The sequence below is a fragment of the Streptomyces sp. NRRL WC-3605 genome (assembly GCF_001509795.1).
GTDB lineage: Bacteria > Actinomycetota > Actinomycetes > Streptomycetales > Streptomycetaceae > Streptomyces > Streptomyces viridochromogenes.
The window spans coordinates 170389-222696 of record NZ_LLZN01000113.1 but is presented as its reverse complement, the minus strand read 5'-3'; the positions used below and the strand labels follow the sequence as shown (position 1 = coordinate 222696).

Annotated in this window: 43 protein-coding genes, 3 tRNA genes and 1 pseudogene (1 of these 47 only partly in view); 34 read left to right on the top strand and 13 right to left on the bottom strand. The window is 73.9% G+C overall.

Annotated features, from left to right (window positions below; translation table 11 throughout):
- From ADL34_RS33510 to ADL34_RS33475, 8 genes and pseudogenes are all read left to right on the top strand, one after another.
- A pseudogene (locus ADL34_RS33510) lies at nucleotides 1–173 on the top strand (SAM-dependent methyltransferase); the annotation flags it as partial.
- Nucleotides 170–4537 carry a DUF3367 domain-containing protein gene (locus ADL34_RS33505; RefSeq protein WP_062669246.1) on the top strand — a complete coding sequence of 1456 codons (4368 nt, stop codon included), beginning with the start codon at nucleotides 170–172 and terminating at the stop codon, nucleotides 4535–4537. The pseudogene ADL34_RS33510 and the gene ADL34_RS33505, both read left to right, overlap by 4 nt.
- Nucleotides 4534–6105: a hypothetical protein gene (locus tag ADL34_RS33500; protein ID WP_062669247.1), complete on the top strand. Its 1572-nt coding sequence runs from the start codon at nucleotides 4534–4536 to the stop codon at nucleotides 6103–6105. Before ADL34_RS33505 ends, ADL34_RS33500 begins: the two co-directional genes overlap by 4 nt.
- Complete coding sequence (locus ADL34_RS33495) at nucleotides 6102–6839, top strand: class I SAM-dependent methyltransferase (RefSeq protein WP_062669248.1); 738 nt, start codon at nucleotides 6102–6104, stop codon at nucleotides 6837–6839. Before ADL34_RS33500 ends, ADL34_RS33495 begins: the two co-directional genes overlap by 4 nt.
- Before the next feature lie 24 nt (nucleotides 6840–6863).
- On the top strand, nucleotides 6864–7772 hold the full coding sequence (locus ADL34_RS33490) for a hypothetical protein (RefSeq protein ID WP_062669249.1): 909 nt from the start codon (nucleotides 6864–6866) through the stop codon (nucleotides 7770–7772).
- Nucleotides 7769–7978, top strand: coding sequence for a Trm112 family protein (locus ADL34_RS33485; RefSeq protein WP_062669250.1), 210 nt, complete (start codon nucleotides 7769–7771; stop codon nucleotides 7976–7978). Before ADL34_RS33490 ends, ADL34_RS33485 begins: the two co-directional genes overlap by 4 nt.
- 28 nt (nucleotides 7979–8006) lie before the next feature.
- Entirely contained in the window at nucleotides 8007–8825 is an 819-nt protein-coding gene (locus ADL34_RS33480; protein WP_062669251.1) for an FkbM family methyltransferase, read from the top strand.
- Entirely contained in the window at nucleotides 8791–9408 is a 618-nt protein-coding gene (locus tag ADL34_RS33475) for a hypothetical protein (protein WP_062669252.1), read from the top strand. Before ADL34_RS33480 ends, ADL34_RS33475 begins: the two co-directional genes overlap by 35 nt.
- Here ADL34_RS33475 and ADL34_RS33470 read toward each other — a convergent pair.
- Nucleotides 9405–10274, bottom strand: coding sequence for an ATP-grasp domain-containing protein (locus ADL34_RS33470; RefSeq protein ID WP_062669253.1), 870 nt, complete (start codon nucleotides 10272–10274; stop codon nucleotides 9405–9407). The two genes, ADL34_RS33475 and ADL34_RS33470, sit on opposite strands and share 4 nt — an antisense overlap.
- Nucleotides 10275–10411: 137 nt before the next feature.
- Between ADL34_RS33470 and ADL34_RS33465 the strand changes: the two genes are divergently transcribed.
- The 8 genes from ADL34_RS33465 to ADL34_RS33425 all read left to right on the top strand — a co-directional run bounded on the left by ADL34_RS33465 (nucleotide 10412) and on the right by ADL34_RS33425 (nucleotide 20258).
- Nucleotides 10412–11473 carry a MerR family transcriptional regulator gene (locus ADL34_RS33465; protein WP_062669254.1) on the top strand — a complete coding sequence of 354 codons (1062 nt, stop codon included), beginning with the start codon at nucleotides 10412–10414 and terminating at the stop codon, nucleotides 11471–11473.
- A 41-nt stretch (nucleotides 11474–11514) separates the two neighbouring features.
- The gene (locus ADL34_RS33460; RefSeq protein WP_062669255.1) at nucleotides 11515–12123 is read left to right on the top strand and encodes an O-methyltransferase; all 609 of its coding nucleotides are present in this window, start codon (nucleotides 11515–11517) and stop codon (nucleotides 12121–12123) included.
- A gap of 205 nt (nucleotides 12124–12328) precedes the next feature.
- Entirely contained in the window at nucleotides 12329–13771 is a 1443-nt protein-coding gene (locus ADL34_RS33455) for an acyl-CoA synthetase (protein ID WP_062669257.1), read from the top strand.
- Nucleotides 13768–15108, top strand: coding sequence for a carboxyl transferase domain-containing protein (locus tag ADL34_RS33450; RefSeq protein ID WP_062669259.1), 1341 nt, complete (start codon nucleotides 13768–13770; stop codon nucleotides 15106–15108). Before ADL34_RS33455 ends, ADL34_RS33450 begins: the two co-directional genes overlap by 4 nt.
- A 277-nt stretch (nucleotides 15109–15385) precedes the next feature.
- Nucleotides 15386–16420 carry a rod shape-determining protein gene (locus ADL34_RS33445; RefSeq protein WP_062669260.1) on the top strand — a complete coding sequence of 345 codons (1035 nt, stop codon included), beginning with the start codon at nucleotides 15386–15388 and terminating at the stop codon, nucleotides 16418–16420.
- A gap of 371 nt (nucleotides 16421–16791) precedes the next feature.
- The gene (locus tag ADL34_RS33435; RefSeq protein ID WP_234375165.1) at nucleotides 16792–17091 is read left to right on the top strand and encodes a DUF1876 domain-containing protein; all 300 of its coding nucleotides are present in this window, start codon (nucleotides 16792–16794) and stop codon (nucleotides 17089–17091) included.
- Nucleotides 17092–17190: 99 nt separating this feature from the next.
- The gene (locus tag ADL34_RS33430) at nucleotides 17191–18327 is read left to right on the top strand and encodes a DUF475 domain-containing protein (protein WP_062669264.1); all 1137 of its coding nucleotides are present in this window, start codon (nucleotides 17191–17193) and stop codon (nucleotides 18325–18327) included.
- A 191-nt stretch (nucleotides 18328–18518) separates the two neighbouring features.
- Nucleotides 18519–20258 carry a VanW family protein gene (locus tag ADL34_RS33425; RefSeq protein WP_062669266.1) on the top strand — a complete coding sequence of 580 codons (1740 nt, stop codon included), beginning with the start codon at nucleotides 18519–18521 and terminating at the stop codon, nucleotides 20256–20258.
- Nucleotides 20259–20305: 47 nt separating this feature from the next.
- Here the strand turns inward: ADL34_RS33425 and ADL34_RS33420 are convergent.
- The 3 genes from ADL34_RS33420 to ADL34_RS33410 form a co-directional block, all read right to left on the bottom strand.
- Nucleotides 20306–20382 (bottom strand) — tRNA-Ile (locus ADL34_RS33420).
- Between the two features lie 180 nt (nucleotides 20383–20562).
- Nucleotides 20563–20635 (bottom strand) — tRNA-Asn (locus ADL34_RS33415).
- A 5-nt stretch (nucleotides 20636–20640) separates the two neighbouring features.
- Nucleotides 20641–20713, bottom strand: a tRNA-Asn gene (locus tag ADL34_RS33410).
- A 160-nt stretch (nucleotides 20714–20873) separates the two neighbouring features.
- Here ADL34_RS33410 and ADL34_RS33405 point away from each other — a divergent pair.
- From ADL34_RS33405 to ADL34_RS33390, 4 genes are all read left to right on the top strand, one after another.
- Nucleotides 20874–21182, top strand: a complete 309-nt coding sequence (locus ADL34_RS33405; protein WP_062669268.1) for a hypothetical protein — start codon at nucleotides 20874–20876, stop codon at nucleotides 21180–21182.
- 47 nt (nucleotides 21183–21229) lie between these two features.
- Nucleotides 21230–22678: a xylulokinase gene (locus tag ADL34_RS33400; RefSeq protein ID WP_079034272.1), complete on the top strand. Its 1449-nt coding sequence runs from the start codon at nucleotides 21230–21232 to the stop codon at nucleotides 22676–22678.
- Nucleotides 22679–22866: 188 nt separating this feature from the next.
- Nucleotides 22867–24600: an ABC transporter ATP-binding protein gene (locus ADL34_RS33395; protein ID WP_062669270.1), complete on the top strand. Its 1734-nt coding sequence runs from the start codon at nucleotides 22867–22869 to the stop codon at nucleotides 24598–24600.
- On the top strand, nucleotides 24600–26528 hold the full coding sequence (locus ADL34_RS33390) for an ABC transporter ATP-binding protein (RefSeq protein ID WP_062669272.1): 1929 nt from the start codon (nucleotides 24600–24602) through the stop codon (nucleotides 26526–26528). Before ADL34_RS33395 ends, ADL34_RS33390 begins: the two co-directional genes overlap by 1 nt.
- A gap of 45 nt (nucleotides 26529–26573) precedes the next feature.
- Here the strand turns inward: ADL34_RS33390 and ADL34_RS33385 are convergent, their stop codons facing one another.
- The gene (locus tag ADL34_RS33385) at nucleotides 26574–27875 is read right to left on the bottom strand and encodes an RNA polymerase sigma factor (protein ID WP_062669274.1); all 1302 of its coding nucleotides are present in this window, start codon (nucleotides 27873–27875) and stop codon (nucleotides 26574–26576) included.
- A gap of 103 nt (nucleotides 27876–27978) precedes the next feature.
- Here ADL34_RS33385 and ADL34_RS33380 point away from each other — a divergent pair, with 103 nt between their 5' ends.
- On the top strand, nucleotides 27979–28659 hold the full coding sequence (locus ADL34_RS33380; protein ID WP_062669276.1) for a hypothetical protein: 681 nt from the start codon (nucleotides 27979–27981) through the stop codon (nucleotides 28657–28659).
- Nucleotides 28656–29660, top strand: a complete 1005-nt coding sequence (locus ADL34_RS33375; RefSeq protein WP_062669278.1) for a nucleotidyl transferase AbiEii/AbiGii toxin family protein — start codon at nucleotides 28656–28658, stop codon at nucleotides 29658–29660. The genes ADL34_RS33380 and ADL34_RS33375 overlap by 4 nt, the downstream gene beginning before the upstream one ends.
- Here the strand turns inward: ADL34_RS33375 and dnaG are convergent.
- The 4 genes from dnaG to ADL34_RS33355 all read right to left on the bottom strand — a co-directional run bounded on the left by dnaG (nucleotide 29631) and on the right by ADL34_RS33355 (nucleotide 35139).
- Complete coding sequence (gene dnaG, locus ADL34_RS33370; protein ID WP_062669280.1) at nucleotides 29631–31535, bottom strand: DNA primase; 1905 nt, start codon at nucleotides 31533–31535, stop codon at nucleotides 29631–29633. The two genes, ADL34_RS33375 and dnaG, sit on opposite strands and share 30 nt — an antisense overlap.
- Before the next feature lie 29 nt (nucleotides 31536–31564).
- Entirely contained in the window at nucleotides 31565–32830 is a 1266-nt protein-coding gene (locus ADL34_RS33365; RefSeq protein WP_062669282.1) for an NAD(P)/FAD-dependent oxidoreductase, read from the bottom strand.
- A 126-nt stretch (nucleotides 32831–32956) separates the two neighbouring features.
- Nucleotides 32957–34210 carry a deoxyguanosinetriphosphate triphosphohydrolase gene (locus ADL34_RS33360; protein WP_062669283.1) on the bottom strand — a complete coding sequence of 418 codons (1254 nt, stop codon included), beginning with the start codon at nucleotides 34208–34210 and terminating at the stop codon, nucleotides 32957–32959.
- Between the two features lie 59 nt (nucleotides 34211–34269).
- Nucleotides 34270–35139 carry a sirohydrochlorin chelatase gene (locus ADL34_RS33355; protein ID WP_062669284.1) on the bottom strand — a complete coding sequence of 290 codons (870 nt, stop codon included), beginning with the start codon at nucleotides 35137–35139 and terminating at the stop codon, nucleotides 34270–34272.
- A 222-nt stretch (nucleotides 35140–35361) separates the two neighbouring features.
- On the opposite strand from ADL34_RS33355, the gene ADL34_RS33350 reads away from it, so the two are divergent.
- Both ADL34_RS33350 and ADL34_RS33345 read left to right on the top strand, forming a co-directional pair.
- Nucleotides 35362–36039: a SanA/YdcF family protein gene (locus ADL34_RS33350; protein WP_062669286.1), complete on the top strand. Its 678-nt coding sequence runs from the start codon at nucleotides 35362–35364 to the stop codon at nucleotides 36037–36039.
- Between the two features lie 103 nt (nucleotides 36040–36142).
- Nucleotides 36143–38308, top strand: a complete 2166-nt coding sequence (locus tag ADL34_RS33345; RefSeq protein WP_062669293.1) for a molybdopterin oxidoreductase family protein — start codon at nucleotides 36143–36145, stop codon at nucleotides 38306–38308.
- Between the two features lie 37 nt (nucleotides 38309–38345).
- Here ADL34_RS33345 and ADL34_RS33340 read toward each other — a convergent pair whose 3' ends face one another.
- Nucleotides 38346–38771, bottom strand: a complete 426-nt coding sequence (locus ADL34_RS33340) for a gamma-glutamylcyclotransferase family protein (protein WP_062669301.1) — start codon at nucleotides 38769–38771, stop codon at nucleotides 38346–38348.
- Nucleotides 38772–38872: 101 nt separating this feature from the next.
- On the opposite strand from ADL34_RS33340, the gene ADL34_RS33335 reads away from it, so the two are divergent.
- From ADL34_RS33335 to ADL34_RS33320, 4 genes are all read left to right on the top strand, one after another.
- On the top strand, nucleotides 38873–40519 hold the full coding sequence (locus tag ADL34_RS33335; RefSeq protein ID WP_062669303.1) for a M4 family metallopeptidase: 1647 nt from the start codon (nucleotides 38873–38875) through the stop codon (nucleotides 40517–40519).
- A 112-nt stretch (nucleotides 40520–40631) separates the two neighbouring features.
- The gene (locus tag ADL34_RS33330) at nucleotides 40632–41558 is read left to right on the top strand and encodes an aminoglycoside phosphotransferase family protein (protein WP_079034273.1); all 927 of its coding nucleotides are present in this window, start codon (nucleotides 40632–40634) and stop codon (nucleotides 41556–41558) included.
- Between the two features lie 521 nt (nucleotides 41559–42079).
- The gene (locus ADL34_RS33325; protein ID WP_062669305.1) at nucleotides 42080–42598 is read left to right on the top strand and encodes a hypothetical protein; all 519 of its coding nucleotides are present in this window, start codon (nucleotides 42080–42082) and stop codon (nucleotides 42596–42598) included.
- A 117-nt stretch (nucleotides 42599–42715) separates the two neighbouring features.
- A complete protein-coding gene (locus ADL34_RS33320; RefSeq protein ID WP_062669307.1) occupies nucleotides 42716–43360 on the top strand; it encodes a class F sortase in 645 nt (214 codons plus the stop codon).
- Nucleotides 43361–43375: 15 nt separating this feature from the next.
- On the opposite strand, the gene ADL34_RS33315 is transcribed toward ADL34_RS33320, so the two are convergent.
- Complete coding sequence (locus ADL34_RS33315) at nucleotides 43376–44158, bottom strand: sulfite exporter TauE/SafE family protein (protein WP_062669309.1); 783 nt, start codon at nucleotides 44156–44158, stop codon at nucleotides 43376–43378.
- Nucleotides 44159–44367: 209 nt separating this feature from the next.
- Between ADL34_RS33315 and ADL34_RS33310 the strand changes: the two genes are divergently transcribed.
- Genes ADL34_RS33310 through nirD form a run of 3 tightly spaced genes read left to right on the top strand, consistent with a single transcriptional unit; the run spans nucleotide 44368 to nucleotide 48538 of the window.
- Entirely contained in the window at nucleotides 44368–45579 is a 1212-nt protein-coding gene (locus tag ADL34_RS33310) for an NAD(P)/FAD-dependent oxidoreductase (RefSeq protein ID WP_062669311.1), read from the top strand.
- Nucleotides 45579–48191 carry a nitrite reductase large subunit NirB gene (gene nirB / locus ADL34_RS33305; RefSeq protein WP_062669313.1) on the top strand — a complete coding sequence of 871 codons (2613 nt, stop codon included), beginning with the start codon at nucleotides 45579–45581 and terminating at the stop codon, nucleotides 48189–48191. Before ADL34_RS33310 ends, nirB begins: the two co-directional genes overlap by 1 nt.
- Entirely contained in the window at nucleotides 48188–48538 is a 351-nt protein-coding gene (gene nirD, locus ADL34_RS33300; RefSeq protein ID WP_062669315.1) for a nitrite reductase small subunit NirD, read from the top strand. The genes nirB and nirD overlap by 4 nt, the downstream gene beginning before the upstream one ends.
- A gap of 39 nt (nucleotides 48539–48577) precedes the next feature.
- Here nirD and ADL34_RS33295 read toward each other — a convergent pair whose 3' ends face one another.
- Together ADL34_RS33295 and ADL34_RS33290 are read right to left on the bottom strand one after the other, a co-directional pair.
- Nucleotides 48578–49504 (bottom strand): oxidoreductase, encoded by a 927-nt coding sequence (locus ADL34_RS33295; RefSeq protein ID WP_062669317.1) that lies wholly within the window; start codon nucleotides 49502–49504, stop codon nucleotides 48578–48580.
- Between the two features lie 66 nt (nucleotides 49505–49570).
- Nucleotides 49571–50020 (bottom strand): excalibur calcium-binding domain-containing protein, encoded by a 450-nt coding sequence (locus ADL34_RS33290; protein ID WP_062669319.1) that lies wholly within the window; start codon nucleotides 50018–50020, stop codon nucleotides 49571–49573.
- 561 nt (nucleotides 50021–50581) lie between these two features.
- Between ADL34_RS33290 and ADL34_RS33285 the strand changes: the two genes are divergently transcribed.
- The 3 genes from ADL34_RS33285 to ADL34_RS33275 all read left to right on the top strand — a co-directional run.
- The gene (locus tag ADL34_RS33285; protein ID WP_062669321.1) at nucleotides 50582–51409 is read left to right on the top strand and encodes an alpha/beta fold hydrolase; all 828 of its coding nucleotides are present in this window, start codon (nucleotides 50582–50584) and stop codon (nucleotides 51407–51409) included.
- A 53-nt stretch (nucleotides 51410–51462) separates the two neighbouring features.
- Nucleotides 51463–51906 carry a VOC family protein gene (locus tag ADL34_RS33280; protein WP_062669323.1) on the top strand — a complete coding sequence of 148 codons (444 nt, stop codon included), beginning with the start codon at nucleotides 51463–51465 and terminating at the stop codon, nucleotides 51904–51906.
- 262 nt (nucleotides 51907–52168) lie between these two features.
- Nucleotides 52169–52308, top strand: partial view of a ZIP family metal transporter gene (locus tag ADL34_RS33275; RefSeq protein ID WP_062669472.1) — the 5' end (the start) only. 643 nt of this gene lie beyond the right edge of the window; the window shows 140 of its 783 coding nt (coding positions 1–140); the start codon lies at nucleotides 52169–52171; the stop codon falls past the right edge of the window.

Sequence of the window (52308 nt, the reverse complement as noted above, 5' to 3'; positions counted from 1 at the left end):
CCGTCCGGGGCGGCGCCCCCCGGCGGAGGGCCCCCCCCCGCCACGACGTCGAGATCGTGTCGGCGCGCTCCCGCTACTGGCCGTTCCTCGCGGAGGCCGTCGTGAAGGCGCCCGTCGTCCGCGAGTTCGCCACCTGGAACCTCCTCCTCATCCTCAGGCGGTGTCCACCATGACGACGACCACGGTCCAGGCCCCGCCCCCGGCGGCCGTGCCCACCCCCGCGCCCGCCGCCGGCCCGCCCGACGGCCCGCGGTCGCGGCGCTGGCTGCTGGGGTTCTGGGCCGTGGTGTTCGTGCTGTTCCTCGCGGTGCGGCCGGGGCGGCAGACCTTCGACACCAAGCTGGGCGTGACCACCGATCCGGGGCGGTTCCTCGGCGACCTGGGCCAGCTCTGGCACGACCAGGGCGGTTTCGGCGGACTGCAGGACCAGTACGCGGGCTACCTGTGGCCGATGCTGCCGTTCCACTGGCTGGCCGACGCGGTCGGGCTGCCGGTGTGGCTCGCCGAGCGGCTGTGGATGTCGCTGATCGTGTCGGTCGCGTTCTGGGGAGCGCTGCGGCTGGCCGAGCGGCTGCGCGTGGGCAACGGGGGGTCGCGGCTGGTGGCCGGGGCCGCGTACGCGCTGTGGCCGGTGTTCACCGTCGTCATCGGGTCGACGTCGGCCGCCGCACTGCCGGGCGCCTTCCTGCCGTGGGTGCTGCTGCCGCTGGCCGACGAGCGCTACGGCGCGCGGGTCGCCGCGCTGCGCTCGGCGCTCGCCGTGCCGTTCATGGGCGGGGTCAACGCCGCCTCCACGCTGGCCTCGCTGCTGCCTGCCGCGCTCTACCTGTTGTCCCGCCCGCCCGGCCCTCGGCAGCGCAGGCTGATCGCCTGGTGGGTGCCGGGGGTGCTGCTGGCCACCGCCTGGTGGGTCATCCCCCTGCTGCTGCTCGGCACCTACGGCGAGAACTTCCTTCCTTACGTGGAGAGTTCACAGACCACGACCGACACCATGGCGGCGACGGAGGCACTGCGCGGCGCCGGTAACTGGGTGGCCTATCTGCACTTCGGGGAGGCGTGGCTGCCGGCCGGCTGGACCGTCGCCTCGTCCGCCGTGGTCGTCGTCTGCTCGGCGCTCGCGGCCGGGCTGGGCCTCGCGGGGCTGGCGCGGCGGGACATGCCGGAGCGCCGGTGGCTGGTGGTGACCGCGCTGACGGTCGTTCCGGTCCTGCTCGCCGGCTACGGCGGGGCGTTCGGCGGCCCCTTCCACGGGGTCGTGCAGGACTGGCTGGACGGCGGGCTGGCCCCCTTCCGCAACGTCTACAAGTTCCAGACCGGGCTGGCGCTCGCCCTGGTGCTGGGCCTCGCCCATCTGGCGGGCGTGGCGGCCGAGACGCGCGGCGCACGGCCGGTGCGCGGACGCCGGTTCGCGCCGCTGGCCGCGGCCGTGCTGGTGCTGCCCGGGCTCCTGTGGCCGTATCTGAACGGCTCGATCCTCAACCCGGGGTCGTTCAAGGAGATCCCCGCGTACTGGCGGGCCACGGCCGACTGGATGGAGAAGTACTCCCCGGACGCCCGGGTGCTCCTCACCCCTGCGACCGCGCACGGCATCCACACCTGGGGCACCACGATCGACCAGCCGCTGGACGTGGTCGCCGGCTCGCGCTGGGCGCAGCGGGACTACGTGCCCTTCGGCACCCCCGGCAACCGGCGTGCGATGGACGCGGTCGAGCAGGCCCTGATGACCGGGAGCCAGGTGCCGGGTCTCGCCGACTTCCTGGGCCGGGCCGGCATCCACTACGTCGTCGTCCGCAACGACCTCGACCCCGACCAGATCGGTGCCGTCCCCACCACCACGGTGAAGCGGACCCTGGAGCAGTCCGGATACGAGCGGGTGACGGGGTTCGGGCCCGTCATGACCGGCGGGCGGATCGCCCCGGACACCCCGCTCCAGGTGGAGGGGCTGTACCCGCGGCAGCGGGCGGTGGAGATCTACCGGCCCACCGGCGCGGACGTGCCGCGCCCGCACCAGGCCGGGCTGCTGCCGGTGGCCGCCACGGCCGTGGTGTCCGGCGGACCGGAGGCGCTGCTGCCCCTCGCGTCCGAACTGCGGGGCCGTGCGGCGGTGCTGGCCGGCGACCGGCATCCGGGGCTGGGCTCGCCGGGGGTGCGGGTGACCGGTGACGGGATGCGCCGGGCGGACACCCGGTTCGGGCTGGTCGACGCGAACACGTCGTACACGTACACGGCCGGGGAGCGGAACGCGCCGGGTGCCGCGCAGGACGCGGGCGAGCGGCCGCACCAGATCCTGCCGCTGACCGGGCTCGCCCACCAGACCGTGGCCCAGCTGCGCGGCGCCCGGTCGGTGACGGCGTCCTCGTACGGCAACTGGCTGTTCCACCTGCCGCAGTTCGACCCGGTGAACGCCTTCGACGGCGATCCGGCGACGGCGTGGGCCGAGGGGTCGGCCGGGTCGCCGGACGGCGAGTGGCTGCGGATCGGCTTCGCGGGCGGACGGTACGACATGCCGTCGTCGTTCGAGGTGGCGCCGCTGCCGCAGGACGGGGTGCGGGCCGCGCCGACCCGGGTGCGGGTGGAGACGGAGAAGGGCGCGCGCGACAGCGTCCTGCGGCCCGACGGGTCCGCGCAGTCGGTGAGGGCGCCCGCGGGCGCGACCCGCTGGATGAAGCTGACCATCACGGACTCCGTGTCCCGGCGGTCCGGGCTGACCGGCGCGGGCTTCTCGGAGGTGTCCCTGCCGGACGTGCGGGTGACCCGGATGCTGCGGCTGCCCACCGACGCCGAGGGCTCCCCCGCCGACGCGGAGATCGTCTCCCTGTCCCGGGCCGCCGACCCCACCGGCCTGTCCGCGACGGGCACGGAGGCGGGCCTGCACCGGCGCTTCACGACCGCCACGGCCGGGACGTACGCACTGCGGGCGCAGGCGGTGCCGGTGCCCGGCGAGGCCCTGGACCGGCTGCTGTACGCGGTGGCGCCCGAGCAGCGCGAGCGGATCGTCGCCACCGCCGACTCCACGGCCAGGCTCGGGGCGGGGCTGTCCGCGCGCAACCTCACCGACGGCGACCTGACGACGGCGTGGATCGCGGGCGACCGGCCGGTGATCCATCTGAGCTGGCCGGGGAAGCAGGCGGTCGGCGAGCTCGTGCTGGCCCCGGCCGGCGGCCTGTCCACCCGGGCCACCGAGGTGCACATCTCCTCGCCCGACGGCGCGGCGATCGCGGGCGTCGACGAGAACGGCATGGTCCGCTTCCCGCCGATCACCACCGACCGGCTGGACGTCACGATCACCGGGACGGCGCCGCTCACCCTGCACAACCCGGTCGTCGACGAGGACCTGCGGCTCCCGGTGGGCCTGACGGAGGCGTACGTCCCGGCGCTCGACCGGTACCGGGCCCCGCAGCCGGAGGCCGACCGGCCCTTCACACTCCCGTGCGGCAAGGGTCCGGTGGTCGCGGTGGACGGTGAGCTGTACGAGACGGGGGCGCGCGGGACCGTACGGGACCTCGTGGAACGCCGGCGCATCGACGTGACGCCGTGTCAGCAGGGGCGGGAGGAGGCCGGGGTGCGGCTGTCCGCCGGGGAGCACCGGGTCGAGGGCGGCGACGCCGGCCCGCTCGCGCTCACCGGGGTGACGCTGACGCGCGGCACGGTCGCCGAGGCCCCGGCGTCCGCGCGGGAGCTGACGGTCCGGGACTGGCTGGGCGACCGGCGCACCCTGTCGGTGGGCTCCGGGGCGGCGAGCTACCTCACCATGTACGAGAACTTCAACGACGGCTGGCGCGCCACGCTGCACGGCGAGGAGCTGACGCCGGTCCGGCTCGACGGCTGGCAGCAGGGCTGGCGGATCCCGGCGGGCGCCGGCGGCACGGTACGGCTGTCCTACGAGCCTGCGGTGACGTACGAGGCCGGGCTGATCGGCAGCGCGGTCGGGCTCGCGCTGCTCGTCGGGCTGGTGCTGTGGCGGCGCCGGGAGCCGAACCAGGACGGGCCGCTCCCCGCGCCTCCGCTGCCGGGGCTGTGGCCGGGCACGGTGGCGCTGACGGTGGTGGCCGTGCTCGTCGCCGGGTGGCCGGCACTGCTGGTGCCCGCGCTGGCACTGCTCGCGTGGCGCCGGCACACGCTCCTCGTGCCGCTCGCGTTCGTGGCCCTCGCGGGCGCGGGCATCGTCGCCGCCGTGGGCGGCGGGGAGCCGGTGGGCGCCGGACGGGGCGCGTTCGGGCACACGGCCCAACTGCTGGCGCTCCTCGGGCTGTTCGCGGCACTGGTGAGCGTCCGCGAGCGGCCGGAGGAGACGAGGGCACCGGCCGGTGTGCCACCGGCCGGTCCGCTGCCGGACCTGCCCCACCGGGAACGCGGGCACAGCCCCCTGGGCACACCTCCGCAGACACCGCCGCGCCCCGCCTCGGGCCCGACGCTGTCGGCGCGCGGCCCCGGCGCCCCCGGCCCGGACCTCCCGGCCCCGCGTACCGGGCCGGGCGGCCCGCGGAAGAAGGACGGCACGCCGACGGACGACTCCCCGGAAGGCCAGGGCACATGACCGCGCTCCAGCGCCGCGCGCGCGACGCCGCCCCGGTACGGGTGCCGTTCCCCGTCGTCGACGAGGTCGCCCGGCACTGCCTCCAGGAGGAGGAGCCCGAGACCGTGCACATCGAGGTGCATCTGCCGGGCCGGCTGGACGAGGCACGGCTGCGCGCCGCCTTCGCCGAGGCACTGCGCCGGCATCCGCGCGTCCTCATGCGGGAGGCGCCGGGGCGCTGGTACCGGCTCCGGTACGCCTGGGAGCTGACGGCGGAGCCCGACGTGGAGGTGGTGCGCTTCCCGGCGCCGGGGCGCAACGCCCTGCGGGACGCGCGGACCCGGGCACTGACCGAGGCGCCCGCGCTGTCGTCGTCCCCACCGGTCCGCCTGGAGGTGGTCCGGGCGTCGGGGCCGGTCGAGGGCAGCGAGGCGGGCGACGCGGTGGGGGTGCCACCCAGGGGCGCGGACCGCCCCGTGCAGGACGCCGGGTGCGGCACGATGCGGGACCGTCCCACGCCGGACACCACGTCCGACACCGTGCCGGACCACCCCGCACCCGACACCACTTCCGACACCATGCGGGGCCGCCCCGCACCGGACACCGGGCCCGAGACCATGCGGGGCCGCCCCGCACCGGACGCCGGGTCCAACACCATGCCGGACCGCCCCACGCCGGGCTCCACGTCCGGCACCGTGCTGTTCCTGACCATCAACCACACCGCCCTCGACGGCCCGGCCTGTCTGCGGGTGCTGGCCACCGCCGCCGAACTGTACGGCGGCCGGGACAACTCCCCCGCCGCGCCCCCGGTGCGCGGCGCGCCCGGGACGCCGCCGCCCGCCGTCGCCGCCCCGTCTCCCTGGTCGCGGCCCGCGCGGGTCGCCCCCGGCACCCCGGAGCCCTCCCCGGGCAACGGCCTGCTCGTCACCGAACTGCCGCTGCCCCGCCGCCCGCAGGGCGCCCCCTACACCGTCAACGACCAGCTCATGGTGACCACGGCCCTGACCCTCGCCCACTGGAACCGCGAACACGGCGCCCGCCCCCGCCCCCTGCGCGTCACCATGCCGGTGGACGACCGCCCCCGCGACGCCGGCATGCCCATCGGCAACGGCACCCGGCTGGTCGAAGTCGCCTTCGCGCACGAGGAACTGACGGCGGACGCCGACCGGATGCCCGCACTGCTCCAGCGCACGGCCGCGCGGACGCGGGCCCTCAAGGCCGTACCGCGACCCCAGCTCGGGCGCGGGGCGGCGCTGCTGACGGCCCCGGTGACACCGGTCGCCTGGCGGGCCGCCCTCACCCGGGGGCTGCGCCGGGCCGCCGCGCCCTGGACGTCCACCACGCTGCTCAGCAACATCGGCCGGATCCCGTACGCCCTGGACTTCGGCGAGGAGGCGGGCCGCGCGCACGCCGTGTGGTTCTCCGCGCCCGCCCGGATGCCCCGCGGCCTCACCGTCACCACCGCCTCCACCGCGGGCCGGCTCCACCTCGCCCTGCGCTGGTCGCGCGCCCTGCTCGGCCACGGCGACGGCGCCCATCTGCGGGACCTGTTCGAGCACTATCTGCACACCACGGAGGTCGCCCCGTGAACACCACAGCGCCCCCGCGCCACGGCGGCCTCCGCGACTTCTACGAGGACCCCGCCGTCCCCGTCGCCTCCGGCACCCCCCGCTCCCTGCGCCAGGCCGGCATGCTGGCCGCGGCCCTCGGGACGGCCGGTACGGCACCGTGCACCGTCCTCGACATCGGCTGCGGCGACGGCACCGCGGCCGCCACCGCCGCCCCGCTCCTCACCGGTCACCGGATCGTCGGCGTCGACTGGTCCCAGGACGCCCTCAGGCGGGCCCGCGCCCGGCTGCCCTACGCGGTCCGGGGCGAACTGACCGGCACCGGGCTGCCGTTCCGGGACGGCTGTGTGGACGCCGTGCTGTTCAGCGAGGTCGTCGAGCATCTCGTCGACCCGGACTCGGCGCTGGACGAGATCCGCCGCGTCCTGCGCCCCGGAGGCCATCTCATGCTGTCCACGCCGAACCTGGCCGCCTGGTACAACCGCGGCCTGCTGCTCGCCGGGGTCCAGCCGGTGTTCTCGGAGGTGAGTCTGCGGGCGGTCCACGGACGGCCGGGCCGGGAGGTCGTCGGGCATCTGCGGCTCTACACCGCGCGGGCACTGCGGGAGTTCGTGACCGCGTCCGGCTTCGAGGTCGTACGGCTGGCGGGGGCGCCGTTCCACGGGGTGCCGCGTCCGCTGCGGGCGCTGGACCGGCTGGCGTGTGCCAGACCGTCCCTCGCGTCGATCCTGCTGCTGCACGCGCGCAGGACGTAGGGGGCGTGGACCATGTGGTGGGGAGTGGCGGCGGCCCTCGTGGCGAACACCCTGTACAGCGTCGGATTCGTACTGGAGAAAAGGGCGTTGGGCGCCCTGCCGGAGGTGAGCGTCCGGCAGCCGGCCCGGCTGCTGGGGCTGGTGCTGCGCAGCCCCATGTGGCTCGGCGGGTCGCTGGCGCTGGCGGCCGGGTTCGGGGCGCAGCTCGCGGTGTACCGGACCCTTCCGATCGCGGCCGCGCAGGGCCTCTTCGTCTCCGGTCTGGTGCTGCTGGTGCTGCTGTCGGCGCGGCTGCTGGGCGAGGAGACGACCGGCCGGGAGCGGTACGCGCTGGCCGCGATCCTGCTCGCCCTGCTCATGGTCGTGCTGTCCCTGCGGGAGGGCGCGGACCAGGTCGGCCGGGACGCCCCGTACCCGCTCGTCCTGCTGGTGTGCGTGCCCACGCTGGCGGCCGGCGTATGGCTGTACGGCTCCGCCGAGCGGCGCATCCGGCACCGGCACCGCATGCCGACCACCGGTGTCGAGTACGGCGTGGCGGTGGGCCTGCTGTACGGGGTCAGCTCACTGGCCATCAAGGGGGTGTCGAGCCGTCTGTCCTCGACGGGACCGGCGGGTGCGGTGGCCGACCTGCTGCGCTCCCCGTACCCGTATCTGCTGCTGTTCACCGGGGCGTTCGGCCTGGTCATGTCGCAGGCGGCGCTGCAACGCTGCCGGGCCTCGCTGATCGTGCCGGTGTGCACGACGGTGACCTGCCTGTACACGGCGGTGCTCGGCACGCTCTCGTTCGGCGAGTCCCTTCCGCACGACCCGCTGCGGCTCGCGCTGCGCCTCGCGGGCACGGTGCTCGCCGTCGCCGTCCTGCTGACCCTGCCCAGGCACGACCCCGCCCCGCGACCCTCCCCCCTCGGCGCCGAGGAGTTGACGCCCCCGTGAAACCCGACGACCCGCTGCTCCAGATCCTGGCCTGCCCGCTCGACAAGGGGCCCCTGCACCTCGTCCCGCCGGACGAGGCCCTCTACAACCCGCGGCTGCGGCGGCGCTATCCGATCGTGGACGGCGTCCCGCAGCTGCTGCCGGACTCCGGTGAGCAGGTCACCGACGACGAGCACGAGGAGCTGCTGGGACGGCTCGCCCCCTGACCGCCCCGACGACGACCCGGACGGACCCATGACCCCCACCCTCACGGCCCGGCTGGCGCCACTGCTGCCCGCGCGGCTGGTCGCGGCGGCCGCGCGGGCCGTCTACCCCCGCTTCGAACCGGAGCTGGCCCGGCTCGGTGAGCTGTGCCCGCCGGACTGCGGCACGGCGGTGGACGTCGGCGGCTGGTACGGCCCCTGGACCCGCCGGCTGTGCGGCCGCGCCCGGCAGGTGGTGGCCGTCGAACCGGTCCCCCGGCTGGCCCGGCTGCTCGCCGCGGGCGCCCCGGCGAACCTGCGCGTGGTGCAGGCCGCCGCCGCCGACCGCCCCGGTACGGCACGGCTGTGGCTGCCGCCGGACGACGAGGGCGACCGGGGTGTGTCGTCGCTGGTGCGCCGGGACATCCACGGGCGGGCGCTGCGGGTGCACTGTGTCGCCCTGGACGATCTGGGGCTGCGGGACGTCGGCTTCGTCAAGATCGACGTGGACGGCGCCGAGCTGGCCGTCCTGCGCGGCGCGACCGGCATCCTCGCCCGCGACCGGCCCGCCCTCTTCGTGGAACTGGAGTCCCGTATCCAGCCGCTCGGCCCGGTGCTGACCTATCTGTCGCTGCTCGGCTACGAGGGCTGGGTGCTGCCGGGCCGCTCCTGGGTGCCGCTGGCGTCGTTCCCGCTCCAGGCGCACCAGGCGGCGACGTCGTACGTCGTCGCGCTGGGCCTGCTGCGCCGGGTGCTGCCGTTCCGCGGGCCCCGCTACGTCAACTCGGTGCTGTTCCTGCCCGACGGCCGCCGTCCCGGCGGGCCGGTGCGCGAGCATGGGTCCCATGCCCTCCGGAAAGCGCCCCGCTAGCGGACCGCACGCCGCCGGTCCGTTCACCCCGCTGCACTTCCAGCTCGTCCTGCTGCGCCGCATGGCCGACCACAACCCCGGTCTGGTCGAGGACGCGCGCCGCGAGCTAGGGGTGTCCCTGGCCGAGATGCGCGAGGCGAACAAGCGCTGGCAGGCGATGGTCCGCTCGCCCCGGGCGCGCGGCTCCGCCGCCCGCTACCGCTCGGTGCTGGGCGCGCCCGAGTCGGTGGTGTCCCGCAGAGTCGGCGACCTGGACTGCGAGGCGTGGCGGTGGCCGGTGCCGCTGTGGCCGGCGCTGCGCTTCGAGGTGCTGCTCGCGCCGGGCGGGGCGGTGTGGAACGAGTGGCTGGTGCGCGCCCCGGACGCCCCGGCGCCGGTGCTGCGCACCCTGGAGGACCTGACGCCCTGGTCGTGCACGGTCGACGAAGCGGCCCGCGCCTTCGCGCCGGCCCGCCCGCTGGAGGGCAGCGCCCCGACCCGCTGGGGCCTGGCGTTCACGGCGCCGGACGGGTCGGGGACGCGGCGGGAGGTGGCCGCCGAGTTCACGTGGGGACTGCTGCAACGGGTGGCGGTCGCCGGTTAGCCCGCGGCGCCGAGGATCGCCTCGGTGACGCGGGGCACCGAGGCCGGGTGGACGGACAGGAAGAGGTTCGGCTCGACGAGTTCGAGTTCCATCACCTGCGGCCGCCCGTCGTCCCCGTCGACGAGGTCCACGCGTGCGTAGAGCAGCCCGGCCGCGTCCGGAACGGCCGCCAGGGCGCGTTCGGCGACGTCGCGTTCGGCCGGGGTGGGCGTCCAGGGTTCGAGGCCGGGGTGGGCGACCTTGCGCTGGTCGTAGGGGGTGCCGGCGGTGAGGACGGCGCCCTTGCGGCTGGCGTGCAGCAGGCGCCCGCCGTAGTACTGCAGGGCCCGCTCGCCGCCGGTGTCGATGGCCCGCACATACGGCTGGACCATCGCGGTGAGGCCGTCGGCGTGCATGCGGGCGAGCTGCCGCAGCGCTGTGCCGTGCTCGTGCGGCGCGTACCGGGCGGCGAACCGGGCACCGGCGCCGGACGTGGGCTTCACCACGAACTCGTGCCCGTCGGGCAGGCCCGGGGTGTCGCCGGGGGCGACGTAGCGGGTGGGGACGACGGGGACGCCGGCCGCCGCGAGGTCGCCGAGGTAGCGCTTGTCGGCGTTCCAGCGCACGACGCCCGCCGGGTTGGCGAGCCGGGTCGCCGCGCCGCACCGCTCGGCCCAGTCCAGGAACTCGGCGGCCCGCCAGCTGTAGTCCCACGTGGAGCGGATCACCGCGAGGTCGTAGGCGCCCCAGTCGACGCCGTCGTCGTCCCAGAACACGGCGTCGGCGTCGGCACCCGCCTCGCGCAGGGCCCGCACCAGCACCGGCAGGTCCCGGTCCTCGCTGACGTCGGGCCGGGGACGGCAGGTGACCAGGGCTATGCGGGGCACGACGGGTTCCTCCGGGCGGCGGGGGCGGACGGGCGAAGCGCAGGCTAACAAGCGCGCCGGAGGGAACCGGCACGGGCCGCTTGACCTTCCCCTTCGGGGAAGCCACAGCATCGGTGCGAACGGACGAGGGGAACCGGATGCGCGAGGACGAGCTGACGATCGGGGCCTTCGCCCGGGCCTGCCGGCTGTCGCCCAAGGCACTGCGGCTCTACGACGAGCTGCGGCTGCTGCGGCCGCGCCGGGTCGACCCGGACACCGGCTACCGCTACTACGCGGTGGACCAGTTGGAGCAGGCCCGCCTGGTGGCGTGGCTGCGCCGGCTGGGGATGCCACTGGCCCGTATCCGCGAGGTGGGCGCGCTGCCTCCGGCCGGGGCCGCCCGGGAGATCCGCGCCTACTGGGCGGGGGTCGAGGCGGACACGGCCGCGCGGCGCGATCTCGCCGGGTTCCTCGTCGGACATCTGCTGACGGGACCGAGGAAGGACGACACCATGCTGGAACTGCGCTACAGCGCTCGATCGGACCGGGGCCTGGTCCGCCCCGCCAACCAGGACACCGCCTACGCGGGCGGCCGGCTGCTCGCGGTGGCCGACGGCTTCGGCCCGGCGGGAGCGCGCGCGAGCGCCTCCGCGGTGGAGGCGCTGCGCTTCCTGGACACGGACGAGCTTCCGGCCGGCAATGTGCTGAACGTGCTGGAGGAGGCGGTCCGGGGTGCCACGGAGGCGGTCCGGGACGCGGCCGACGGCGGCGAGGAGGCGGGGACGACGCTGACGGCCCTGCTGTGGACGGGTTCGCGGCTGGCGCTGGTGCACATCGGGGACAGCCGCGCCTATGTGCTGCGCGACGGGGCCCTGTTCCGCATCACCGAGGACCACACGATGGTGCAGTCGCTGATCGACGAGGGCCGGCTGACGCCGGAGGAGGCCGTCACGCATCCGCAGCGGTCGCTGCTGGTGAAGGCCCTGTCCCCCGGCACCCCGCCCGACCTGCGGCTCCAGGACGCCCAGCCCGGCGACCGCTACCTGGTCTGCTCGGACGGCCTGACGACCGCCGTCCCCGACGCCCGCGTCCGCGACCTGCTCGCCTCCGCCGGCGGCCCCGACGACGCCGTACGGGCCCTGATCGAGGCGGCGAACGGGGCCGGCGGCCCGGACAACGTCAGCTGTGTGGTGGCGGACGTCATCGACCGCGCGGCCTGATCGCGCCCCCGGCCGGCGGCCGGTACGGCAGGATCGCTGCCATGTCGCTCGCCGGAACGGCCGCCTACGCCACGGAGGTTCAGTACCCGCCCCTGGTCCGACGTGCCCTCGCCGTGGCCCGCGCCCACGGGTTCGTCCACTCCTGCCGCCCGGAGCAGGGCCGGCTGCTGTACACCCTCGCGGGCGGCGCCGACCGGCTGATCGGCGAGACGGGCACGGGCTGCGGGGTGGGCCTGGCGTGGCTCGCGGAGGGTGCCGGGCCGGGGGTGCGGCTGGTCAGCGTGGAGCGGGACGCGGCGCGGGCCCGGCTCGCCGCCGAGGTGTTCGCCGGCCGGCCCGAGGTGGAGGTCCTGCACGGCGACTGGCGGCGGATCGGGGAGCGGGGGCCGTACGACCTGCTGGTGCTGGACGGGGGCGGTGCCGCCAAGGGCGGGGACGGCGCGGCCGACCCGACCCGGCTGCTCGTGCCGGGCGGCCGGGTCGTGGTCGACGACTTCACCCCGGCCGCCGGCTGGCCCCCGCGGTACGGCGGTGAGGTGGACCGGCCCCGGATGCACTGGCTGCGGCACCCGGCGCTGGACACGGTGGAGCTGCCGCTCGCCGGGGACCTGGCGGCATTGGCGGGCGTCCGGCGCAGGGGCCAGGACTGACGTACACCGGCGTGCCGCATGTCCCGCCGCCGCCCGCCGCGCCCGGTGGGGACCGGGGGCGTTTCCTCCGCCGGCCGATGGTGTACGGAGGGATCGTGGTGCCCGCGGTGATGTGTGGCCGGGGGTAGCCCGTTGTTCCGGCGGGCACGGTGTCCGTCGGACGGTCAGCCGGCCGTCCCCGTCGAGCAGTCAAGGAGTACGACGCGTGTCCTCTCTCTTCCCGGCCCTCGTGGACGCCCCGGCGGGGCGGGCCGCCCTGCGGTTCGGCGACCGCGCCCTCACCTACGGCGAGCTGGGCGCCGCCGCCGGTGCCCTCGCGGCGCGGATCGGCGGCGCGGACCGCGTCGCGGTCTGGGCGACGCCCGCGCTGGAGACCGCCGTGGCGGTGGTGGCGGCGCTGGAGGCGGGGGTCGCCGCCGTCCCGCTCAATCCGAGGTCCGGGGAACGGGAGCTCGGGCACATCCTGTCCGACAGCGCGCCCTCGGCGGTGCTCGCCGCCCCGGGCGACGAACTGCCCGCCGCGCTGGCCCCTCTGGAGCGCGTCGACGTCGACGTACACGCCGCCGGTCCGCTGCCCGGCACCGAGGTGCCCGACGGGGAGGCGGCGCTGGTCGTCTACACGTCCGGCACCACCGGCCCGCCCAAGGGCGCCGTGATCCCACGCCGGGCCGTCGTCCACACCCTGGACGCGCTCGCGGACGCCTGGGCGTGGACCGGCGAGGACGTCCTCGTGCACGGGCTGCCCCTGTTCCATGTGCACGGTCTCGTGCTCGGCGTGCTCGGCCCGCTGCGGCGCGGCGGATCGCTGCGCCACCTCGGCCGGTTCGGCACCGAGGGGGTGGCCCGGGAGCTGGACGACGGGGCGACCATGCTGTTCGGGGTGCCGACGATGTACCACCGGATCGCGCAGGCGCTGCCGGGCGATCCGGGCCTGGCGCAGGCGCTGGGCAAGGCCCGCCTCCTGGTCTCGGGTTCGGCGGCGCTCCCCGTCCACGACCACGAGCGGATCACCGCCGCGACCGGGCAGCGGGTCGTCGAGCGGTACGGCATGACGGAGACGCTGATGAACACCAGCGTCCGCGCCGACGGCGAACGCCGCGCCGGCACGGTCGGCGTCCCGCTGCCGGGGGTGGAGCTGCGCCTGGTCGAGGACGACGGCACCCCGCTGACGTCGTACGACGGGGAGAGCGTCGGCGAGATCCAGGTGCGCGGCCCGAACCTGTTCACCGCGTACCTGAACCGGCCCGACGCCACCCGGGACGCCTTCACGGCGGACGGCTGGTTCCGCACCGGCGACATGGCGGTGCGCGACCCCGACGGCTACGTCCGCATCGTCGGCCGCAAGGCCACCGACCTGATCAAGAGCGGCGGGTACAAGATCGGCGCCGGTGAGATCGAGAACGCGCTGCTGGAGCACCCCGGGGTGCGGGAGGCGGCCGTCACCGGGGAGCCCGACGCGGACCTCGGCGAACGGATCGTGGCCTGGGTGGTCCCGGCGGACCCGCAGGCGCCCCCGTCGGCGGAGGAACTCGCGGACCATGTCGCCGGGCGGCTCGCCCCGCACAAGCGCCCGCGCCGGGTGCGGTACCTCGACGTCCTGCCCCGCAACGACATGGGGAAGATCATGAAGCGGGCGCTGGGCGCATGACGGAACGCCTGACGGCCCGCCAGGTCATCTCGCTGGTGGTCGAGGACTTCACCGAACTGCCCCCCGGGGGCCCGCCGCCCGGCGACGGCCCCGACGGCCCGCTGGACTGGCGGGGCTACGGCGACGCCCGCGCCCTGGCCGCCGCCCGCACCGGCGAGCAGGAGTCCGTGGTGTGCGGCACCGGCAGCGTCGAGGGCACCCGCGCGGTGCTGATCGCCTTCGAGTTCGGCTATCTCGGCGGCTCGCTCGGCGTGCGCACCGGGGACCGGCTGGAGGCGGCGTACCGGCACGCCCGCGCCCACCGCCTCCCGGTGGTGCCGCTGGTGGCGACGGGCGGCAGCCGGATGCAGGAGGGCATGCTCGCCCTCACCCAGCTCCAGCGGGTGGCCCGGCAGTCGGCGCTCACCCGGGAGGCCGGGCTGGCGCAGATCGCGGTGCTGCGGGACCCGACGACCGGCGGCGGCTGGGCGACGCTCGGCGCGGGCGCCGACGTGACGCTGGCCCTGCCCGGCGCCCAGGTCGGCTTCGCGGGCTCCCGGGTCCGCCCGCCCGACGCGGACCCGGCCGCCTACACGGCCGAGGCCCAGCTGGCGTGCGGCGCGGTGGACGCGCTGGTCCGGCCCGGCCGGCTGCGTCATGAACTGGGCCGCTGGCTACGGCTGCTGACGGCACCCTCCGGCGAGGCGGCACCCCCGCCGCGCGCGCTCGGCGGCGACACGGGGGCGCCCGGTTCGGGCCGGGACGCCGTGCGGCGCGCCCGTGCGCCCGAACGCCCGCGCGCGGCACGCTATCTGGACGCCTACTTCACACACCGCGTCACCCTCACCGGCGACCGGTGCGGCGGCGCGGACCCCGAGGGCATGCTGTGCGGGTTCGGCGAGCAGGGGGGCCGGACGGTGGCGTACGCCGCGCAGACCGGGACGGCCACCCGGCCCGCCGGGTACCGCACCGCCGCGCGCCTGATCCGGCTCGCCGACCGGCTCGGCATCCCGGTGCTCACCCTGGTCGACACGCCGGGCGCCGCGAACGACGCGGAGGCGGAGCGCGCGGGCGTCGGCGCGGCCATCGCGGACCTCTTCACGGTGCTGGCGTCGGCCCGCACCCCGGTGACGACCCTGCTGATCGGCGAGGGCGGCTCCGGCGGCGCGCTGGCCCTCGCGGCACCGGGCAACACCTGGGCGACGCCGGACAGCTACTTCTCGGTGATCGCGCCGGAGCTCGCGGCGGCCATCCTCAAGCGCGGCCCGGACGAGGTGGACGTGACGGCGGACCAGCTCCGCCTGCGCCCGCAGGACCTCCTCGAGGCAGGGCTGATCCGGGGCGTCGTCGAGGGGTAGGGCCTCTCGTTTGGATCATGCCGGGCGCGGTGGCCGTACCCGAACCGGCCCCGCTCCCCGCGCTCCGACACGCCGCCTGACGCCCCATCAGGGACAGGACCCCCCATTCAGCGGCACCCCGCCCGGCCCCCTCCAGAAGGCGCCCGGCACCCGGCGGCGCGCACGATGCCAGGGAGGCCGCCACACGCACGGCCTTGCGACACCACGACCACGCACCCCACGCGAGGCCCGCCACCCACCCGGCGGACCCATGGTCTGCGCTCTCGGGAGGACCGCCATGACCGCCACGCTGGAGCAGCTGCGACGCTGCCACTTCGCCGTCGACCTGGGGGCGGCCAGGACCCGCGTCTATGTGAAGGGCGCCGGGCTCGTCGTCGACCAGCCCTCCGCCGCCGCCGTCAACACCCGCACGGGCGCGCTCATCGCGGTCGGCGAGTTCGCGGAGCGGATGACCGGCCGCACCCCGGACTACATCCGCGTCGTACGGCCCGTCTCCGGGGGCACCGTCGTCGACATCGAGATGGCGCAGCGCATGCTGCGGCACCTCCTGGGCGACAAGATGCGCCGCAGTCTGCGCCGCAGGCCCTTCCTGCGGGCCGCCGTCTGCACCCCGCACGACGCCGATCCGCTCGCGCAGCGCGCCGCCATCGAGACGCTGGTGGGACTCGGCGCCCGCCGGGTGGAGCTGGTGGACACCCTGATCGCCGCCGCCGTCGGCTGCGGACTGCCCGTGGAGCAGCCCGAGGCCAGCATGATCATGGTGTGCGGGGCGGCCGCGACCGAGGTGGCCGTGCTGTCGCTGGGCAACATCGTGGCGGCCGAGCGGATCCGGGTCGGCGGCGAGGCCGTGGACCACGCGATCGTGCAGCACCTGCGGCACCAGCACGAACTGATGCTGCCCAGCCAGAACGTGCGCCCGCTCCAGCTCGCGCTGTCCGGCAACGGGCTCACCGCGCAGGGCCCGGCCTCCACGGAGATCCACGGCCGGGACGTCTGTACCGGGCTCGCCCGGTCGGTGCGGGTCGACACGGCGGCCGTGCGGGACGCCATCCAGACGCCGCTGACCGCCGTCCTGGACAGCATCGGCAAGGTGCTGCGGGACTGCCCGCCCGACCTGGTCGCCGACCTCGCCGACCGCGGGATCATGATGGTCGGCGGCAGCGCCCTGCTCCCCGGTTTCGACGAGATGCTGCGGCAGGCGACCAGCATGCCGGTGCACATCGCCGAACGGCCCGACGTCTGCGCCGTGCAGGGCCTCGGCACCATGCTGGAGGGCCGGATCGAGCCGCTGGAGCTGGACCCGGCGACCTGAGCGTGAGCCGGTCAGTAGGGAAGGATCCGGCCCGAGGGAGTGCGCCGGTCGATCTCGCCCCGGGTGTCACGGGGAGCGGCCGGCCGGCGGGTGACCCGAACGCGTACGTACGTCTGGCCCTTCATGGCGCCCTCCTGGTCCGTCGGGTCCGTTGCGACCAGCCTTCTCTTCGCAACCTTTCGGCACATCGTGCCCACGGAGGCAGTTGTCATGCCTCCGCGGTGGGAGCGGATCGGAGCGGACGTCCTCCCGTGGGAGGAGACGGCCGCCCGGGAAGGCGGGGTGGACCGGCCGGGGGAACAGGCGCACGCTCGTCCGTAGGGACCTCTTCCCACGGAACGCAGGGACCTCTTCCCACGGAAGTGATCGCGATGGATGACAAGAAGATGGATGACAAGAACTGGACCGTCCGCATCCACATCACCGAGGACGGTGACGACACCCTCGCCGAAGCCGTGCTGACCACACCGGACACGTCGACCGTCACGGGCCGGGGCGCGGCCCACCGCAATCCCGTCGACCGCAGCGTCCCCGAGATCGGCGACGAGCTGGCCGCCTGCCGCGCCCTGGAGGACCTGGCGCTGCGGCTGCACGACGTCGCCTCCGACGACATCGTCGCGCTGGCCGGCCCGGCCGACCGTGTGACGGGAGGCGCCTGGGAACTCCCCTGAGCCGCGCCGGCCCGGTTTACACCGTGATCCCCCTGGTACTGGTGGGGCCGTCGTCCGTCCGCCGCGCGCGCCGAGCGCCGCCCGACCCCCTGGAGAGCGATGCTGCTGAGGACCTTCGGCTGGTCGATGGGCGTCACGGTGATCGGCCTCGTCCTAGCGGCGTGGCTGTGGGGCTGGGAGGCGTTCGGGGTCGTACTGATCCTGTCCGTGCTGGAGATCTCGCTGTCCTTCGACAACGCGGTCGTCAACGCCGGGATCCTGAAGCGGATGAACGCCTTCTGGCAGCGGATCTTCCTGACCGTCGGCGTGCTGATCGCCGTGTTCGGCATGCGGCTGGTGTTCCCGGTCGTGATCGTCGCCATCAGCGCCCGGGTCGGTCCCGCCGAGGCCGTACGGCTGGCGGTGGACGATCCGGACCGCTACGAGTCCCTCGTCACCGACGCGCATCCGGCGATCGCCGCGTTCGGCGGCATGTTCCTGCTGATGATCTTCCTGGAGTTCATCCTGGAGGAACGGGAGATCACCTGGCTGTCCCGGCTGGAGCGCCCGCTGGCGCGGCTCGGGCGGATCGACCTGCTGGCACCCTGCGTGGCACTGATCGTGCTGCTGGTCGCGGCCACGACGGTCGCCGGGCACGCGCACGTCAGCGGCGGCCACGCGGACAAGGCGGCCACGGTCCTGCTCGCCGGGGTCGCGGGACTGATCACCTATCTCGCCGTCGGCGGCCTGTCCTCGCACTTCGAGAACCGCCTGGAGGCGGAGGAGGAACGCGAGCACGAGGAGGAGGAGCGGGCCCGGACCGAGGGCGGACGTCCGGTGGCCGCCCTCGCCGGCAAGGCGGCGTTCTTCCTCTTCCTCTACCTGGAGGTCCTGGACGCGTCGTTCTCCTTCGACGGGGTGATCGGCGCCTTCGCCATCACCAACCACATCTTCTGGATGGCGCTGGGCCTCGGCATCGGCGCCCTCTACGTCCGGTCCCTCACGGTCTACCTGGTCCGCCAGGGCACCCTCGACGACTACGTCTACCTGGAGCACGGCGCCCACTACGCCATCGGCGCCCTCGCCGTGATCCTGCTGGTCACCATCCGGTACGAGATCAACGAGGTGATCACCGGCCTGGTCGGCGTGGTCCTGATCGCCTCGTCCTTCCTGGCGTCCGTCCGCCGCAACAGGGCGCTCGCGGCGGCCGGGGGCGAGGAGCCGGAGCGGGCCGAGAAGGCCCGGACGGGGACGTGAGACGGATCACGCCACGGACGGTGTGAGGGCGTGTTCCCGGGCCGGGCCGCTACGGCGGCGGCGTGATCCGGCCCATACGTGGTGTTCGACATAGGCGTTTTCATCCGCTTATGGCTAGCTGGATGTGTTTGCCTTCGCGCACAGCGCCGCACCTGCGACGCTCCGTCCAGCCTCGTCCGCCCGGGAGACCCATGCGCCTGCGCGCCCCCTCATCGCCGCGAAAGGGCCCGTCGTCCCGCGCGGCCTCCGCCCGTCCCTACCTCCTGGCCGGCGGCACCCTGGCCGTGGGCTTCGGCGGCCTGTATCTCGCGGGCCTCCTCGCGGCCGGCGGGGACATAGAGGACGGGACGACCGTGCGCGGCGTGGACATCGGCGGGCTGAGCCGCGCCGAGGCCGTGCACAGGCTGGACGAGGGCCTCGCCCCGGACGCCGCCCGCAAGCTCCGGGTGACGGTCGGGGAGCGCGAGGGCACCGTCGACCCGCGCCGGCTGGGCCTCGCCTTCGACCACGAGCGGACCGTCGACCGGGCGAGCCGCAGCGGCGCCCTCGACCCGTTCACCGTGATCGGCGGCCTGTTCCGCTCGGGCGGCCCGGTCGAGCCCTCGGTGAGCGTCGACGAGGACAAGGCCCGGGCCGAGCTGAGGAAGGTCGCGCGGGACGCCGACCAGAAGGTCCGCGAGGGCGCCGTCACGTTCGAGGACGGCGAGGTCCGCACCGTCGCACCGCACCCGGGGCACGCCCTGGACACGGCCGCCGCTCTCGACCCGCTGCGCGACGCCTTCCAGCGCGGCGACGCAGCGGCCGTCACGGCCCTGCCGGCCCGCGAGGCCGCGCCGAAGGTGACGGAGCGCGAGCTGGACCGGGCGGTGCGCGAGTTCGCCCGCCCGGCGATGTCGGCGCCCGTCACCCTCACCGCCGCCGGGCACCGCTTCACCGTCGAGCAGCCCGTCCTCGGCCGGTACCTGACGATGCGCCCGGACGCCGGGGGCCGGCTCGAGCCGAAGCTGGACGCGGCGGGGCTGCGCGCCGATCCGGCGGTGGCCAGGCCGCTGTCCGACCTGCCCACCCGGGCCGCCAATGCCGAGCTGCGCCTGGTCGGCGACCGGGTCGGCGTCGCCGAGGACGGGCACGCGGGCCATGTGGTCACCGACAAGGCGCTGGGCAAGGCCGTGCTGCCGCTGCTGACGCGACGGGGCGCCGCCCGCAGCGGTGAGATCGCCACGCGGGTGAGCGAGCCTCAGGTGACCCGGGCCAACGTGGAGCGGCTGGGGCTGCGCGAGCGGATGTCGTCGTTCACGGTGAACTTCGAGCCGGCGCCCTACCGCACCCGCAACATCGGCCGCGCGGTGGAGCTGATCAACGGCTCCGTCGTGATGCCCGGCGAGACGTGGAGCTTCAACCGCAGGGTCGGCGAACGCACCCCGGAGAACGGCTTCGTCGACGGCATCATGATCTACGACGACGAGTTCCGGAAGGCGCCCGGCGGAGGTGTCTCGGCCGTCGCCACGACCGTCTACAACGCGCTGTGGTTCGCGGGCGTCAAGCCGGTCGAGCACGGCGCCCACTCCTTCTACATCGAGCGCTACCCGGAGGGCCGGGAGGCCACGGTCGCCTGGGGCAGTCTGGACCTGCGCTTCACCAACGACTCGGGGCACGCGCTGTACATCCAGGCCGAGTCCACCGACCACTCGGTGACGGTGTCGTTCCTCGGCACCCGCAAGTACGACGAGATCGGCTCGGTGAAGGGCCCGCGCGACAACGTCAAGCAGCCGGAGCGGAAGGTCCTGAGCGGCGACCAGTGCGTCCCGCAGACTCCACTGGAGGGATTCGACGTCACCGTGCAGCGGGTCTTCGTCCAGGACGGGCGGGTCGTGAAACGGGAGCCGTTCCGCACGCACTACGACCCGCGGGACGAGATCGTCTGCGAGTGATTCCCCCGGCAACGGCCTGGTCGCATCGTTTCTGCACGGGTGGCGCCTGGTGGGGCGGGTGGGACTCGAACCCACGGCCGACGGATTATGAGTCCGCTGCTCTAACCGGCTGAGCTACCGCCCCATAGCGGCGTGTCGCGTACATGTGTGCGCGCCGTCTGCCGCAGCATAGCCGCTCATACGATCTCCTGCTTCGTATGGTCGACTTCGCATGCCCTGAAGGACACCGCTCCGACCTGCACGGTTCCCGCCGCACGTGGGAAGGCATGAAAAAGGACCCCTTCGGGGGTCCTCGTTCAGCATGCTCCCCCGACTGGACTCGAACCAGTAACCTGCCGGTTAACAGCCGGCTGCTCTGCCAATTGAGCTACGGAGGACCGAGCTCCCCCGACTGGACTCGAACCAGTAACCTGCCGGTTAACAGCCGGCTGCTCTGCCAATTGAGCTACGGAGGAATGCCTCGTTGCATCGAACGCACCTACCTGGGTATTCGCCAGGGGGCGTGCGCTCGCTGCGACACATACATTAGCGCAAGCAGGGGGGTGCTCCGCCAATCGGTTCCCCCCGGGGCGCCGACGCCGCATCAGGGACCTAGGCAAGGAAAGGGTGGCCGCCATGCGCTACCGGCTCACGTTCGTCGTCGGACTCGCCGTCGGTTACGTGCTCGGCACTCGCGCCGGACGCGAGCGCTACGAGCAGTTGAAGAAGACGGCCCGGGAGATCTCCCACAACCCCGCGGTGCGCAACACCGTTGAGACGGCCGCCCAGCAGGGCCGCGTCTTCGCGGGCAAGGCGTACCACACGGTCAGCGACAAGGTCGGGGACCGCGTTCCCGCCTCCGTCGCCGATCGCGTCCGCAACCTCCGCGAACGCAGCGCGCACAACGGAGGCGCCGAGGACGACTGGGGTACCAGCAACACCTGAGCGGCCCCCGGCCCGGGCGGGCGCGATACTGCGGCACAATCTGGGCCATGGGGATAGTCGCCGGGCTGGACAGTTCGCCCGATTTCACTCGCATCGTCGTCTGTGACACGGACACGGGTGCCGTGCTCAGGCAGGGGTATGCCCCGCACCCGGTGGAGTCGCCGGACGGCGGGCGCCCCTCCGACGTCGACCCGCAGGCGTGGCTGCTCTCCCTCGGTGAGGCCGCCGGCGGCGGACTGCTGGAGGGCGTGCAGGCCATCGGCGTGTCCGCGCAGCAGAACGCCCTGGTGCCGGTGGACGCGGCGGGCGGCACCGTGCGCCCCGCGATGGTCGGCGGCGACAAGCGGGCCCAGGTCGCGGCGGCCGATCTGATCGACGCGCTCGGCGGGCGCGAGGCGTGGGCGCAGGCGGTGGGGTGCGTGCCGCAGGCGGCGCAGCCGGTCACCAAGCTGCGCTGGCTCGCGAAGACCGAGCCGGAAAACGCGGCGCGCACCGCCGTCCTGCTGCAGGCGCACGACTGGCTGGTGTGGCAGCTGCTCGGCCGGCCGGTGCGGCGGACCACGGACCGGGGCGGGGCCTCCAGCACCGGGTACTGGTCGGCGGCGGGCGGTGTCTACCGTTCCGACCTGGTGGAGCTGGCGCTGGGCCACGCGGCCATGCTGCCCGAGGTGATCGGCCCCTCCCAGGCGGCCGGTACGACCCCGGAGGGGCTGCTGATCTCCGCGGGGACCGGCGAGACCATGGCCGCCGCGTTCGGGCTGGGCATCGGGCTGGGCGACGCGGTCGTCTCTCTCGGCGCGTCCGGCTCCGTGATGGCCGTGCACCCCGAGGCGCTGATGGACGGCTCCGGGATCATCACCTCTCTGGCCGACGCGACCGGTATGCATCTGCCGGTCGTCACCACGCTCAACGCGGTGCGTACGCTGCGCGGCACCGCCGAACTCCTCTCGCTGCCCGACCTGGAGAGCCTGTCCGACCTGGCGATGAAGTCGACGCCGGGCGCCCACGGTCTGGTCCTGCTGCCCTATCTGGAGGGTGAGCGGACGCCGAACCTGCCGCACACCGCGGGCACGCTGTCGGGGCTGCGCCGGGAGTCGATGAAGCCGGAGCATCTGGCGCGGGCGGCGTTCGAGGGCATGCTGTGCGGGCTCGCGGACGCGCTGGACGTGCTGCGCGGCCGGGGCGTGGAGGTGCGCCGGGTCTTCCTGCTGGGGGCGGCCGCCGAGCTGCCGGCCGTGCAGGCGGCGGCGCCGTCGCTGTTCGGGGCGCAGGTCGTCGTCCCGCAGCCCGCCGACTACGCGGCGATCGGCGCGGCCCGGCAGGCGGCGTGGGCGCTGGGTGCCACGCAGGGCACCCTCGACCCGCGGACCCCGCCGCTCTGGCAGGGCCCGGCGGGGCAGGTGCTGGAGCCCGGCGACGAGCTGGCCGTGGGCCAGGCGGTGCGCCAGCAGTTCGTGTCGGTGCGGGAGCAGACGCACCCGGGGGCGTTCCGGTAGGGCGCCCGGAGGGCCGGAGGGGAGCCGGAAGGTAAGAGACCGGTAGGAAGGCGCACCCGTAAGGCCGTACGGGGCGCCGCCGACGGCTTAATCGGTTGAGGTAACGCCGCGGGAGTGTCGGACGATAGGGGCCAGGGGCAACCAAGCCACCGCCCCGTCGCCGACCCGATCACTCCGAGAGAAGCAGCGTGCTCATACGACTCCTGCGGACCTATCTCAGGCCCTACCGAAAACCCATCGGCTGGCTGGTGCTGCTGCAGTTCCTGCAGACCTGCGCCACCCTCTACCTGCCCACCCTGAACGCCGACATCATCGACAAGGGCGTCGTCAACGGCGACACCGGCTACATCATGTCCTACGGGGCGCTGATGATCGGCATCTCGCTGGCGCAGGTGGTGTGCAACGTCGGAGCCGTGTACTACGGCGCCCGCACCGCCTCGGCGCTGGGGCGGGACGTGCGGGCCGCCGTCTTCGACCGGGTGCAGTCGTTCTCGGCGCGCGAGGTGGGCCAGTTCGGCGCGCCCTCGCTGATCACGCGGACCACCAACGACGTCCAGCAGGTGCAGATGCTGGCGCTGATGACGTTCACGCTGATGGTCTCGGCGCCCATCATGTGCGTCGGCGGGATCGTGCTCGCGCTCGGTCTGGACGTGCCGCTGTCCGGGGTGCTGGTCGCGGTGGTGCCGGTCCTCGGCATCTGCGTGACGCTGATCGTGCGCCGGCTGCGGCCGCTGTTCCGGGCCATGCAGGTGCGGCTGGACACGGTGAACCGGGTGCTGCGCGAGCAGATCACCGGCAACCGGGTGATCCGCGCGTTCGTCCGCGACGAGTACGAGCAGCAGCGGTTCCGGAAGGCCAACACCGAGCTGACCGACATGGCGCTGGGCACGGGCCGGCTGCTCGCGCTGATGTTCCCGATCGTCATGACGGTGGTGAACCTGTCGTCCATCGCGGTCGTCTGGTTCGGCGCCCACCGGATCGACAGCGGCGGGATGCAGATCGGCGATCTGACGGCGTTCCTCGCCTATCTGATGCAGATCGTGATGTCCGTGATGATGGCCACCTTCATGTTCATGATGGTGCCGCGCGCCGAGGTGTGCGCCGAGCGCATCCAGGAGGTCCTGGACACCTCCTCCAGCGTGATCCCGCCGAAGGCGCCGGTGACCGAGCTGCGCCGGCACGGGCACCTGGAGATCCGGGGCGCGGGCTTCCGCTACCCCGGTGCCGAGGAGCCGGTGCTGAAGTCGATCGACCTGGTGGCCCGGCCCGGTGAGGTGACCGCGGTGATCGGCTCGACCGGCAGCGGGAAGTCGACCCTGCTGGGGCTCGTCCCCCGCCTGTTCGACGCCACGGACGGCCAGGTCCTGGTCGACGGCGAGGACGTGAGCGGCATCGACCCGAAGCTGCTCGCCCGGACGGTCGGCCTGGTCCCGCAGAAGCCGTACCTGTTCGCGGGCACGGTCGCCACGAACCTGCGCTACGGCAATCCGGACGCCACGGACGACGAGCTGTGGCAGGCGCTGGAGGTGGCGCAGGCCAGGGAGTTCGTGGAGCGGCTGGAGGGCGGGCTCGACGCGCCGATCGCCCAGGGCGGCACGAACGTCTCGGGCGGGCAGCGGCAGCGGCTGGCGATCGCGCGGACGCTGGTGCAGCGCCCGGAGATCTACCTGTTCGACGACTCGTTCTCCGCACTCGACTACGCCACGGACGCAGCGCTGCGCTCGGCGCTGTCGCGGGAGACCGCCGACGCGACCGTCGTCATCGTGGCCCAGCGGGTGGCGACGATCCGGGACGCGGACCGGATCGTCGTGCTCGACGAGGGGCAGGTCGTCGGCACCGGCCGGCACCACGAGCTGATGGCGGACAACGAGACGTACCGGGAGATCGTGCTCTCCCAGCTGACGGAAGCGGAGGCCGCCTGATGGCCGGGCCCATGGGACGGATGATGGCCGGCGGCGGTCCCGACCAGCGTTCGCTGGACTTCAAGGTGTCGGGCCGCAGGCTCGTCGCCCGGTTCAAGCCGGAGCGGCTGACCATCTGGACGCTGCTGGTGTGCGTCGTGGTGAGCGTGGGTCTGTCGGTCGCCGGGCCGAAGATCCTCGGCCGGGCCACCGACCTGGTCTTCGCGGGCATCGTCGGGCGGCAGTTCGAGCCCGGGATGACCAAGGAGCAGGTCCTCGCGGCGATGCGGGAGCGCGGTGACGGCCGGATCGCCGACATGCTGCGCAGCACCGACTTCACGCCGGGTCAGGGCATCGACTTCACGGCCGTGGGGGACGTCCTGCTGGTCGCGCTCGCGGTGTTCGCCGTCGCCGGCCTGCTGATGGCGGTGGCGACACGGCTGGTGAACCGGGCCGTGAACCGGACGATGTACCGGATGCGTGAGGACGTGCAGACGAAGCTGTCGCGGCTGCCGCTGTCGTACTTCGACAAGCGGCAGCGCGGTGAGGTGCTGTCGCGGGCGACCAACGACATCGACAACATCGGGCAGACGCTCCAGCAGTCGATGGGGCAGCTGATCAACTCGGTGCTCACCATCATCGGCGTGCTGGCCGTGATGTTCTGGGTGTCGTGGCTGCTGGCGCTGGTCGCGCTGGTGACGGTGCCGCTGTCGTTCGTCGTGGCCACCCGGGTCGGCAAGCGCTCGCAGCCGCACTTCGTGCAGCAGTGGCGGACGACGGGCAAGCTGAACGCGCACGTCGAGGAGATGTACACCGGGCACACGCTGGTCAAGGTGTTCGGCCGGCAGGAGGAGTCCGCGCGGCAGTTCGCCGAGCAGAACGACGCGCTGTACGAGGCAGGGTTCAAGGCGCAGTTCAACAGCGGGATCATGCAGCCGCTGATGCTGTTCGTGTCGAACCTCAACTATGTGCTGGTCGCCGTGGTCGGCGGGCTGCGGGTCGCGTCGGGCGCGCTGTCCATCGGTGACGTGCAGGCGTTCATCCAGTACTCGCGGCAGTTCTCGATGCCGCTGACGCAGGTCGCGTCGATGGCGAACCTCGTGCAGTCCGGTGTGGCGTCCGCCGAGCGGATCTTCGAACTGCTGGACGCCGACGAGCAGTCGGCGGACCCGGTGCCGGGGGTGCGGCCGGAGGAGCTGCGCGGCCGGGTGGCGCTGGAGGAGGTGTCGTTCCGGTACGAGCCGGACAAGCCGCTGATCGAGGACCTGTCGCTGACGGTGGAGCCCGGGCACACGGTCGCCATCGTCGGCCCGACCGGCGCCGGCAAGACGACGCTGGTCAACCTGCTGATGCGGTTCTACGACGTGTCGTCGGGGCGCATCACCCTCGACGGCGTCGACATCGCGCGGATGTCCCGGGACGAACTGCGGTCCGGGATCGGCATGGTGCTGCAGGACACCTGGCTGTTCGGCGGCACCATCGCGGACAACATCGCGTACGGGGCGGCCCGGGACGTCACCCGGGGCGAGATCGAGGAGGCGGCGCGGGCCGCGCACGCCGACCGGTTCATCCGTACGCTGCCCGACGGGTACGACACGGTGATCGACGACGAGGGGTCGGGGGTCAGCGCGGGTGAGAAGCAGCTCATCACGATCGCGCGGGCGTTCCTGTCGGACCCCGTCATCCTGGTGCTGGACGAGGCGACGTCGTCCGTCGACACCCGGACCGAGGTGCTGATCCAGAAGGCGATGGCCAAACTGGCGCACGGGCGGACGTCGTTCGTCATCGCGCACCGGCTGTCGACGATCCGGGACGCGGACACCATCCTCGTCATGGAGAACGGCGCGATCGTCGAGCAGGGCGCGCACGCCGAGCTGCTGGCGGCGGACGGGGCCTACGCGCGCCTGTACAAGGCGCAGTTCGCGCAGGCCGTGGCCGAGGTGGACTGAGGAACGGTCACAGGGGGCCGCTCGCCGGGTGTGAGCGGCCCCTTCTCAGTCCAGATAGCCCCGCAACTGGTCCGCGAACGCGTGGTCGCGCAGCTTGTTGAGGGTCTTGGACTCGATCTGGCGGATGCGTTCGCGGGTCACGCCGAAGATGCGGCCTATCTCCTCCAGGGTGCGCGGGCGGCCGTCCGCGAGCCCGTACCGCAGCTGCACGACCTTGCGTTCGCGCTCCCCCAGGGTCGACAGCACCGCCTCGAGGTGTTCGCGCAGCAGCAGGAACGCCGCCGACTCCACCGGCGAGGCGGCGTCGCCGTCCTCGATGAGGTCGCCGAGTGCGACGTCCTCCTCCTCGCCCACCGGGGCGTGCAGCGAGACGGGCTCCTGCGCGAGCCGCAGCACCTCGCTGACCCGCTCGGGCGGCAGGTCGAGGTGGGCGGCGACCTCCTCCGGCGTCGGCTCGTAGCCGCGTTCCTGGAGCATGCGGCGCTGGACGCGGACGACCCGGTTGATCAGCTCGACCACGTGCACGGGCACGCGGATGGTGCGGGCCTGGTCGGCGAGGGCCCGGGACATGGCCTGGCGGATCCACCAGGTGGCGTACGTGGAGAACTTGTAGCCGCGGGCGTAGTCGAACTTCTCGACGGCGCGGATCAGTCCGAGGTTGCCCTCCTGGACGAGGTCGAGCATGGTCAGGCCGCGTCCGACGTACCGTTTGGCGACGGACACGACGAGCCGCAGGTTGGCCTCGATGAGCCGCCGTTTGGCCATCCGGCCCATGACGACCAGCCGGTCCAGGTCCTGGGCGAGCCGGCTCTCCAGGTCGGGGGTGCGGGCCAGCTTCTCCTCCGCGAACAGGCCGGCCTCGACCCGGCGGGCCAGCTCGACCTCCTCGGCGGCGGTGAGCAGCGGGATACGCCCGATCTCCCGCAGGTACTGGCGGAACAGGTCGGAGGTGGGGCCCGCGGTGTCGGGGCGGACCCGGGCCGGGAGGGGCGCCTCGACCGGCTCGGTGGCCTCGTCCAGCGCCTCCGCGGGCGGCTCGGGCGGCTCGGGCGAAGCCTGCGGCTCCGACTCCGGGTGGTGCGCGGCACGGTTCTGCGGGGGGACCGCGGCGAGCACGTCGTCGTCCGCGTCCGGCGCCGCGCCGTCCGGACGGGTGTCGGTCTCGACGAGGGTCTGGGTCTGCACGGGGGCGACCTCCAGGGTGATCGCTGCCGAGGCGTACGGCAGCGCTGCTTCGAGGGCGGAGTCGGCGGCCTCGCCGCTGTCCGTCCCGTACGCGATGAGCGGAACCGCGGGGGTGTGGGATCCGTGGGGGACGGACCGGCCGCGCTCCGAGGACTCAGGCACCGCCCCCCAGTGTGGGGTACGACACATCGCTGCCACGAGGGGCGTGCGGTGACTTTTTGCGATCGGGCCGTGACCACGGGGTGATGTCGGCCGGGAAACCCGGATGCCCGTCCTCGGCGGGGTCTGGCACGATGCGGCGGTGTCCGGATCCCTGTACGAGACCCATGTGACGGTGCGTTGCGCCGACGCGGCCGAGGCCGGGCGGCTGCGCCGCTGGTCGGCCGCCGCGGGTCTGAAGCTGACCTGTATCGAACTGGCCCGCGGCCGGGTGCCGTCGCAGCCGATGCTCACGCTGACCGGTGCCCCCTCGCGGGCCGCGGCGGCGGCCGGCGCCGAGGAGATGGCCGCGCGGCTGCGGGCGGGCGGGTTCAGCCCGGTGCGCGTCAAGATCGAGTCGGCGCCCTGGGCGCCGGAGGTGCCGGTGGGGCCGTGCGGCGGCGGGCAGTACTTCGAGCACCATGTGCGGCTGCGGCTGCCCGCGGACACGGACCTCGGGGCGCTGGCCGCCCGGGTGGTGCCGCACGGCGCGCATCTGTCGTGGAACGCGCGCCGGGTCGTCGGCGCCCTCCACGAACGGTTCGCGACCCAGCGGTGCCACGGGGCGGACGCCGCCGGCGCCGGACGCGCCCTGGAGGCGCTGCTGTCCGAACTGGCGGGGTTCGACGTGGTGGACGTGGAGCGGGAGTTCGTGCTGTACGACAGCGATCTGTCCGTGGACGACGGCTGGATCGAGGAGCGTCCCGGACGGACCGGGGACGTCATGACGCGGGAGACACGGCGATGAGCGGGACGTGGCGGAAGTGGGGTCTGTGGAGCGAGATGCCCCGGGAGGAGCTGGACGACGCCACGCGGCGGGCCAAGGACCTGCCGATGACGCTGCGCACGGTGCCCGGCGAGGACGTCTCGCAGCGCCTGGTCTTCGACCCGAGCATGAAGCAGCATCACAACGCCTACCGCGCCACCGACCCCGCGTTCGCCGACCCCGCCCGCACGGACGCCTGGCGCGCGGCCCGGCGCCGGGCGCTGGACCTGGTCCTCACCGCGATCGCCGGATCGGAGTGGGCCGACGCGCTGGTGCTGCGCGGCAGCGTGCTGATGTCCGCCTGGTTCGGTGAGGCCGCGCGGGAGCCCGGCGACCTGGACTTCGTCGTCGTGCCGGAGACGTGGCGGATGGAGGAGGAGCGCACCGCGCGGATGCTCGACGGGATCGCGCGGGCGGCCGAGGAGGCGTCCGGGGACGGCGTGCGGGTGTCGGCCGAGGGCGCCGCCGTGGAGGACATCTGGACCTATGAGCGGGTGCCGGGCCGCCGGATGGTGCTGCCGTGGAGCGCGCCGGGCCTGCCCGAGGGGCACGTCCAGCTCGACTTCGTCTTCAACGAGCGGCTGCCCGAGCCGCCCGAGCCCGTGGAGCTGCCGGGGGGTGCCGTCGTGTGGGCGGCCACGCCCGCGCTGTCGCTGGCCTGGAAGCTGATGTGGCTGATCAACGACGCGTACGCGCAGGGCAAGGACCTGTACGACGCGGTGCTGCTCGCCGAGCGGTATCCGCTGCCGTACGAGCTGCTGCACGAGGTCTTCCGGCTCTCGGGCGAGTGGCCCTACCCGTACCAGGAGTACGTCGGCTTCGACGACGTGGTGGAGGCGCTGCGGTTCGTCGAGTGGCGGCACTTCGTCACCGAGTATCCGCGGTACGCCGACGCCGAGCAGGCGTTCGTGGACCGGCTGGTCCGGGCGGTGGCGCCGACCTTCGCGGGCCGGTCAGAGGGCGGCGGCCCCGTGGGCGCGTAGCGCCTGGTCGTACTGCTGGAGCACCCACAGCTCGTTCTGCACGGCGGCGAGCTGGGCCGGGTCGCCGCCCGCGCCGAGACGGGTCAGCTGGCTCTGGACGTCGCGGACCCGGCGCTCGACGGCGCGGCGGCGGACGGTGACGAGCTGTTCGCCCGCGTAGTTCTCGTCGACGGTCCTGCGCATGATCGCCTCGACGGCGAGTTCGGTGACCATGGCGCGGACCTGGTCGTCCGGGGCCGCGTCCCGGACCCGGACCAGGTACTCCTGCGGGTCCTGGATGCCGTACTCCGCGCCGCCCGCGTCCATGATCGCCTGGCGGACGGCGGCGTAGGGGGCGGCGGTGAACTCGTCGACGCCGTACGCGTCGAAGGCCGGGGAGACCAGCTCGGGGCGCTGGAGGGCGAGCTTCAGCAGCTCGCGCTCGGTGGCGTAGACGGGGTTGCGCAGGGTGAGGGCCGGGCCGGTGGCGCGGGGCCGGGGCGCGGCGTCGTACGGCTGCTGCTGGCCCCGGGAGGAGGGGGCCGGGCCGCGGCCGCCCCGGTCGCGGGCCCACCGGGCGAGCTGGGCGACCCGCTTGACCACGAACTGGGTGTCGAGGATGCCGAGCATGCCGGCGAGCTGGACGGCGACCTCGTGCTGGGCGCCGCTGTTCTTGATGCGGGCGACGATCGGGGCGGCCTCGTCCAGCGCGGCGGCGCGGCCCGCCGGGGTGTCCAGGTCGTAGCGGACGACGATCTGGCGCAGCGCGAACTCGAAGAGCGGGGTGCGCGGTTCGACCAGGTCGGAGACGGCGTCGTCGCCCTTGGCGAGACGCAGCTCGCAGGGGTCCATGCCGTCCGGGGCGATCGCGATGTAGGTCTCGGCGGCGAACTTCTGGTCGTCCTCGAAGGCGCGCAGGGCCGCCTTCTGGCCGGCGGCGTCGCCGTCGAAGGTGAAGATCACGCGGGCCGAGCCGTTGTCCATCAGGAGCCGGCGCAGGATCTTGATGTGGTCGCCACCGAAGGCGGTGCCGCAGGTCGCGATCGCCGTGGTGACGCCGGCGAGGTGGCAGGCCATGACGTCGGTGTAGCCCTCGACGACGACCGCGCGGGACGCCTTGGCGATGTCCTTCTTGGCGAGGTCGATGCCGTACAGGACCTGGGACTTGCGGTAGATCGCCGTGTCGGGGGTGTTGAGGTACTTCGGGCCGTTGTCCGCCTCGTAGAGCTTGCGGGCGCCGAAGCCGACGACGTCGCCGCCGATGTCGCGGATGGGCCACATCAGGCGGCCCCGGAAGCGGTCGATGGGGCCGCGGCGGCCCTCCTGGGCCAGTCCGGAGAGGATGATCTCCTTGTCGGTGAAGCCCTTGCCGCGCAGGAAGCGGGTGAGGTGGTCCCAGCCCTGCGGGCTGTAGCCGACGGAGAAGCGCTGCGCGGCGGCCTGGTCGAAGCCGCGCTCGGCGAGGAACTTGCGGCCGGTGTCGGCCTCCGGGCTGGTGGCGAGCTGCTCCATGTACCAGTCGGCGGCGATCTTGTGGGCCTCGACCAGGCGGATGCGCTCGCCGCGCTGGTGGGAGGGGTTGTAGCCGCCCTCCTCGTAGCGCAGGGTGATGCCGGCCTGGCCGGCGAGGCGCTCGACGGCCTCGGAGAAGGAGAGGTGGTCCACCTTCATCACGAAGGTGATGGTGTCGCCGCCCTCCTGGCAGCCGAAGCAGTGGAAGAGACCCTTGCTGGGGCTGACCTGGAAGGACGGCGACTTTTCGTCGTGGAAGGGGCACAGCCCCTTCAGGTTCCCGCCGCCGGCGTTGCGCAGCTGGAGGTACTCGGAGACGACGGCGTCGATCGGGACCGCGTCCCGTACCGCCTTCACGTCGTCATCGTTGATCCGTCCTGCCACGCGTGAATTCTACGGGGCGGGACGGACACTCAAGGGATGAGGTCTTCGAGCGGAATATGGGGATTCGCGAGGTTCTCGGTGTTCACCTGGGCCCGGGAGCGGATCAGTTTCTGGATCGGTTCGGTGACGTCCCACACGTTGACGTTCATCCCGGCCAGCACCCGGCCCTCCTTCACCCAGAAGGCGATGAACTCGCGCTTGCCGGCGTCCCCGCGGATCACGACCTGGTCGTACGACCCGGCCGGCGCCCATCCGCTGTACTCCATGCCCAGGTCGTACTGGTCGGAGAAGAAGTAGGGCACGCGGTCGTAGGTGACGTCCTGGCCGAGCATCGCGCGGGCCGCGGCCGGGCCGCCGTTGAGCGCGTTGGCCCAGTGCTCCACCCGCAGCCGGGTGTCGAACAGGGCGTGCGGGAAGGAGGCCACGTCTCCGGCCGCGTAGATGTCGGGGTCGGAGGTGCGCAGCCGTTCGTCGACCACGACCCCGCGGCCGTGCGCGGCGTCGGCGATCTCCAGGCCGGCGGCCTCGGCGAGGGCGGTGCGCGGGGCGGCGCCGATGGCCGCGAGGACGTCGTGCGCGGGGTGCTCCTCGCCGTCGTCGGTGCGGACGGCCAGCACCATGCCGTCCTGGCCGACGATCTCCGTCAGCCGCCGCCCGAAGTGGAACCGCACCCCGTGCTCGCGGTGCAGCTCGGCGAAGAGCGCGCCGAGCTCGGGGCCGAGCACACCGTGCAGCGGGGTCTGGCCGTGCTCGACCACGGTGACCTCGGCGCCGTACTCGCGTGCCGCCGCCGCGATCTCCAGGCCGATCCAGCCGGCGCCGGCGATCACGAGGTGCCCGTTGTCCCGGCCGAGGGAGGTCAGGACGCCCTTGAGGCGCTCGGCGTGCGCGAGCCGCCGCAGGTGGTGCACGCCGGCCAGGTCGGTGCCGGGGATGTCCAGGCGGCGGGGTTCGGCGCCGGTCGCGAGGAGCAGCTTGTCGTAGTGGACGACGGTGCCGTCCTCGCCGAACCGGACCGTCTTCGCGGTGCGGTCGATGGCGTCGACGGTCTGCCCGAGGTGCAGCTCGATGTCGTTGCGCGCGTACCAGGCGGGCTCGTGCACGAAGACGGTGTCGCGCTCCTCCTTGCCGAGGACGTAGCCCTTGGACAGGGGCGGCCTCTCGTAGGGGTGGTCGCGCTCGTCGCAGATCAGTATCACCCGCCCGGTGAAGCCCTCCGCGCGGAGTGTCTCGGCCGCCTTGGCGCCGGCCAGCCCGCCTCCGACGATGACGAATGTCTGATCCGCGTCGACCACTTCATGCCTCCTCGTAAGTGCCGCCCCACGAGCGTCCCGCACGCAGCGTGATGCGGGAAGGGGGGGTGACCCGATCAGGCCACGCAGGGTCACTTTCGGGTGGCCGGGTCCCCGGGCGCGGTGGGTTCAGGCCCGGCCGCTGAGGCGGGCGTGCAGGGCGCGGGCCGAGGCGTCCGTCAGGTTGGCGATCTGGTCGACGACGACCCGCTTGCGGGCGCGGTCGTCACCGGCCTCGTCGAACAGCGCGCGGAACTGCGGGTCCAGCCCGTCGGGGGCGCGGGCGGTCAGCGCCTCGGCCAGCTCGGCGACGACGACCCGCTGGTCGGCGCGCAGCCGCTCCTGCTCGGCGCGCTGCATGACGTACCGGTCGGCGACGGCCTTCAGGACCGCGCACTCCATGCGGGTCGCGCGCGGCACGACGAGTTCGGCGGCGTAGCGGGTGAGCCGTCCGCCGCCGTGCGCGGCGCGGGTCGCGCCCTCGGCCGCCAGGCAGAACCGGCCGATGAGCTGGCTGGTGGCGTCCTTGAGGCGGCCCTGGGCGACGGCCGAGCCGTCGTAGCCGTGCGGCCACCACTCCTGGTCGAGGAGCCGGTCCAGGGCCTCGGCGAGCTCGGCGGGGTCGGTGTCCGCGGGCACGTACCGGCCGACGGCGACGGCGAAGACGGCATCACGCTCCGGCTCGGCGTGCAGGCAGTTGGGGTCGATGTGGCCGGCGTGCAGGCCGTCCTCGACGTCGTGCACGGAGTACGCCACGTCGTCGGCCCAGTCCATCACCTGCGCCTCGAAGGTGGTGCGGGTGCCGGGGGCGTCCTTGCGGATCCAGTCGAAGACGGGCCGGTCGTCCTCGTAGACGCCGAACTTCCGCGAGAGCGGGTCGGTGGGGTGGGCACCGCGGGGCCAGGGGTACTTGGTGGCGGCGTCCAGGGTGGCGCGGGTGAGGTTGAGGCCCACGGAGCCCTCCGGGGTGAACCGCTTGGGCTCGATCCGGGTGAGCAGGCGCAGGGACTGGGCGTTGCCCTCGAAGCCGCCGCAGTCCTCGGCGAACTCGTTGAGGGCGACCTCGCCGTTGTGGCCGAACGGGGGGTGGCCGAGGTCGTGGGAGAGGCAGGCGGCCTCGACCAGGTCGGGGTCGCACCCGAGCGCCTCGCCGAGCTCCCGCCCGACCTGGGCGCACTCCAGGGAGTGGGTGAGGCGCGTCCGGGGGCTGGGGTCCCAGGCGTTGCTGTGCGTACCGGGTGTCACGACCTGGGTCTTGCCGGCGAGCCTGCGCAGCGCGGCCGAGTGCAGGACCCGGGCCCGGTCACGTTGAAAGGCCGTGCGCCCGGGGCGCTTGTCGGGTTCCGGTGCCCATCGTTCGACTGCCGACTCGTCGTAGTGCATGCACCGACAGTACGGCCAGACGAGCGGCGAGGGGGTCTGGCGGGGTGGGCGCCCGGGGTTCAGGCCGAGGCCAGGGACGGGGTCGTCGTCGCCGGGGTGGTCGTGTGGTCGTAGCGGTGGAGCAGGAGGTGGGCCATGGCGGGATGGGTGCCGAGGGGGGCCGACGCGATCCAGGGGGCCTGGTCCGCGCACTGGGTCGCGAAGCGGCCGGGGGCCGTGAAGTACGACGCCACCGCGACCCTGGTGCGGCCCCGCGCGGCGAGGGCCGCGAGCGCGTCGGGGACGGACGGGGACGCCGTCGTCGCGTAGGCCGGCACGACCGGGACGCCCAGGCGGGCCGCGAGGAGGCGGGCCGTGCGGGCGGTGTCCACCTTGGACTCGGGGTCGCGGGAGCCGGCCGCCGCCAGGACGACGGCGGTCGTGCGGCGGCCGGCCTCGTCGTCGGGCGTGCGCCAGCCGGCCTCCGTCAGACGGGCGTGCAGCGCCTCCGCGAGGAGCGGGTGCGGGCCGAGCGCGCCGGCCACCCGGCCGCGGACCCGGGAGGCGGCGACCGTCTCCGGGATGTCCCGCTTGATGTGGTAGCCGCGCCCGAGGAGGAGCGGCACCAGGATCGCCTCCCGGTCGCCGAGCGTGGCGAGCGTGTCGGCGAGCAGCGGCTCGTTCAGCTCGATGTGCCCGAGGTGCACCGGCAGTCCGGGGCGCAGCGCGCGGACCTCGTCGAGCAGCGCGGTCACGGTCCGCAGGGCGCGCGGGTCACGGCTGCCGTGGGCGACGACGACGAGCGCGGGAAGGCTGGGGCGGCGCCTGCCGTCGGGGCCGACGAGGGTGAGCTGGCGGGCGAGCTGGCTGCTGATCCGGTTCATGAGGTGCGCCGTACTGTCGAGGGGGGCCGTCGGGGACTCGTCGTGCAGGGGGTTCGACGCCGTCATGGACCGATCGTGGCCGGGCGAGGTTGCTGCGCCGTTTCACGGGGGTGACGGGTTCTTACGCCGGGTTCACGGTCCGGCCCGGGGCCGGTGTGAGGGGACCTGACCTGCGGTTCCGGAGGAGCGGGGTGAAGACCGTCACGCGGGGGCCGGTGAACCGCGCCCGTCCCGGGGGCGTCCTGGGAACCGGGGGCTCACGGGGAGCCGTACCGGAAGGGGGCCGGCATGCGTCTGCGGAGGCCGCGTCTGCCGCGTACCCGCGCCGGGCGCCGGCGGCTGGTGCGGGCCGTGATGGCGGTGAGTGTCCTGGCGCTGCTGCCGGCGACCTGGACGCGGCTGGCCACGGACGGCCGGCTGCGCACCGCGGCGGACGTGCCGCGCACCGATGTCGCCGTCGTCTTCGGGGCGGGACTGTGGGACGGCGAGCCCTCCCCGTATCTCGCGCACCGGCTGGACGCGGCGGCCCGGCTGTACCGGGCGGGACGGATCGAGGTCGTCCTCGTCACCGGGGACAACAGCCGCGAGGACTACGACGAGCCCGACGCCATGCGCGCCTACCTGATCCGGCACGGGGTGCCCGACGCACGGATCGTCAGCGACTACGCGGGCTTCGACACCTGGGACTCCTGCGTCCGGGCCAAGAAGATCTTCGGTGTCGACGAGGCGGTGCTGATCAGCCAGGACTTCCACATCCGGCGGGCGGTGGCGCTGTGCGAGGAGGCCGGGGTCGCGAGCTACGGCGTCGGGGTGGCCGCCCGGCACGACGTCACCTGGTACTACGGCGGCGTGCGGGAGCTGTTCGCGGCCGGCAAGGCGGCGCTGGACGCCGTCGTCGAACCGGACCCGCGCTTCCTCGGCCGGCGCGAGACCGGGGTCGCGGACGCGCTGGCCACGGGCAGGTAGCGGAAGCCTCACGGCGGCCCGCCGCACGCGGGGAGGTCACCGTGCCGCCCGTGTAACCGGGGAGCCGCCGCGCACGTAACACGGCCGACGCACGCTGAACGGCATGCCGAACATCGCGACGCCCACGCACTGCCCGTACTGCGCCCTGCAGTGCGGTATGAACCTCACGCCCACGCGGGACGGGGGCGTCGCGGTGGTCGAGCGCCCGGACTTCCCGGTCAACCGGGGCGCGCTGTGCGGCAAGGGCCGTACGGCGCCCGCGGTGCTGGCCTCCGGGGTCCGGCTGACCTCGCCGCTGGTGCGGTCCGGCGGCACGCTCGTGCCGGCGAGCTGGCCGGAGGCCCTCGACCGGATCGCCGAAGGGCTGGCCCGCACCCGCGCCGAGCACGGCCCGGACGCGTGCGCGGTGTTCGGCGGGGGCGGGCTGACCAACGAGAAGGCGTACAGCCTCGGCAAGTTCGCGCGGATCGTGCTCGGCACCTCGCAGATCGACTACAACGGCCGCTTCTGCATGTCGTCGGCGGCGGCGGCCGGGATCAGGGCGTTCGGCCTGGACCGGGGGCTGCCGTTCCCGCTGGAGGACATCCCGCGCACCGGCTGTGTGATCCTCGTCGGCTCCAACCTCGCGGAGACCATGCCGCCGTCGCTGCGCTTCTTCCAGGAGCTGCGGGACAACGGCGGCACCCTGATCGTCGTCGACCCGCGCCGCACGAAGACGGCCGAACAGGCCGATCTGCACCTCGCGCCCCGCCCCGGCACGGATCTCGCACTGGCCCTCGGGCTGCTGCACCTGGTCGTCGCCGAGGGCCGGGTCGACGAGGAGTACGTGCGCGAGCGCACGGTCGGCTGGGAGGACGCGCGGGCCGCGGCGATGGCGCACTGGCCGGAGTACGTGGAGCGGATCACGGGGGTGTCCGTTCCGGAACTGCGGGAGGCGGTGCGGATGTTCTGCGCGCCGGAGCACGCCATGGTGCTGACCGCGCGCGGGCCCGAGCAGCAGTCCAAGGGCACCGACACGGTGGGCGCCTGGATCAACCTGTGCCTGGCGACGGGCCGGGCGGGCCGGCCGCTGTCCGGCTACGGCTGCCTGACCGGGCAGGGCAACGGGCAGGGCGGACGCGAACACGGCCAGAAGGCCGACCAGTTGCCCGGGTACCGCAAGCTGGACGACCCGGCCGCCCGGCGGTACGTCGCCGGGGTGTGGGGCGTCGACCCGGACCGGCTGCCGGGGCCCGGCCGCAGCGCGTACGAGCTGCTGGACGCGCTGGGCGGTGACATCAGGTCGCTGCTGCTCATGGGCTCCAACCCGGTGGTGTCGGCGCCGCGCGCCGCACACGTCGAGGAGCGGATCAGGTCGCTGGACTTCCTCGCCGTGTGCGACGTCGTGCTGTCGGAGACGGCCGAACTCGCGGACGTGGTGCTGCCGGTGACGCAGTGGGCGGAGGAGACGGGGACGACGACGAACCTGGAGGGCCGGGTCCTCCTGCGCCGCCGGGCGATCGACCCGCCGCCGGGGGTGCGCAGCGACCTGGAGGTCCTGCACGAGCTCGCGGCGCGGCTCGGCGCGGACGAGGGGCTGGAGAAGGGCTTCCCCGTCGACGCGGAGGAGGTCTTCGCGGAGCTGCGGCGGGCGAGCGCGGGCGGTGCGGCGGACTACTCGGGGATCACCTACGAGCGGCTGGCGGAGGAGAACGGCGTCTTCTGGCCGTGCCCCGCGCCACCGGACGCCGACGGCGTCACCGAGCACGCGGACGATCCGGCCCGCGAGGACGACGCCGCCGGCGACGAGGCGGGGGCCGTCCCGCACCCGGGTACGCCCCGGCTGTTCCTGGACCGGTTCGCCACGCCCGACGGGCGGGCCCGGTTCGTGCCGGTGACACACCGGGCGGCGGCGGAAGAGCCCGACGAGGAGTACCCGGTGCTGCTGACGACGGGCCGGGTCGTGGCCCAGTACCAGTCGGGCGCGCAGACCCGCCGGGTCGAGGAGCTGAACAGTGCGGCGCCGGGGCCGTTCGTGGAGCTGCATCCGCGGCTGGCGGCGCGGCTCGGGGTGGCCGAGGGCGACCGGGTGGCCGTGGTCTCGCGCCGGGGCCGGGCGGTGGCCCCCGCCCGCGTCACGTCCGGCATCCGCCCCGACACGGTGTTCATGCCGTTCCACTGGCCGGGCGAGGGCCGCGCCAACACGCTCACCAACCCGGCGCTCGACCCGACGTCCCGGATGCCGGAGTTCAAGACCTGCGCGGTGCGGCTGGAGAGGGCCGAACGCTAGGGGGTGCGGACACGACCAAGACACGGCCTAGGAGCCCTCACCGGGCCTTCCAGTCGCCGCCCGCCAGCGGTGTGCCGTGGGTGCGCAGACGGGCGGCGACGGCGGGCGCGGCGACGTACACCCAGGCCCGGACCGCCGTGCCGTCGCCGGTGCGCAGCACCTCGCGGGCGATGCGCTCGTAGAGGTTGCGCGGGTCGCCCGGGCGGTACTCCTCCAGCCGGTCGAGCGCGGCCAGCAGGTCCGGGTAGTCCTCGGGGCGGACGGTGACGAGGTCGCCCTCGACGGTGCCGGCGCCCCGCTCCTCCACGGCGTACGGGTAGCCCGGGCCGTCGTACAGCAGCGCTCCGCGCAGGCGTCCCGGCTCCTCGGTGAGGGTGCGGCCGCGCAGCAGGGTGTCGTGGTGGGGCTCGCCGGGGCGCAGCGTGCCGTAGACGAAGAACGGCAGTCGGGGAGAGAGGGTCACGGAAACGATTCTCTCCCCTCACACACCTCCACGGCGTCACCCTGGTCATGGCATGTGCACGCCCTCTTGAATCTTGGTCACCGCCGAGATCGAGGAGAGCGATGAGCCGAATACGGCCGTACTTCAGGGGTTCCCGTCCGGCCGTGGCGGGCGTCGCCGTCGCGGTCGCCGCGCTGATGGCCACCGCCCTGTCCCCCACCGCCGGTGCGGACGAGACACCCACCCGGGCCACCGCGCTGCGGAACGCGGCGGCGGTCCTCAAGGACCTTCCGGGGGCCCTGGGCCTGACGTCCCGCCAGGACACGTCCGTACGGGACGTCGTCGTGGACGCCGACGGCACCCAGCACGTCCGCTACGACCGCACCTACCGCGGACTGCCCGTCCTCGGCGGCGACTTCGTCGTCCATCTCGCGAAGGACGGCACCTACCGGAGCGCCTCCCGCGCGACCCGGAGCACCCTCTCCCTGGCGAGCGTCACCCCCCGGATCGCCGCGCCGAAGGCGGCCGACCTCGCGGCGGGCGTGCTGCGCGCCGTCAACGCCGGGCAGACACTGCGGCGGCTCACCGCCCGCCCCGAGCTGGTCGTCGACGCCCTGCACGGCACGCCGAGGCTGGCCTGGCGGACCGACGCCGCCGCCCAGGACTCCCTCGGCAACCCGGTCGCCCGCACGGTGCTCACCGACGCCCGCACCGGCGCCCGGATCGACGCGTGGGACGGCATCGAGACCGCGACCGGCGACGGCAGGTCGCTGTACGCGGGCACGGTCCCGCTCCAGACCTCCGGCTCGCAGCCGTCGTACCAGCTCAAGGACCCGACGCGCGGGAACACGTACACGGGTGACGCCGCGAACAAGACGGACCTGTGCATCCTGACGATCTGTCTGGACCGCGCCCCGGCCACGGTGTTCACCGACGCCGACGACCACTGGGGCGACGGCACCACGGGCGACCGCTCGACGGTCGCGGTGGACGCGCAGTACGGCACGGACGTCACCTGGGACTACTACCGGGACGTGCACGGCCGGAACGGCATCGCCGGCGACGGCAAGGGCTCGTTCAACCGGGTGCACTACGGCAACGACTACAACAACGCGTTCTGGGACGACAGTTGCTTCTGCATGACCTACGGCGACGGTGACGGCACCCAGCTCGGCCCGCTGGTGTCGCTCGACGTCGCCGGGCACGAGATGTCGCACGGCGTGACGTCCAAGACGGCGGGCCTGACGTACTCGGGCGAGTCGGGCGGCCTGAACGAGGCGACGTCCGATGTCTTCGGGACGCTCGTGGAGTTCCACGCGGACAACGCCGCCGAGCCGGGCGACTACCTGATCGGCGAGCGGGTCGTGCGCCCCGGGCTGGGCCGGGACGCCCTGCGGTACATGGACAAGCCGTCGCGGGACGGTAAGTCGGCGGACTGCTGGAGCTCGTCGGTCTCCGGGCTCGACGTCCACTACTCGTCCGGGGTCGGCAACCACTTCGCGTACCTGCTGGCCGAGGGCAGCGGCGCGAAGACGATCAACGGCGTCCGGTACGACTCCCCCACCTGCGACGGCTCGACGGTCACCGGGATCGGCCGGGCCAGGCTCGGCAAGATCTGGTACCGGGCGCTGACGGTCTACATGACGTCCTCCACGAACTACGCGGGCGCCCGCACGGCCACCCTGAACGCGGCGAAGGACCTGTACGGGGCAGGCGGCGCGGAGTACGCGGCGGTGGGCGCAGCCTGGAAGGCCGTGAACGTGGCCTGACGGTACGGGTGGTGAGCGCGGCCGGCGGGGGCGAAAACCGCTGGCCGCGCCGGCGTGCCAGCCCGTACCTTGGCGGCCGTCCCCGACCGTTCCGGGTGCCCCGAGGAGCCGTATGCCGTCCCGCCCCGAGTCGCCGCCGGTCCGTATGCACGCCGACGAACTGGACATCGACGAGGCGCTGGTGGAGCGGCTGGTCGCCGGGCGGTTCCCGCACTGGGCCGGGCTCGCGGTGCGGCGCGTGGCGTCCGCCGGGACCGACAACGCCATGTTCCGGCTCGGCCCCGACCTCGTCGTACGGCTGCCGCGGCTGCCCGGCGGGGCGCGGCAGGTCGGCGCCGAGCACCGCTGGCTGCCCCGGCTCGCCCCGCACCTGCCGCTCACGGTCCCGGCGCCGCTCGCGCTGGGCGGGCCGGGCGCCGGGTACGGGCTGCCGTGGGGGGTGTACGCGTGGCTGGAGGGCGCGGACGCCTTCGAGGCCCCGCCCGCCGACCTCGCCGCGGCCGCCCGGGAGCTGGGGCGTTTCGTCGCGGCGCTGCGGTCGGTGGACGCCGCCGGCGGGCCGCCGTCGTACCGGGGCGGCCCGGTCTCCGAGGGCGACGCGGACGTGCGGGCCGCGATCCGCGGCCTGGGGGCGGCGGACGCGCTGGACGCGCGGGCGGCCACCGGGGTGTGGGAGGACGTGCTCCGGGTTCCCGGCTGGGACGGCACCCCCGTCTGGCTGCACGGCGATCTCCTGCCGGGCAATCTACTGACCTCCTCCGGCCGGCTCACCGCCGTCATCGACTTCGGCTGCTTCGGGACCGGCGACCCGGCCGCCGACCTCATGCCGGCCTGGACCGTCCTGGACGCCGGAACCCGCCAGGTCTTCCGCTCGGCGGCCGGCGCGGACGACGCCACCTGGGAGCGGGGCCGGGGCTGGGCCCTGCGGTTCGGGCTGACGGCGGAGCACTACTACGGCGACGTCTGCGGCAACGGCACCAACCCGGTCCTGGCGGCCGTGGCCCGGCGGACGGTGGCCGAGGTGCTGTCGGACCGGTGACGCGGGCCGCCCCCGTGCCCCCGGTCCCCAGGACGCCCCGGGCCGGGCGCGGTTCACCGGCCCCCGCGTGCCGGTCTTGACTCCCCCCTCCGGCCCCGCAGACACGGCAACCTCGCCCCGCCCGCCATCGGTCCAGAACGCCGTCGAACCCCGTGCACGAGGGCCGGACCGGGGGGCGGGGGCCCGAAGGCGGGACCGGACGCGACGACCCGGACCAGGGACCCGAAGGCGCCGGCCGGGAACCGGCGCCCTGGGGCAGGGGTCGTGTCACCCGTTCACACGCGTGTCCCCCCGGACAGCCGATTCGCTCCGGGCGATCCGGCCGAATCGCCGGTGACCTGCTGAAACGAAGTCCACGGCAGGCTCACGGGCGGTTCCTGCGGCACCCGTTCACCCCGCTCCCGGCCCGGTCTCGACAAGCGCTCCCGCGCCGCTGCGACTTTCCTCGGAAGGGCAGGGGCTCGGCCGAGACGGCGGCACATGGGGATGCCGCGGGCCGTGTTCCGCTCGGAGGAGCATCGATGCGACGTACCACCCGTCTGCTGACCGGGGCCGCGCTGGCCGCCGGCGCCGTGGGGCTCGTCGTCACCCCCGCGTACGGCGGGGACAGCGGCGGCCTGGAGGTGTTCCCGTCCTCGGTCGAGCCGGGCGGGGAGGTCACCGTGCACACGGAGTTCTGCCCGCGGGGCGCCGCCGCCGGCGACGCCAGCGCGGTGGGCGCCGGATCGTTCTCCCTGGTGCCCAGCACCCACGACGAGCAGGCGGCCGGACGGTTCCGGGTGCCGCCGAGCGCGCAGCCGGGCACGTACGAGATCGTCGCGACCTGCGCGGAGGGCGGCAAGCGGGTCGCCGGCGACCTGGTGGTCACGCTGACCGCGCCGCGCGGGCAGACGCATCCACGGGGAGGTGTGAAGACGGGGGTCGGCGGCGCGTTCGGCCACGACCCCGTGCGGACCGCGGCCGGTGTGACGGCTCTCGCCGTCGCCGCCGCGGGCGGTACCTGGCTCCTGCATCGCCGGGCGAGAGGCGACGGGATCTGACGGACACCCTCCGCTGTCCGTCCGCCGGTACCGCACGTCCCCTCCCCCTCCGGGTCCGACGCCCCTCGCGGCCCGGAGGGGGATGAGGGCCGATGAGGCACATCCGAGGAGGCACAGGTGCGCAATGACCGCAGGACGGGCGACGTCGCGATAGCGGCGGCCAGTGTGCTGGCGCTCGGCTGTGCCGTGCTGCTGCTGGCCGGCGGCACCGAGCACCCGCCGCCGCAGCCGTCGACGGCGCAGGCCGCCCGCACGGACGCACCGGGCGCCGGCGCCCGGGCCGCCGGAACCGCCGCGCGGGCCCTGCCACCCTCCCCGCCCGACCGCATCCGCATCCCCGCGATCCGTGTCGACGCGCCGCTGACCGGCCTGGGGCTGACGTCCTCCGGCAGTCTCGACGTACCGCCCGCCGGACGCCCGGACCTCGCCGGCTGGTACGAGTCGGGGACCACACCCGGTGAGAAGGGCACCGCGATCGTCGCCGGCCATGTCGACAACGCCGACGGGCCCGCCGTGTTCTACCGCCTCGGTGCCGTGCGCAAGGGCGGCACCATCGAGGTGGACCGGCGCGACGGCGGCACGGCCGTGTTCACCGTGGACGCCGTGGAGGTGTACGACGCGAAGCACTTCCCGGACGAGAAGGTGTACGGCCCGGCGGCCCGCCCCGAGCTGCGGGTGATCACCTGCGGCGGCGGCTACTCCCGGGCGACCGGCTACCGGGGCAACGTGGTCGTCTTCGCCCACCTCACCGGCAGCCGCTGAGGGCGTCCGGGCGGGTCAGGCGAGCCACTGCTCGTACGCCAGCTTCGCCACCAGCGAGAACACCACCGTCAGCAGCACGATCCGGACGAAGCCGCTGCCCTTCTTCAGGGCGGTACGGGCCCCCAGCGTGCCGCCCGCCAGGTTGAACAGGGCCATCACGGCGGCCAGTTGCCACCAGACCGTGCCCTGCCAGGCGAAGGTGGCCAGCGCCCCGGCGTTGGTGCAGCAGTTGACGATCTTGGCGGTCGCGGAGGCCGTGACCAGGTCCTGGTGCAGCACGGCGGTGAGCGCGAGCACCAGGAACGTGCCGGTGCCGGGGCCGATGAGTCCGTCGTAGAAGCCGATGCCGAGGCCCGCGAGGCCGATCGCCGCGAGGACGCGGCGGCGCGAGGCCGGGCCGGGCGCCGGGGCCGTGCCGAAGGCGGGGCGCAGGATGACGAAGGCGCCCACCGAGAGCAGCACCACCATGATCACGGGCTTGAGGACCTCGGTGCTCATGCCGGCCGCGAAGAAGGCGCCGCCGCTGGAGCCGGCGAGCGCCGCGAGTCCGATGCGCACGGCGAGCCCGACGTCGACGGGCGCCTTGCGGACGTAGGTCACGGCGGCACCCGTCGTGCCGACGATCGCCACCGCCTTGTTGGTGCCGAGCGCGTACGCGGCCGGGCTGCCCGCGGGCAGGCCCAGCAGCAGGGCGGGCAGGAGCAGGAGGCCCCCGCCGCCGACCACGGCGTCGATCCATCCGGCCGCGAGGGCCGCGAGGCACAGGACGGCGACCATGGTCAGGGATATGTCGGGCATGATCGGGACCCTAGACGGCCGATGTGTGCACGGTCCACGCACATGAGGGACTTCTGAGCTTCGGTGCCTCTCGCCCGGCCCCCTCACACCGCCCCCGACCTGGCCCGTCGAACCCTCACATCCGCACCCCGCCCCCGCTGAGGGCAGCGTTCCGCACGGGAAACAGAGGGGATGCTGCCGGGAAACACCCGGCCCGCAGGCTCGTCGGCATGACCTCGAATACGCGTGTGGTGGTGATCGGCGCCGGCCTCGCGGGCGTACGGCTCGCCCGGCGGCTCGGCGAGCTCGGCACGGACGTGACGCTCGTCGGCGACGAGGAACACCGCCCGTACAACCGGGTCCTGCTCGCCGAGGTGCTCGCCGGGCACTACAGCCCGGACGTGATCGCCCTGCCGGAGCCCGCCGGACTGGTCCGCGGCCGGGTCACCGGCATCGACCGCGCGGCGCGCACCGTGCGCCTCGCCGACGGGCGGGCGATCGACTACGGCACCCTCGTCCTGGCCACCGGCTCCAACCCGGTGCTCCCGCCGCTGCGCGGCCTGTTCACCCCCGACCACGTGCTGCCGGAGGGCGTCCACGCCTTCCGCACCCTGGACGACTGCCTCGGCCTGTCCAAGGCGGTCCGGCCCGGCGTGCGGGCCGTCGTGATCGGCGGCGGGCTCCTCGGGGTCTCCGCCGCCCGGGCGCTGGCACTGCGCGGCGCCCAGGTCGTGCTCGCCCAGCAGTCCGAGCGGCTGATGGAACGCCAGCTCGACCCGGCCGCCTCCGCGCTGGTCCGGCGGCATCTGACCGGCCTCGGCGTCGAGGTCCACACCGAACTGCGCGTCCGGGACGTGCGCTGCGTCGGCGGGGCGGTGCGCTCGGTCGAGATGGCCGACGGGTACGCGCTCGACGCCGACCTCGTCGTACTGGCCTGCGGCGTCCACCCCCGGGTGGGGCTCGCCACGACGGCGGGCCTGGAGGTCGCCAAGGGCGTCGTCGTCGACGACGAGCTGCGCACCTCCGACCCGCACATCCGGGCCGTCGGCGACTGCGCGCAGCACGCCGGGACCGTCTACGGGCTCGCCGCGCCCGCGCTGGAACAGGCCGACGTGCTCGCCGCCTCGCTCGCCGGGGACGGCACCGCCCGCTACACCGGCACCCGCGCGCTGACCCGGCTGACGCTGGCCGGCGAGGGCTTCTTCGACCTCGCCGCGTTCGGCGAGACGGAGGCCCGGCCCGGCGACGACGTCGTCCAGCTCGCCGACGCCACCCGCGGCACCTACCGCAAGGTCGTCGTCCGCGACGACCGCCTGGTCGGCGGGGTCCTCGTCGGCGAACTCGGCACCGTCGGCGCGCTCGCCCGCGCCTGGGAGGGCGCCGAGCCGCTCCCCGGTGACGCCCCTCTGCTGCACCTGCTCACCAACGATGGAGGCTCCTGATGACGGCCACCCCCGGGGCGACCCCCACGATCGTGCTCGTCGGCCACGGCATGGTCGGCCAGCGCTTCCTCGAGGCGCTCGCCGAGCGCGGCCTGACCGCCACGCACCGCGTGGTCGTGCTGTGCGAGGAGCCGCGTCCGGCGTACGACCGCGTGGCGCTCACCTCGTACTTCTCGGGCCGCACGCCCGAGGACCTGTCGCTGACGGACGCGGAGTTCATCGCGGCGCACGGCATCGAGCTGTACGTCGGCGACCCGGCGGTCCACGTCGACCGGGAGACCCGCAAGGTCACCGCCCGCTCCGGTGAGGTCTTCGCCTACGACACGCTCGTCCTCGCCACCGGGTCGTACCCGTTCGTGCCGCCGGTGCCGAACAAGGACGCCGACGGCTGCTTCGTCTACCGCACGATCGAGGACCTGCTCGCGATCGAGGAGTACGCGAGGTCCCGGGCCACCACGGGTGCCGTGGTCGGCGGCGGTCTGCTGGGCCTGGAGGCCGCGGGCGCGCTCAAGGGCCTGGGCGTGGAGGCGCACATCGTGGAGTTCGCGCCGCGCCTGATGCCGGTGCAGGTCGACGACGGCGGCGGCGCCGCGCTGCTGCGCACCATCGAGGACATGGGCCTGAGCGTGCACACGGGGGTCGGCACGCAGGAGATCGTGGTCGACTCCTCGGGTGCCGTGACCGGTATGAAGCTGTCCGACAGCTCCGAACTCGCCACCGACATGGTGGTGTTCAGCGCCGGTGTCCGCCCCCGAGACCAGCTGGCCCGCGACTGCGGCCTCACGGTCGGCGAGCGCGGCGGCATCGCGGTCGACGAACGGTGCCGTACGGTGTCCGACCCGTCGGTGTTCGCGATCGGCGAGTGCGCCCTGGCCGTGGACGGCCGGGTGTACGGCCTGGTCGCCCCCGGCTACGAGCAGGCCGAGACGGCCGCCGCGACGATCGCCGAGGACGAGGCGTCCTTCACCGGCGCCGACCTGTCCACCAAGCTGAAGCTGCTCGGCGTGGACGTGGCCTCCTTCGGCGACGCGCACGGCACCACCGAGGACTGCCTGGACGTCGTGTACTCCGACTCGCGTGCGGGCCTGTACAAGAAGCTCGTCGTCGGCCGGGACGGCACCCTGCTCGGCGGCATCCTGGTCGGGGACGCGGAGGCGTACGGCACGCTGCGCGCCTTCACCGGGTCGGTCCCGCCGGTCTCCCCCGAGTCGCTGGTGCTGCCGGCCGGCGCGGGCGCCCCGGCGCAGCTCGGCCCGTCGGCCCTGCCCGACGACGCGGTGATCTGCTCCTGCCACAACGTCACCAAGGGCACGATCCGCGGCGCGGTCACCGAGCACAGCTGCACCACCGTGCCCGAGGTGAAGAAGTGCACCAAGGCCGGCACCGGCTGCGGCAGTTGCGTGAAGGTGCTCGGACAGCTCGTCACCGCCGAGCTGGAGGCGTCCGGCGTCGAGGTCGACAAGGGCCTGTGCGGCTGCTTCGCCCAGACCCGCGAGGAGCTGTACGAGATCGTCCTCGCCCTGCGCATCACCACCTACCAGGACCTGCTCGACCGCTATGGCCGCGACGGCGCCCGCGGCGGCGACGGCTGCGAGATCTGCAAGCCCACGGTCGCGTCGGTCATCGCGTCCCTCGCCCCCACGATCGGCGCGAGCGGCTACGTCCTGGACGGCGAGCAGGCGGCCCTGCAGGACAGCAACGACCACTTCCTCGCCAACCTCCAGAAGAACGGCTCCTACTCGGTCGTCCCGCGCATCCCCGGCGGCGAGGTCACCCCCGAGGGCCTGATCGTGATCGGCGAGATCGCCCGGGACTTCGGCCTCTACACGAAGATCACCGGTGGCCAGCGGATCGACATGTTCGGCGCCCGCGTCGAGCAGCTGCCGCTGATCTGGGCCCGGCTGGTCGACGCCGGCTTCGAGTCCGGCCACGCCTACGGCAAGTCGCTGCGCACGGTGAAGTCCTGCGTGGGGCAGACCTGGTGCCGCTACGGCGTGCAGGACTCGGTCCGCATGGCGATCGACCTGGAGCTGCGGTACCGGGGGCTGAGGTCGCCGCACAAGCTGAAGTCGGCGGTCTCCGGCTGCCAACGCGAGTGCGCGGAGGCCCAGTCGAAGGACTTCGGCGTGATCGCCACCGCCAACGGCTGGAACCTGTACGTCGGCGGCAACGGCGGCGCCACCCCGCGCCACGCGGACCTGCTGGCGCAGGACCTGTCCGACGCCGAACTGATCCGGCTGATCGACCGGTTCCTGATGTTCTACATCCGCACCGCGGACCGCCTGGAGCGCACCAGCGTGTGGCTGGAGCGCATCCCGGGCGGCCTGGACCACGTCCGCGAGGTCGTCGTGGAGGACTCCCTCGGCATCTGCGAGGAGCTGGAGTCCCTGATGGCGGCCCACGTGTCGCACTACCGCGACGAGTGGGCCGAGACCATCAACGACCCCGAGAAGCTCGCCCGGTTCGTGTCCTTCGTGAACGCGCCCGACACCCCCGACCCGGTCGTCGGCTTCGTCCCGGAGCGCGACCAGATCAAGCCCGACCTGCCCCTGCTGTCCATCGGCATGCGTCCCCGCGCCGAAGACGTCCTGGAAGGAAGCGCCCAGCGATGACCCTGGCTCCCGAGATCACCGATGTGAAGGTCCACGTCCGGGTGGGCGGCCACTGGCTGCCGGTCTGCGACCTGACCCGGCTGCTGCCGGGCCGGGGCGTGGCGGCCCTGCTGCCGGACGGCGGCCAGGTGGCCCTGTTCCGGGACCGCGCCGGCCGCCTGTACGCGATCGACAACCGCGACCCGTTCGGCGGCGCGGCGGTCCTCTCCCGCGGCCTCATCGGCACCCACCGGGGCCGCCCCTTCGTCGCCTCCCCGCTGCTGAAGCAGCGGTTCGACCTGGAGACGGGGCGGTGCCTGGACGACGAGGCGGTGCGGGTGGCGACGTACGAGGTGCGCGCGGCCTGACGGAGCTTCGTCAGGGCTTCAGAACCTCGCGGCGGGCCGTCAGGGCCGCAGGGCCTCGGGGTCGACCCCGGTCAGCCGGGCCGAGTGCTCCCACAGCAGGGCGCTCGCCCGGTCGTCCGTCGTCCAGGGGGCACGCCGCGCGGGGGCGGGGGCCCCGCGCCAGTCGAGGAACGCCGGCCCCGTGAAGGAGTCGGGGCGTACGCCGGGGGCGGTGGCCGCGTACAGGACCGGCAGCGCGCCCGCCGTCGCCGGCTGGGCGAACAGGCGGTTGCCGAGGTGCGCGAGCCGTTCGCCGGTCCGGTCGCCCGCCATGCGCGGCCCGGCGGCCTGGAGCCCGGTGTCCGCGTACCCGGGGTGGGCCGCGGCGGCCACCACGTCCGCGCCGCGCGCCGCCAGTCTGCGCGCCAGCTCGTGGGTGAAGAGCAGGTTGGCCGACTTGGACCGGGCGTAGGCGGTCCACCGCCGGTACCGGCGCTCGCTGTTGAGGTCGCGGATGTCGACGTTGCCCATCAGGTGCGCCGAGCTGGAGACGGTCACCACGCGGGCGCCCGGCGTCGCGAGCAGGACGGGCAGCAGCAGCCCGGTGAGCGCGAAGTGCCCCAGGTGGTTGACGCCGAACTGCGTCTCGAACCCGTCGGCCGTCGTCCCGTACGGCAGGGCCATCACCCCGGCGTTGTTCACCAGCAGGTCGAGCCGGCCGTACGGGAACGTGTCCGCGAACGCCCGCACCGATCCGAGGTCGGCCAGGTCCAGGCGCAGCACCTCGACCCGCGCTCCGGGGACCTCCGTCACCAGCCGGTCCCCCGCCGCCGCGCCCCGGGCCTCGCTGCGGCAGGCGAGCACAACCCGCGCCCCGTGGGCCGCCAGCTCCCGTGCCGTGGCGAGGCCGATGCCTCCGTTGCCGCCGGTGACGACGGCGGTCCGTCCGTCGAGGGCGGGGATGTCACGGGTGCTCCAGCGGGACATCCGGGGCTCCTTCCGCGCGGTACCGGTCATACCAGCCTACGAACGACCGGACCGGCCCGCCGCACGTCAGCGGTTCGTACGCCGCCGCTGCACCGCCAGCATCACCGTGCCCCCGGCGAGGACGGCGACCAGGCCGCCCGCCGCGATGTACGGGGTGCTGTCGGAGCCGCCGGTCTCGGCGAGGTCGGTGCCGTCCCGGCCACCGTCGTCCGCGGCGGCACCGACCCCGGACTGTGTGTCGTCGGACGCTGTGTCGTCGGACTTCTTGTCATCGGGCTTCTTGTCATCGGCCGGGACGAAGCCGGCGGGCGGGCTGTCGCAGCCGAGGCCGTCGCCGTCCCGGTCCAGGTGGGACCCGTAGTGCCGGTCGCCGCGGGGGATGTCCGAGTACCCGCTCGCGTACGCCTCGGAGCAGTTCGTGAAGGGGTGGTTCCCGTCGTGGGCGACGGCGGTGGCGGGCAGCGCGGCCAGTGCCAGCGCGGCGACGAGGGCGCCGGGGGTGCGGAACGGGTTCACGGCGGGTCCTTCCCTGGTGACTCGGACGGCGCGCGTGACAGAGGTGGTCCGAGCGGTGTGCGGGGTTCACGTGGTGCGAACGCATCCGAGGGGTGGTTCAAGAGGTGACGAACCTAGCCAGGGGCCGTGGCGGCGGCGGGGCGATATGGGAGACCCGTGACCCTAACGTGACGTGACCGGGCGGTAGCTCTCCGCATGGATCACGCCGTCCACGGACAGCGTCGCCGGGTCCCAGGCAGAACCACTCCGCGTCGGGGCGTGGGGCACCCCGGCCGGGTCGCGGCGGGTGGGGGGCCTGCCGGAGGAGACGGTAGCCTCCCGGCCTCGCGACTCGCTTGTGCCGATGAAAATCCCGCCGGTCAGGCCATTCGGCGCTCAACGTTCCGTCTGGCACGGGCAGTTGACGAACGGGAAGCGGCTCCGCGAGTCACCTGTTGTTCTCGACGCGCTGAAGCGGAACCTCGGAGCTAGGGTGAAACTCGCAGCATGTAACCACTCTCGTCACAGCCCTGGACGGCGTGACGCAGCGGGTACAAGCCAGCTTCGAGAGGAAAGCAGATCATGCCTTTCGCCACCACCAGTGACGGCACGCAAATCTTTTACAAGGACTGGGGTGCTGGACAGCCCGTGGTCTTCTCCCACGGCTGGCCGCTGACCGCGGACGCCTGGGATCCGCAGATGAAGCTCATGGCGGACAACGGCTACCGGGCCATCGCACACGACAGGCGCGGGGGCGGACGTTCCGGGCAGACCTGGGACGGGAACAACCTCGACACCTATGCCGATGACCTGGCCGCAGTCATCGAAGCCGAAGACCTGCAGAACGTGATCCTGGTCGGTCACTCCACCGGGGGCGGCGAAGTCACCCGATACATCGGCCGTCATGGTACGAGCCGGGTCGCGAAGCTGGTCCTCCTGGGGGCGATTCCGCCTCTCATGCTCAAGACGGAAGCGAACCCCGAGGGTCTGCCGATCGAGGTGTTCGACGAGATCCGCGAAGGCGTGGCGACGGACCGGTCCCAGTTCTACAAGGACCTGAGTGCCCCGTTCTACGGCGCCAACCGCGAAGGGTCCACCGTCTCCCAGGGCACGCGCGACGAGTTCTGGCTCTGGAGCATGACCGTCGGGATCAAGGGCGCCTACGACTGTGTCAAGGCGTTCTCCGAGACGGACACCACCGAGGACCTCAAGAAGGTCGACGTGCCCACCTTGATCGTGCACGGTGACGACGACCAGATCGTTCCGATCGTCTCCGCGGGCGCCAAGTCCTCGAAGATCGTCAAGGACGTGGTGTACAAGGTCTACGAGGGCGCTCCGCACGGTCTCGCCATGGTGCCCAAGTACGCCGAGACCTTCAACAAGGACCTCCTCGAATTCGCCCGCGGTTGAAGACGCCCGCGGCCCCGCCGCCGTGGGCCGACGCTGCGCTTTGAGGGATCCGTATGAGTGCCGCCGATCAACCCCCCTTCGCCTACAGCCTGCACAACGTCACGACCTCCGTGAGCGACCTCGACGCCTCCATCGCCTGGTGGCGCCGGGTGTTCGGCCTCACCCTCCTGGCGAAGTCCCGCTTCGAGGCCATCGGAGCCGACGTCGCGTTCCTGGAGGGTCCGGGTTTCCGGCTCGAGCTGCTCCAGCCTGCCGACGGCGTCCGCGTCCCCGAACTGACGGCGGATCCTCCCGACCACGTCCGTGCGATCGGCAACAAGGCCCTTGTGTTCCGTGTCGAGGACCTGGCGAGCGTGACGCAGACGTTCCGCGAGTTGGGCGTGACGACAGTCTGGGAGCAGATGGATCTCGGAGACGGCAGCATCTCCACCGCGATCCGGGACTCCGAAGGAAACCTCATCAATGTGTTCCAGGAAGGCGCGAGCCCCATCGGCTAGGGGGTGTCTTGTCGATCAGGCCGGGTCGGCTCCCGGTGTCTGGTGCCGTGCATCGCAAGGCGGAGGAGGGAGTCGATGCGGCGCATGAGGGAGTCGATGCGGCGCATCGGCGACCGACGACAACGCGGCGAGGCGCGGTGCCAGGCGCCGGGAGCCCGGCCTGATCGGCAAGACACCCCCTAGGGGCCGGGGGAAAGGCCCCTTGTGCGGGAACGGCGAACGACCCGTGACACTCGGCCTCCGTCTGTGATGGGAGATCATGATGGCCGCTCCCATACTGATAGCAGCCGGTGCCACTGCCACCACCCTGCTCGGGGGCTGGGTCGCACAACATGTGGGTGACCGACGACATCTCGTGCTCGGCCTCACGGCGGGCCTGATGCTGGGGATAGTCGGGTTCGA

Bases quoted from the DNA above. Each gene is read 5' to 3' on its own strand.
- ADL34_RS33505 (WP_062669246.1), top strand. From the start codon at position 170: ATGACGACGACCACGGTCCAGGCCCCGCCCCCGGCGGCCGTGCCCACC.
- ADL34_RS33500 (WP_062669247.1), top strand. From the start codon at position 4,534: ATGACCGCGCTCCAGCGCCGCGCGCGCGACGCCGCCCCGGTACGGGTG.
- ADL34_RS33480 (WP_062669251.1), top strand. From the start codon at position 8,007: ATGACCCCCACCCTCACGGCCCGGCTGGCGCCACTGCTGCCCGCGCGG.
- ADL34_RS33475 (WP_062669252.1), top strand. From the start codon at position 8,791: ATGGGTCCCATGCCCTCCGGAAAGCGCCCCGCTAGCGGACCGCACGCC.
- ADL34_RS33465 (WP_062669254.1), top strand. From the start codon at position 10,412: ATGCGCGAGGACGAGCTGACGATCGGGGCCTTCGCCCGGGCCTGCCGG.
- ADL34_RS33460 (WP_062669255.1), top strand. From the start codon at position 11,515: ATGTCGCTCGCCGGAACGGCCGCCTACGCCACGGAGGTTCAGTACCCG.
- ADL34_RS33450 (WP_062669259.1), top strand. From the start codon at position 13,768: ATGACGGAACGCCTGACGGCCCGCCAGGTCATCTCGCTGGTGGTCGAG.
- ADL34_RS33445 (WP_062669260.1), top strand. From the start codon at position 15,386: ATGACCGCCACGCTGGAGCAGCTGCGACGCTGCCACTTCGCCGTCGAC.
- ADL34_RS33435 (WP_234375165.1), top strand. From the start codon at position 16,792: ATGGATGACAAGAAGATGGATGACAAGAACTGGACCGTCCGCATCCAC.
- ADL34_RS33430 (WP_062669264.1), top strand. From the start codon at position 17,191: ATGCTGCTGAGGACCTTCGGCTGGTCGATGGGCGTCACGGTGATCGGC.
- ADL34_RS33425 (WP_062669266.1), top strand. From the start codon at position 18,519: ATGCGCCTGCGCGCCCCCTCATCGCCGCGAAAGGGCCCGTCGTCCCGC.
- ADL34_RS33405 (WP_062669268.1), top strand. From the start codon at position 20,874: ATGCGCTACCGGCTCACGTTCGTCGTCGGACTCGCCGTCGGTTACGTG.
- ADL34_RS33400 (WP_079034272.1), top strand. From the start codon at position 21,230: ATGGGGATAGTCGCCGGGCTGGACAGTTCGCCCGATTTCACTCGCATC.
- ADL34_RS33390 (WP_062669272.1), top strand. From the start codon at position 24,600: ATGGCCGGGCCCATGGGACGGATGATGGCCGGCGGCGGTCCCGACCAG.
- ADL34_RS33380 (WP_062669276.1), top strand. From the start codon at position 27,979: ATGCCCGTCCTCGGCGGGGTCTGGCACGATGCGGCGGTGTCCGGATCC.
- ADL34_RS33375 (WP_062669278.1), top strand. From the start codon at position 28,656: ATGAGCGGGACGTGGCGGAAGTGGGGTCTGTGGAGCGAGATGCCCCGG.
- ADL34_RS33360 (WP_062669283.1), bottom strand. From the start codon at position 34,210: ATGCACTACGACGAGTCGGCAGTCGAACGATGGGCACCGGAACCCGAC.
- ADL34_RS33355 (WP_062669284.1), bottom strand. From the start codon at position 35,139: ATGACGGCGTCGAACCCCCTGCACGACGAGTCCCCGACGGCCCCCCTC.
- ADL34_RS33350 (WP_062669286.1), top strand. From the start codon at position 35,362: ATGCGTCTGCGGAGGCCGCGTCTGCCGCGTACCCGCGCCGGGCGCCGG.
- ADL34_RS33345 (WP_062669293.1), top strand. From the start codon at position 36,143: ATGCCGAACATCGCGACGCCCACGCACTGCCCGTACTGCGCCCTGCAG.
- ADL34_RS33335 (WP_062669303.1), top strand. From the start codon at position 38,873: ATGAGCCGAATACGGCCGTACTTCAGGGGTTCCCGTCCGGCCGTGGCG.
- ADL34_RS33330 (WP_079034273.1), top strand. From the start codon at position 40,632: ATGCCGTCCCGCCCCGAGTCGCCGCCGGTCCGTATGCACGCCGACGAA.
- ADL34_RS33325 (WP_062669305.1), top strand. From the start codon at position 42,080: ATGCGACGTACCACCCGTCTGCTGACCGGGGCCGCGCTGGCCGCCGGC.
- ADL34_RS33315 (WP_062669309.1), bottom strand. From the start codon at position 44,158: ATGCCCGACATATCCCTGACCATGGTCGCCGTCCTGTGCCTCGCGGCC.
- ADL34_RS33310 (WP_062669311.1), top strand. From the start codon at position 44,368: ATGACCTCGAATACGCGTGTGGTGGTGATCGGCGCCGGCCTCGCGGGC.
- nirB (WP_062669313.1), top strand. From the start codon at position 45,579: ATGACGGCCACCCCCGGGGCGACCCCCACGATCGTGCTCGTCGGCCAC.
- nirD (WP_062669315.1), top strand. From the start codon at position 48,188: ATGACCCTGGCTCCCGAGATCACCGATGTGAAGGTCCACGTCCGGGTG.
- ADL34_RS33295 (WP_062669317.1), bottom strand. From the start codon at position 49,504: ATGTCCCGCTGGAGCACCCGTGACATCCCCGCCCTCGACGGACGGACC.
- ADL34_RS33285 (WP_062669321.1), top strand. From the start codon at position 50,582: ATGCCTTTCGCCACCACCAGTGACGGCACGCAAATCTTTTACAAGGAC.
- ADL34_RS33280 (WP_062669323.1), top strand. From the start codon at position 51,463: ATGAGTGCCGCCGATCAACCCCCCTTCGCCTACAGCCTGCACAACGTC.